Annotated in this window: 50 protein-coding genes and 2 tRNA genes (2 of these 52 only partly in view); 30 read left to right on the forward strand and 22 right to left on the reverse strand. The window is 68.9% G+C overall.

Annotated features, from left to right (window positions below):
• From DEJ49_RS18125 to DEJ49_RS18140, 4 genes are all read left to right on the forward strand, one after another.
• A protein-coding gene (locus DEJ49_RS18125; RefSeq protein WP_150185086.1) for a PadR family transcriptional regulator crosses the window boundary here: on the forward strand, nt 1-187 show its 3' end. It extends 500 nt beyond the left edge of the window; only the last 187 of its 687 coding nucleotides appear in the window; its start codon lies off the left edge, out of view; its stop codon occupies nt 185-187.
• A gap of 59 nt (nt 188-246) precedes the next feature.
• A complete protein-coding gene (locus DEJ49_RS18130; RefSeq protein ID WP_150169905.1) occupies nt 247-1329 on the forward strand; it encodes an inositol-3-phosphate synthase in 1083 nt (360 codons plus the stop codon).
• Between the two features lie 79 nt (nt 1330-1408).
• Nucleotides 1409-2665, forward strand: a complete 1257-nt coding sequence (locus tag DEJ49_RS18135; RefSeq protein ID WP_150185087.1) for an MFS transporter — start codon at nt 1409-1411, stop codon at nt 2663-2665.
• Nucleotides 2666-2779: 114 nt separating this feature from the next.
• A complete protein-coding gene (locus DEJ49_RS18140; RefSeq protein ID WP_150185088.1) occupies nt 2780-3304 on the forward strand; it encodes a hypothetical protein in 525 nt (174 codons plus the stop codon).
• Nucleotides 3305-3430: 126 nt separating this feature from the next.
• Here DEJ49_RS18140 and DEJ49_RS18145 read toward each other — a convergent pair whose 3' ends face one another.
• A complete protein-coding gene (locus DEJ49_RS18145) occupies nt 3431-4873 on the reverse strand; it encodes a CCA tRNA nucleotidyltransferase (RefSeq protein WP_150185089.1) in 1443 nt (480 codons plus the stop codon).
• 190 nt (nt 4874-5063) lie between these two features.
• Here DEJ49_RS18145 and DEJ49_RS18150 point away from each other — a divergent pair, with 190 nt between their 5' ends.
• From DEJ49_RS18150 to trxA, 7 genes are all read left to right on the forward strand, one after another.
• Complete coding sequence (locus DEJ49_RS18150; RefSeq protein ID WP_150185090.1) at nt 5064-7472, forward strand: DUF6049 family protein; 2409 nt, start codon at nt 5064-5066, stop codon at nt 7470-7472.
• A 46-nt stretch (nt 7473-7518) separates the two neighbouring features.
• Nucleotides 7519-9978 (forward strand): murein biosynthesis integral membrane protein MurJ, encoded by a 2460-nt coding sequence (murJ, locus tag DEJ49_RS18155; protein WP_150185091.1) that lies wholly within the window; start codon nt 7519-7521, stop codon nt 9976-9978.
• A 118-nt stretch (nt 9979-10096) separates the two neighbouring features.
• Nucleotides 10097-11809 (forward strand): protein kinase family protein, encoded by a 1713-nt coding sequence (locus tag DEJ49_RS18160; protein WP_150185092.1) that lies wholly within the window; start codon nt 10097-10099, stop codon nt 11807-11809.
• Nucleotides 11810-11852: 43 nt separating this feature from the next.
• Entirely contained in the window at nt 11853-12599 is a 747-nt protein-coding gene (gene sigM, locus DEJ49_RS18165; RefSeq protein ID WP_150185093.1) for an RNA polymerase sigma factor SigM, read from the forward strand.
• Nucleotides 12596-13519, forward strand: coding sequence for an anti-sigma factor family protein (locus DEJ49_RS18170; RefSeq protein WP_150185094.1), 924 nt, complete (start codon nt 12596-12598; stop codon nt 13517-13519). Before sigM ends, DEJ49_RS18170 begins: the two co-directional genes overlap by 4 nt.
• A gap of 170 nt (nt 13520-13689) precedes the next feature.
• Entirely contained in the window at nt 13690-14649 is a 960-nt protein-coding gene (gene trxB / locus DEJ49_RS18175; protein ID WP_150185095.1) for a thioredoxin-disulfide reductase, read from the forward strand.
• Between the two features lie 43 nt (nt 14650-14692).
• Nucleotides 14693-15022 (forward strand): thioredoxin, encoded by a 330-nt coding sequence (gene trxA, locus DEJ49_RS18180; RefSeq protein ID WP_055565802.1) that lies wholly within the window; start codon nt 14693-14695, stop codon nt 15020-15022.
• Nucleotides 15023-15108: 86 nt separating this feature from the next.
• Here trxA and DEJ49_RS18185 read toward each other — a convergent pair whose 3' ends face one another.
• The 9 genes from DEJ49_RS18185 to rpmH all read right to left on the reverse strand — a co-directional run bounded on the left by DEJ49_RS18185 (nt 15109) and on the right by rpmH (nt 22039).
• Nucleotides 15109-15726, reverse strand: a complete 618-nt coding sequence (locus DEJ49_RS18185; protein WP_150185096.1) for a GNAT family N-acetyltransferase — start codon at nt 15724-15726, stop codon at nt 15109-15111.
• A gap of 306 nt (nt 15727-16032) precedes the next feature.
• Nucleotides 16033-17151 carry a ParB/RepB/Spo0J family partition protein gene (locus DEJ49_RS18190; protein ID WP_150185097.1) on the reverse strand — a complete coding sequence of 373 codons (1119 nt, stop codon included), beginning with the start codon at nt 17149-17151 and terminating at the stop codon, nt 16033-16035.
• On the reverse strand, nt 17148-18224 hold the full coding sequence (locus DEJ49_RS18195; RefSeq protein WP_150185098.1) for a ParA family protein: 1077 nt from the start codon (nt 18222-18224) through the stop codon (nt 17148-17150). The genes DEJ49_RS18190 and DEJ49_RS18195 overlap by 4 nt, the downstream gene beginning before the upstream one ends.
• A gap of 262 nt (nt 18225-18486) precedes the next feature.
• Nucleotides 18487-19203, reverse strand: coding sequence for a 16S rRNA (guanine(527)-N(7))-methyltransferase RsmG (gene rsmG, locus DEJ49_RS18200; protein ID WP_150185099.1), 717 nt, complete (start codon nt 19201-19203; stop codon nt 18487-18489).
• A gap of 99 nt (nt 19204-19302) precedes the next feature.
• Complete coding sequence (locus DEJ49_RS18205; RefSeq protein ID WP_150185100.1) at nt 19303-19818, reverse strand: protein jag; 516 nt, start codon at nt 19816-19818, stop codon at nt 19303-19305.
• Between the two features lie 14 nt (nt 19819-19832).
• Nucleotides 19833-21152 carry a membrane protein insertase YidC gene (gene yidC / locus DEJ49_RS18210; protein WP_150185101.1) on the reverse strand — a complete coding sequence of 440 codons (1320 nt, stop codon included), beginning with the start codon at nt 21150-21152 and terminating at the stop codon, nt 19833-19835.
• Between the two features lie 3 nt (nt 21153-21155).
• The gene (yidD, locus tag DEJ49_RS18215; RefSeq protein WP_150185102.1) at nt 21156-21512 is read right to left on the reverse strand and encodes a membrane protein insertion efficiency factor YidD; all 357 of its coding nucleotides are present in this window, start codon (nt 21510-21512) and stop codon (nt 21156-21158) included.
• Nucleotides 21509-21880: a ribonuclease P protein component gene (gene rnpA, locus DEJ49_RS18220; protein ID WP_150169940.1), complete on the reverse strand. Its 372-nt coding sequence runs from the start codon at nt 21878-21880 to the stop codon at nt 21509-21511. Before rnpA ends, yidD begins: the two co-directional genes overlap by 4 nt.
• Before the next feature lie 21 nt (nt 21881-21901).
• Nucleotides 21902-22039, reverse strand: coding sequence for a 50S ribosomal protein L34 (rpmH, locus tag DEJ49_RS18225; protein ID WP_006381191.1), 138 nt, complete (start codon nt 22037-22039; stop codon nt 21902-21904).
• Between the two features lie 367 nt (nt 22040-22406).
• On the opposite strand from rpmH, the gene dnaA reads away from it, so the two are divergent.
• The 9 genes from dnaA (at nt 22407) to DEJ49_RS18275 (ending at nt 35102) form a co-directional block, all read left to right on the forward strand.
• Entirely contained in the window at nt 22407-24308 is a 1902-nt protein-coding gene (gene dnaA, locus DEJ49_RS18230) for a chromosomal replication initiator protein DnaA (protein WP_150185103.1), read from the forward strand.
• Between the two features lie 908 nt (nt 24309-25216).
• Complete coding sequence (gene dnaN / locus DEJ49_RS18240; RefSeq protein WP_150169944.1) at nt 25217-26347, forward strand: DNA polymerase III subunit beta; 1131 nt, start codon at nt 25217-25219, stop codon at nt 26345-26347.
• A gap of 89 nt (nt 26348-26436) precedes the next feature.
• Nucleotides 26437-27321, forward strand: coding sequence for a phosphogluconate dehydrogenase (NAD(+)-dependent, decarboxylating) (gene gnd / locus DEJ49_RS18245; RefSeq protein WP_150169946.1), 885 nt, complete (start codon nt 26437-26439; stop codon nt 27319-27321).
• Nucleotides 27322-27400: 79 nt separating this feature from the next.
• On the forward strand, nt 27401-28522 hold the full coding sequence (gene recF / locus DEJ49_RS18250) for a DNA replication/repair protein RecF (RefSeq protein ID WP_150185105.1): 1122 nt from the start codon (nt 27401-27403) through the stop codon (nt 28520-28522).
• Nucleotides 28519-29097 (forward strand): DUF721 domain-containing protein, encoded by a 579-nt coding sequence (locus DEJ49_RS18255; RefSeq protein ID WP_150185106.1) that lies wholly within the window; start codon nt 28519-28521, stop codon nt 29095-29097. Before recF ends, DEJ49_RS18255 begins: the two co-directional genes overlap by 4 nt.
• Before the next feature lie 265 nt (nt 29098-29362).
• Nucleotides 29363-31432, forward strand: coding sequence for a DNA topoisomerase (ATP-hydrolyzing) subunit B (gene gyrB, locus DEJ49_RS18260; RefSeq protein WP_150185107.1), 2070 nt, complete (start codon nt 29363-29365; stop codon nt 31430-31432).
• A 43-nt stretch (nt 31433-31475) separates the two neighbouring features.
• Nucleotides 31476-34079 carry a DNA gyrase subunit A gene (gene gyrA, locus DEJ49_RS18265; RefSeq protein ID WP_150185108.1) on the forward strand — a complete coding sequence of 868 codons (2604 nt, stop codon included), beginning with the start codon at nt 31476-31478 and terminating at the stop codon, nt 34077-34079.
• Nucleotides 34080-34097: 18 nt separating this feature from the next.
• Entirely contained in the window at nt 34098-34928 is an 831-nt protein-coding gene (locus tag DEJ49_RS18270; protein ID WP_150185109.1) for a DUF3566 domain-containing protein, read from the forward strand.
• Nucleotides 34929-35025: 97 nt separating this feature from the next.
• Nucleotides 35026-35102 (forward strand) — tRNA-Ile (locus DEJ49_RS18275).
• A gap of 225 nt (nt 35103-35327) precedes the next feature.
• On the opposite strand, the gene DEJ49_RS18280 is transcribed toward DEJ49_RS18275, so the two are convergent.
• The gene (locus tag DEJ49_RS18280) at nt 35328-35657 is read right to left on the reverse strand and encodes a DUF6344 domain-containing protein (RefSeq protein WP_150185110.1); all 330 of its coding nucleotides are present in this window, start codon (nt 35655-35657) and stop codon (nt 35328-35330) included.
• A gap of 326 nt (nt 35658-35983) precedes the next feature.
• Here DEJ49_RS18280 and DEJ49_RS18285 point away from each other — a divergent pair, with 326 nt between their 5' ends.
• The gene (locus DEJ49_RS18285) at nt 35984-36112 is read left to right on the forward strand and encodes a DLW-39 family protein (RefSeq protein ID WP_003999697.1); all 129 of its coding nucleotides are present in this window, start codon (nt 35984-35986) and stop codon (nt 36110-36112) included.
• Nucleotides 36113-36526: 414 nt separating this feature from the next.
• Entirely contained in the window at nt 36527-37909 is a 1383-nt protein-coding gene (locus DEJ49_RS18290; RefSeq protein ID WP_150185111.1) for a hypothetical protein, read from the forward strand.
• Nucleotides 37910-37936: 27 nt separating this feature from the next.
• Here the strand turns inward: DEJ49_RS18290 and DEJ49_RS18295 are convergent, their stop codons facing one another.
• Both DEJ49_RS18295 and DEJ49_RS18300 read right to left on the reverse strand, forming a co-directional pair.
• Nucleotides 37937-39571 (reverse strand): serine/threonine-protein kinase, encoded by a 1635-nt coding sequence (locus tag DEJ49_RS18295; protein ID WP_150185112.1) that lies wholly within the window; start codon nt 39569-39571, stop codon nt 37937-37939.
• Between the two features lie 48 nt (nt 39572-39619).
• Complete coding sequence (locus DEJ49_RS18300) at nt 39620-40168, reverse strand: helix-turn-helix domain-containing protein (RefSeq protein WP_055527494.1); 549 nt, start codon at nt 40166-40168, stop codon at nt 39620-39622.
• Nucleotides 40169-40349: 181 nt separating this feature from the next.
• Here DEJ49_RS18300 and DEJ49_RS18305 point away from each other — a divergent pair.
• A tRNA-Ala gene (locus tag DEJ49_RS18305) sits at nt 40350-40422 on the forward strand.
• 71 nt (nt 40423-40493) lie between these two features.
• Here DEJ49_RS18305 and DEJ49_RS18310 read toward each other — a convergent pair.
• From DEJ49_RS18310 to DEJ49_RS18325, 4 genes are all read right to left on the reverse strand, one after another.
• Complete coding sequence (locus DEJ49_RS18310; protein WP_223833197.1) at nt 40494-40955, reverse strand: pyridoxamine 5'-phosphate oxidase family protein; 462 nt, start codon at nt 40953-40955, stop codon at nt 40494-40496.
• Nucleotides 40956-41135: 180 nt separating this feature from the next.
• Nucleotides 41136-41699, reverse strand: coding sequence for a flavin reductase family protein (locus DEJ49_RS18315; RefSeq protein ID WP_411757173.1), 564 nt, complete (start codon nt 41697-41699; stop codon nt 41136-41138).
• Nucleotides 41700-41703: 4 nt separating this feature from the next.
• The gene (locus DEJ49_RS18320) at nt 41704-43194 is read right to left on the reverse strand and encodes an aminotransferase class I/II-fold pyridoxal phosphate-dependent enzyme (protein WP_150185113.1); all 1491 of its coding nucleotides are present in this window, start codon (nt 43192-43194) and stop codon (nt 41704-41706) included.
• A 147-nt stretch (nt 43195-43341) separates the two neighbouring features.
• Nucleotides 43342-44061 carry a DUF5324 family protein gene (locus DEJ49_RS18325; protein ID WP_150188314.1) on the reverse strand — a complete coding sequence of 240 codons (720 nt, stop codon included), beginning with the start codon at nt 44059-44061 and terminating at the stop codon, nt 43342-43344.
• Between the two features lie 301 nt (nt 44062-44362).
• Here DEJ49_RS18325 and DEJ49_RS18330 point away from each other — a divergent pair, with 301 nt between their 5' ends.
• Nucleotides 44363-44896 (forward strand): peptidylprolyl isomerase, encoded by a 534-nt coding sequence (locus DEJ49_RS18330; RefSeq protein WP_150185114.1) that lies wholly within the window; start codon nt 44363-44365, stop codon nt 44894-44896.
• A 122-nt stretch (nt 44897-45018) separates the two neighbouring features.
• Nucleotides 45019-45915: a rhomboid family intramembrane serine protease gene (locus DEJ49_RS18335; protein ID WP_150185115.1), complete on the forward strand. Its 897-nt coding sequence runs from the start codon at nt 45019-45021 to the stop codon at nt 45913-45915.
• 242 nt (nt 45916-46157) lie between these two features.
• Here DEJ49_RS18335 and crgA read toward each other — a convergent pair whose 3' ends face one another.
• A complete protein-coding gene (gene crgA, locus DEJ49_RS18340) occupies nt 46158-46415 on the reverse strand; it encodes a cell division protein CrgA (protein WP_055563960.1) in 258 nt (85 codons plus the stop codon).
• A gap of 142 nt (nt 46416-46557) precedes the next feature.
• On the opposite strand from crgA, the gene DEJ49_RS18345 reads away from it, so the two are divergent.
• The 5 genes from DEJ49_RS18345 (at nt 46558) to DEJ49_RS18370 (ending at nt 50979) form a co-directional block, all read left to right on the forward strand.
• Nucleotides 46558-47328 (forward strand): DUF881 domain-containing protein, encoded by a 771-nt coding sequence (locus tag DEJ49_RS18345; RefSeq protein WP_150185116.1) that lies wholly within the window; start codon nt 46558-46560, stop codon nt 47326-47328.
• A gap of 34 nt (nt 47329-47362) precedes the next feature.
• Nucleotides 47363-48076 (forward strand): class E sortase, encoded by a 714-nt coding sequence (locus DEJ49_RS18350; protein ID WP_150188315.1) that lies wholly within the window; start codon nt 47363-47365, stop codon nt 48074-48076.
• Nucleotides 48077-48286: 210 nt separating this feature from the next.
• The gene (locus DEJ49_RS18360) at nt 48287-48952 is read left to right on the forward strand and encodes an aminodeoxychorismate/anthranilate synthase component II (RefSeq protein WP_150185117.1); all 666 of its coding nucleotides are present in this window, start codon (nt 48287-48289) and stop codon (nt 48950-48952) included.
• A gap of 5 nt (nt 48953-48957) precedes the next feature.
• A complete protein-coding gene (locus tag DEJ49_RS18365) occupies nt 48958-50220 on the forward strand; it encodes a class E sortase (protein ID WP_411757239.1) in 1263 nt (420 codons plus the stop codon).
• Between the two features lie 24 nt (nt 50221-50244).
• The gene (locus tag DEJ49_RS18370) at nt 50245-50979 is read left to right on the forward strand and encodes a class E sortase (protein WP_150185119.1); all 735 of its coding nucleotides are present in this window, start codon (nt 50245-50247) and stop codon (nt 50977-50979) included.
• A gap of 92 nt (nt 50980-51071) precedes the next feature.
• On the opposite strand, the gene pknB is transcribed toward DEJ49_RS18370, so the two are convergent.
• The 4 genes from pknB to DEJ49_RS18395 form a co-directional block, all read right to left on the reverse strand.
• Complete coding sequence (pknB, locus tag DEJ49_RS18375) at nt 51072-53102, reverse strand: Stk1 family PASTA domain-containing Ser/Thr kinase (protein WP_150185120.1); 2031 nt, start codon at nt 53100-53102, stop codon at nt 51072-51074.
• A 168-nt stretch (nt 53103-53270) separates the two neighbouring features.
• On the reverse strand, nt 53271-54734 hold the full coding sequence (locus tag DEJ49_RS18385; protein WP_150185121.1) for a peptidoglycan D,D-transpeptidase FtsI family protein: 1464 nt from the start codon (nt 54732-54734) through the stop codon (nt 53271-53273).
• Nucleotides 54731-56155, reverse strand: a complete 1425-nt coding sequence (locus DEJ49_RS18390) for an FtsW/RodA/SpoVE family cell cycle protein (protein ID WP_150185122.1) — start codon at nt 56153-56155, stop codon at nt 54731-54733. Before DEJ49_RS18390 ends, DEJ49_RS18385 begins: the two co-directional genes overlap by 4 nt.
• A 26-nt stretch (nt 56156-56181) precedes the next feature.
• Nucleotides 56182-57671, reverse strand: partial view of a Stp1/IreP family PP2C-type Ser/Thr phosphatase gene (locus DEJ49_RS18395; RefSeq protein ID WP_190329382.1) — the 3' portion only. It continues 70 nt past the right edge of the window; 1490 of the gene's 1560 nt are visible here — the last part of the coding sequence; its start codon lies off the right edge, out of view; it ends in the stop codon at nt 56182-56184.

The following is a 57671-nucleotide window of genomic DNA, read 5'->3' on the forward strand; positions in this document are numbered from 1 at the left end:
GTCCGTGGAGCGCGAAGTGCGCTGGCTGAACGAGCTCATCGAGAGCGAGCGAGCGGGGCGGGACCAGCAACGGTCCGCCCCCGGCAGCTCCGCTCAGCAGAACAGCACATCTGGGGAGTCGGCGGGCCTGCCCCGGCGGCGGGAGAACGACCCGCCGCCGGATCCGTCCGATGACCCCGCCAAATGAGACCCAGCGTTCCGCCGGGTCTCATCCGGAATACCGAGATCACACAGGGAGCAACCGGAATGGGTTCGGTTCGCGTAGCCATCGTCGGCGTGGGCAACTGCGCCGCCTCGCTGGTCCAGGGCGTCGAGTACTACAAGGACGCAGACCCGGACACCAAGGTCCCGGGCCTGATGCACGTCCAGTTCGGCGACTACCACGTCGGAGACGTCGAGTTCGTCGCCGCGTTCGACGTCGACGCGAAGAAGGTCGGCCTCGACCTCTCGGACGCCATCGGCGCCAGCGAGAACAACACCATCAAGATCTGCGACGTGCCGAACAAGGGCGTCACCGTCCAGCGCGGCCACACCTACGACGGCCTGGGCAAGTACTACCGCCAGACCATCGAGGAGTCCGACGAGGCCCCGGTCGACATCGTCCAGACCCTCAAGGACCGCCAGGTCGACGTCCTCGTCTGCTACCTGCCCGTCGGTTCCGAGGACGCCGCGAAGTTCTACGCGCAGTGCGCCATCGACGCCAAGGTCGCGTTCGTCAACGCTCTCCCGGTCTTCATCGCCGGCACCAAGGAGTGGGCGGACAAGTTCACCGAGGCCGGTGTCCCGATCGTCGGCGACGACATCAAGTCGCAGGTCGGCGCCACCATCACGCACCGCGTGATGGCGAAGCTGTTCGAGGACCGCGGTGTCCGTCTCGAGCGCACCATGCAGCTCAACGTCGGCGGCAACATGGACTTCAAGAACATGCTCGAGCGCGACCGCCTCGAGTCGAAGAAGATCTCGAAGACGCAGGCCGTCACCTCGCAGATCCCGGACCGCGAGCTGGGCGAGAAGAACGTCCACATCGGCCCGTCCGACTACGTCGCGTGGCTCGACGACCGCAAGTGGGCGTACGTCCGCCTCGAGGGTCGCGCCTTCGGTGACGTCCCGCTGAACCTGGAGTACAAGCTCGAGGTCTGGGACTCCCCGAACTCGGCCGGCGTCATCATCGACGCCCTGCGCGCCGCGAAGATCGCCAAGGACCGCGGCATCGGTGGCCCGATCCTGTCGGCGTCCTCGTACTTCATGAAGTCCCCGCCGGTGCAGTACTTCGACGACGAGGCCTACGCGAACGTCGAGAAGTTCATCAAGGGCGAGGTCGAGCGCTAAACAGCCCTCTCCTTGTTGCTTGTCGAGGGTCCCCGGGCATTCCGCCCGGGGACCCTCCTCGTATGTGAGGCTGTGATCCATGGCTGTCGTCGGTGACCTGCGGATACTGCTGCGGCTGCGGGACTTCCGGCGGCTGCTCACCGTACGGCTGATCTCCCAGGGCGCGGACGGCGTCTACCAGGTCGCGCTCGCCACGTACGTCGTCTTCTCCCCGGAGAAACAGGCCTCGCCCGGAGCGATCGCCTCCGCCATGGCCATGCTGCTCCTCCCGTACTCCCTGGTCGGCCCCTTCGCCGGCGTCCTCCTGGACCGCTGGCCGCGCCGCCAGGTCTTCCTCTACGGCAACCTCCTGCGGGCCGCCCTGGCGTCCCTGACCGCCGTCCTGATGCTGAGCGACGTCCCCGTCTGGCTCTTCTACGCCTCCGCCCTCTGCGTCACGGCCGTCAACCGCTTCGTCCTCGCGGGGCTCTCGGCCGCGCTGCCCAGGGTGGTCGACGCCGACCGGCTGGTCCTCGCGAACTCCCTCTCGCCGACCGCGGGCACGCTCGCGGCGACCGTGGGCGGTGGCCTCGCCTTCGTGATCCGTCTGGTGGCCTCGGACTCGGATGCGGCCGTGGTCCTCTGTGGCGCCACCCTGTACCTGTGCGCGGCGCTCGCCTCGCTCCGCATGGCGCGCGAGCTGCTCGGCCCCGACCCGGACCTGGTCCAGCCCCGGCTCGCGACCGCGCTGGCCGGTACGGCACGAGGTCTGGGAGCCGGAGTGCGACACCTCAGGCAGCGCCCGGCGGCCGCCCGCGCGCTGGCCGCCATGACGGTGCTGCGGTTCTGCTATGGCGCGCTGACCGTCATGGTCCTGATGCTGTGCCGGTACGCCTGGACGTCGACGGAGGCCGACGGGCTCGCGCTGCTCGGCCTGGCCGTTGGGGTCTCGGGCGCGGGGTTCTTCGTGGCGGCCGTGGTCACGCCCGCAGCGGTGGGCCGCCTTGGCCCGGGTGGCTGGATCGTCGCCTGTGCGGCCACGGCGGCACTCCTCGAACCCGCACTCGGCCTCCCCTTCGAACCCGCCCCTCTCCTCGTCGCCGCTTTCCTCCTGGGCCTGACGACCCAGGGCGCGAAAATCGCCACGGACACGGTGGTGCAGTCCGCGGTGGACGATGGCTTCCGCGGACGGGTCTTCTCGATCTACGACGTGCTCTTCAACGTGGCATTCGTGGGCGCGGCGGGTGTGGCGGCCCTGATGCTCCCCCCGGACGGCCGCTCGGTCCCGCTGGTCCTGGTGGTCGCTCTGCTCTACGCGGCGGTTGCTGGCGGTATGGCCCGTTTCGGCGCGCAATAAGTGTCACATCAATGACACAGAGCCCTTCTGGGCTACAGAGATGTCGGTGGACCCGGATAACTTACGGGCGTCGTATTCGCGCCATCGCGCTCTCGTTCGAGGGGGACCCCCAAAGTGACCACTCCGCCGCCCCAGGGCCAGACTCCGTACCCGCCCCAGGGCCAGAACCCCTATGGCCAGCCCCAGGGCGGTGTCGCTCCGTACGGTCAGGCTCCCCCGGCCCCGTACCCGCCGCAGCAGGGCCAGCCGGGCGGCCCGACGGCCCCGTACCCGGCCTTCAACCAGGGTGGGCCCGTGCCCCCGCCTGCTCCCCGCCGTGGCGGTGGCGCCAAGAAGCTGCTCCTGCGCATCGGTGGCTTCATCCTGGTCGCGATCCTCATAGGCGTCGGCAAGTGGTACATGGGCAAGAGCGACGCCGAGTCCACCAGCGTCGGCAGCTGCATGCACAACAAGGGCACGGACATCCGGCCAGACCTTGAAGAGGTCGACTGCTCCTCGAGCGACTCCGAGTTCAAGGTCGTCGAGAAGTTCGACGGCACGAGCGACAGCTCCAAGTGCGAGACGGTCAAGACGTCCGAGATCGCCTACTACCAGTCGGGCAAGGGCCACAACGTCGTGCTCTGCCTGAAGAAGGCGTAATCGGCAGCAGGAACCAGCGAGGGGCGTTGTTTCACGGTTTCACGTGAAACAACGCCCCTCGGCGTATGTCGGAGAGCAGTGTCGTCGGAGAGCGGGTGTTTCACGTGAAACACCCACCGGACCCGCTCAGTTCTGGGCGGCCCACCACTCCTTGAGCGCCGCGACCGCCGCGTCCCGTTCCATCGGGCCGTTCTCGAGGCGCAGCTCGAGCAGGAACTTGTAGGCCTGGCCGATGACCGGGCCCGGGCTCACGTCCAGGACCTTCATGATGTCGTTGCCGTCCAGGTCGGGGCGGATCGAGTCCAGCTCTTCCTGCTCCTGGAGGCGGGCGATGCGCTCCTCCAGACCGTCGTACGCGCGCGACAGGGCGTTCGCCTTGCGCTTGTTGCGGGTGGTGCAGTCGGAGCGGGTCAGCTTGTGCAGTCGCTCCAGGAGGGGACCCGCGTCGCGTACATAGCGTCGTACGGCCGAGTCCGTCCACTCTCCCGTGCCGTAGCCGTGGAAGCGCAGGTGAAGCTCGACCAGGCGCGAGACGTCCTTCACGAGCTCGTTGGAGTACTTGAGCGCCGTCATGCGCTTCTTGACCATCTTGGCGCCGACCACCTCGTGGTGGTGGAAGGAGACCCGGCCGTCGCCCTCGAAGCGCCGCGTCTTCGGCTTGCCGATGTCGTGCAGCAGCGCGGCGAGCCGCAGCGTCAGATCGGGGCCGTCCGTCTCCAGGTCCATCGCCTGCTCGAGGACGATCAGCGAGTGGTCGTACACGTCCTTGTGACGGTGGTGCTCGTCCCGCTCCAGACGCAGGGCGGGCAGCTCCGGGAGGACGCGGTCGGCGAGGCCCGTGTCGACCAGGAGGGCGAGGCCCTGGCGCGGGTGTGCGGAGAGAAGCAGTTTGTTCAATTCGTCGCGTACGCGCTCCGCCGAGACGATGTCGATGCGCTCGGCCATCGCCTTCATCGCGGCGACGACGTCCGGAGCCACCTCGAAGTCCAGCTGCGCGGCGAAGCGCGCGGCCCGGAGCATCCGCAGCGGGTCGTCGGAGAAGGAGTCCTCCGGCGTGCCGGGGGTGCGCAGCACACGGTCCGCGAGGTCGTCGAGCCCACCGTGGGGGTCGACGAACTCCTTCTCGGGGAGCGCCACGGCCATCGCGTTGACGGTGAAGTCACGGCGCACGAGGTCTTCCTCGATGGAGTCGCCGTAGGACACCTCGGGCTTGCGCGAGGTCCTGTCGTACGCCTCCGACCGGTATGTGGTCACCTCGATCTGGTAGCCGTCCTTCTGGCTGCCGACCGTGCCGAAGGCGATCCCGACCTCCCACACCGCGTCGGCCCACGGCCGGACGATCTTCAGCACGTCCTCGGGACGGGCATCGGTGGTGAAGTCCAGGTCATTGCCGAGCCGGCCCAGCAGGGCGTCCCTGACCGAGCCGCCGACCAGGGCGAGGGAGAACCCGGCCTCCTGGAAACGGCGGGCGAGGTCGTCCGCGACAGGGGAGACGCGCAGCAGTTCGCTGACCGCGCGGCGCTGCACCTGGCTCAGGGCGCTGGGATTGTCTTCATTGGCGTTCGGCACAACAGAAAAGGGTACGTGCCTCGCGCGCCCTCGGCCGACCCGATTACCGTCCGCCCCGCGGGCCGGTGCGAGCGCCCCGGCGCGTCTTCCGATCACGTGGAGCAGTCCGCGGCACTTCGCCACAGCGCGCATCGTTACCATGCGTGGACGCACAACCGACGACCACTGACGACGAGGGACGGGCGAACGCGTGGCCGAGGCGGCAGACTTTCCGGGGACGAGCCCCTCACCTGCCCGCCGGTGGCTGCGGCGCACCGCAGCACTGCTGGTGGGAACCCCTTTGCTGGCCGGACTGCTGCAGGCGCCGGTGGGCCCCGTGGCGCACGCCTCAGGGCCCGGCGCGAAGGCGGCAGCCGCGGCGTCGCGCGTGAAGGCCGACGCCACCGGGTCACGCACCGTCGATGTCTCCCTCGACGCGCTCACCCCCACCACCCCCGGTGAGGACGACACCCTCACGGTCTCGGGCACGGTCACCAACAACGGCAAGCAGACGGTGACGGCGGCACAGGTCGGGCTCCGCATCGGATCGCCCCTCGGCAGCCGCAGCGAGATCGACAGCGCCGCGAAGCGCACGGGCTTCCAGCCGGGCTCCGACGGCTCGGAGGTCGGCGGGAAGTACGTCGAGAAGATCTCCAAGCTCGCACCCGGCGTGCGACAGGACTTCAGCATCTCCGTGCCGGTGAAGGCACTGTCCCTGAGCACCAGCGGTGTCTACCAGCTGGGTGTCACCCTCACCGGCCAGAGCGCCGCCCAGCCCTACCCCCAGGTGCTCGGCATCGAGCGGACCTTCCTGCCGTGGCAGCCCGACGCCGCGGACACGAAGACGAAGACGACGTACCTGTGGCCGCTCACCACCGCCACGCACCTCACGGCGAGGACCGGCTCCGACGAACAACAGACGCCTGTCTTCAAGAACGACGACCTCGCCGACGAGCTGGCCCCGGGCGGGCGTCTGGAACAGCTGCTGTCCCTCGGCAGCCGTCTAAACGTCACGTGGGTCATCGATCCGGACCTGCTCGCCTCGGTCGAGGCGCTGACGAAGAACTACCGGGTCGAGAACCCCGACGGAGAGACCACCAGGGCGGGCAAGCAGCAGTCGGTCGCCGGCCAGTGGCTCAACGACCTCCAGAGCGCCGTCAAGGACAAGAAGGTCGTCGCGCTCCCCTTCGCCGACCCCGACCTCGCCTCCCTCGCGCACACCGGCAAGGCGGTAAGCGGCTCCCTCGGCCACCTCAAGGAGGCCACCGAAGCGGGCTACAAGGCGGTCACCACGATCCTCCAGGTGACGCCCACCACCGACTTCGCCTGGCCCGCCGAGGGAGCGATCGACCCGTCGGTCGTCGATGTCGCCACCTCCGCGGGCGCGCACACGGTGATCGCCCGCAGCGACAGCCTGCGCGAGACCAACGGCCTGCAGTACTCGCCGTCCGCGGCCCGGCCCATCGGCGGCGGCACCACCGCGGTGGTGGCCGACGCACGGCTTTCCACGGCCTTCCAGGGCGACATGACCGGGGCGGAGAGCTCCACGCTCGCCGTGCAGGAGTTCCTCGCGCAGAGCCTGATGATCAACCTGCAGGACCCCGACAGGCAGCGCAGCATCGTCGTCGCTCCGCAGCGCATGCCCACGGCCAGCCAGGCGCAGACCATGGGGAAGGCGCTCAGCGCCCTCGAGGACGGAAAGTGGTCGCAGCCGCAGGAACTGACCGCCGCCGCGAAGGCGAAGCCGGACCCGCAGGCCACCACCCGGGTGCCCTCGGCCGCCGCCTACCCGGCCGCACTGCGCAAGCAGGAGCTGCCTCGCCAGGCCTTCGAGAAGATCCAGAACACCAAGAACTCGCTCGAACGCTTCCAGGTGATCCTCACCGCCAAGGACCGCGTGGTCACCCCCTTCGGGCGGGCCATAGACCGCGAGATGGCGACGTCCTGGCGCGGCCACCCGCGGGAGGGGAACGCCTATCGGCAGAGCGTGTGGGCGTACCTCCAGGAGCTCACCAAGCAGGTGTCGCTGGTCCAGCGGTCCGACGCGAAGCTCTCCGGGCGCAGCGCGACCATCCCTGTGTCGGTGCAGAACAACCTGGTGCAGGGCGTGGACCACCTGGTCCTGCGCCTCTCCTCCAACAACCCCACCCGTCTGAAGATCGGCGACGGGCAGTTCGAAGAGAAGCAGATCAAGATCGCGGGCGGTCATTCGCAGTCCGTGAAGTTCACCACCACGGCCAACGCCAACGGCCCGGTTCCCGTGTACGCGCAGCTCTACACCGAAGACGGAGAGCCCTACGGCGAAGCCGTGCGCTTCGACGTCAACGTCACCGAGGTCACCCTCACCGTGATGCTGGTCATCGCGGGCGGACTGCTGCTGCTCGTGCTCGCGGGCTTCCGCATGTACACCCAGCGCAAGCGCGCGGCCCGCAAACGCGCCCAGGAAGGCCCGGACGAAGGCCCGGAACAGGGCTCGCAGGACGGTCCGGACCACGGCCCCGAAGGCGAATCCGGCCGCGACGCCGGGACGGACGACCCCGAGCACCCGAGTGACCCGACACCGGACACCGCTCCGGAAAGCACCGACCCGTCGGACACGGGTGAGAGAGTGGACCGTTGAGCGATGTCGTGGCCGGTGGGCCCGGGGACGATGAGGTGGGGTAACCATGAACGCGCCGTACGACGGTGACCGTGGCCAGGGCTCGGGCGGCTCCGCCTCGCCCGGAGGCCCGCCGCCCGGCTCCCCCGAGCACGGGCAGGTACCCCCGCAGCCCGCGCCGGACATCTATCTCCAGGACGCCTACGACCAGGATCCCTACCGGGCGCAGGACCTCTCCGCCCAGGACCCGGTGTCCGAGGCGCTCTACGACCGCGCGGCGCACCCCCCGCCGCCGCCCGGCACCTATCAGCAGCAGCCCCCGCTCTACGCCCAGCCGCAATCCCCGCAGCACGCCCCCGACCCGCGCGTGTGGGCGCAGACCCCGCCTCCCGAGCCGGAGGGCCCGACCCGGCACCTCCCGTACGGCGACGACGCCCGCACCACACAGTTCGTGGGCGTCGACGACCTGGTCACCCAGGCCGGCGAGGAGCACCACGAGCCGGACGCGTTCGCTCATCTCTTCCGCGACCAGCAGCAGGGCGGCTACCGCGGCCAGCAGTCGGCCTACCAGCAGGACGAGTACCAGCAGCAGGGCGGCTACCAGCAAGCCGGCCACCCACAGGCCGGGTACCAGCAGGGCGGTTACCCGCAAGGGGCGTACCAGCAGGGCGGCCACGCCGAGAGCGACGGCTATGGCCAGGGGGACGGCAACGGCTATCCCCAAGGCAACGGCTACCCCCAGAGCCACGGCTACCCGCAGGGCAACGAGTACCAGCAGCCCGCCCACGGCGGATACGCGCCGACCGACCAGCCGATGGTCCCGAACCCCGCGGCCGCCCCGGCAGCCGCACCCGTGGCCGCCCCCGCACCGGCGCCCGCGGCCAAGGCGGGCGGGCGCGCCTCGAGCCTGCTGAAGTCGAGCGCGCTCATGGCGGCGGGGACGATCGTCTCCCGCCTCACCGGCTTCCTGCGCACGCTGGTCATGGCCGCCGCGATCGGCGTCGGCACGCTCAACGACTCGTACCAGGTCGCCAACGTCCTCCCGACGATGATCTACGTCCTCGTCGGCGGCGGCGCCCTGAACGCGGTGTTCATCCCGCAGCTCGTACGGGCCATGAAGAACGACGACGACGAGGGCGAGGGCTACGCCAACCGCCTCCTGACCCTCGTGATGGTCCTGCTCGGGGCCGTCACCGTCATCTGTGTGATCGCGGCCCCCGCGCTCATCCGCATGATGTCGCCGACGATCGCCGACAACCCCGCGAAGATGGACGTCGCCGTCACCTTCGCCCGGTACTGCATCCCCACGATGTTCTTCATGGGCCTGCACGTCGTGCTCGGTCAGATCCTCAACGCCCGCGGGCGCTTCGGCGCGATGATGTGGACGCCGGTCCTCAACAACATCGTGGTCATCGCGACGTTCGGCGCCTTCATCTGGGCCTTCGGCAGCTTCACCGACTCGGGGGTCAACGCGGGCAGCATCACGCCCGACGGCGTGCGGCTCCTCGGCCTCGGCACCCTGCTCGGCCTGACCGTGCAGGCGCTCTCGATGCTGCCGTACCTGCGCGAGGCGGGCTTCAGGCTGCGGCTCCGGTTCGACTGGCGCGGGCAGGGCCTCGGCAAGGCCGCGCGCCTCGCCAAGTGGACGTTCTTCTTCGTCCTCGCCAACCAGCTCGGCATGATCGTCGTGACCCAGCTGGCCACCAGCGCCGGTGCGACGGCCGAGGACCACGGCTACTCGGGCACCGGCATCACCGCGTACAACTACGCGCTGCTGTTGTGGCAGATGCCGCAGGCCATCATCACGGTCTCCGTGATGACCGCGGTCCTGCCCCGCATCTCCCGCTCCGCGAACGACGACGACCCCGCCGCGGTCCGCGACGACATCTCGTACGGTCTGCGGACCTCCGCCGTGGCGATCGTGCCCTGTGCGTTCGCCTTCCTCGCCCTCGGCGTCCCGATGGCCACGCTGCTGTACGCGGGCTCCGGCTCGGGCGCGCAGAACATCGGCTACATCTTGATGGCGTTCGGGCTCGGCCTGATTCCGTACTCGGTCCAGTACGTCGTCCTGCGCGGCTTCTACGCCTACGAGGACACCCGCACGCCCTTCTACAACACCGTGATCGTGGCAGCCGTCAACGCGGCGGCCTCGGCCCTGTGCTTCTTCGTGCTGCCCGCCCGGTGGGCCGTGGTCGGCATGGGCGCCTCCTACGGCCTCGCCTACGCGGTCGGCGTCGGTGTCGCCTGGCGGAGGCTGCGCGCGCGGCTGGGCGGCGATCTGGACGGTGCCCAGGTGGCACGTACGTACACCCGGCTGTTCGGCGCCTCGGTCCCGGCGGCGATCGTCGGGGGCGGCATCGGCTTCGCCATCCTGAGGGTGATGGGCAGCGGGGCGCTCAGCTCCGCCGTGGCCCTGGTCGTCGGAGGCATCGCACTTCTCGGTGTCTTCTTCGTGGCCGCCCGAAAGATGCGGATCGCGGAGCTCAACTCCATGGTCGGCATGGTCCGCGGCCGTCTCGGTCGGTGAGATGAGCGGGCCCGCACAACCATCGTCGGCCACCGTGTGTCGTGCATAGCGCCGGACTGTGGGCACAATTGGCTTTGGCGTCCGACGAAGCGCAATGGATGGGGAGGCAGGAACGACGGTGGCGGAACGGAGCACGGCTGCCGTCGACGTGGCAGACAACAGCGGCGACGAGCCGCTGACCGCAAAGGCGGAACAGGCCACGGCCGACGGGGTGGCCCAGACCCGGGAGCGGGACACGGCAGCAGAAGAAGAGGCGGCGGAGACCGACAAGTCAGAGAGCCGCGGGGTCTCCTCACCCCCAGAACTGCACAGTGGCCACAAGCTCGCCAGACGCTACCGGCTCGAGGAGTGCGTCACCCGTCTGGACGGTTTCAGCAGCTGGCGTGCGGTCGACGAGAAGCTGCGCCGTGCCGTCGGCGTGCATCTCCTGCCCGCCGACCACCCGCGGGCCCGCTCGGTCCTCGCGGCGGCCCGTTCCTCGGCACTGCTCGGCGACCCGCGCTTCGTGCAGGTCCTGGACGCCGTCGAGGAGAACGACCTCGTCTACGTGGTCCACGAGTGGCTGCCGGACGCCACGGAACTCACCGCGCTGCTCGCCGCCGGCCCGCTTGAGGCCCACGACGCCTACCAGCTGGTCAGCCAGGTCTCCCAGGCCATGGCCGCGGCGCACCGTGAGGGTCTCGCGCACCTGCGTCTGACCCCGGGTGCCGTGCTCCGCACCTCCACGGGCCAGTACCGCATTCGCGGACTCGCCGTGAACGCGGCGCTGCGCGGCATCAGCTCCGAGACGCCCCAGCGCACGGACACGGAAGCGATCGGCGCTCTCCTGTACGCCTCGCTCACCCAGCGCTGGCCCTACGAGGACGACGCGTACGGTCTCTCCGGACTCCCCAAGGACGTCGGCCTCATCGCCCCCGACCAGGTGCGCGCGGGCGTCCACCGCGGCCTGTCGGAGCTCGCCATGCGGGCGCTCGTCAACGACGGCGCCACCGCTTCCCGCCAGGACCCTCCGTGCACGACGCCGGAGGAGCTGGTGAAGGCGATCGGCGAGATGCCCCGCATCCGCCCGCCTGAGCCCGTGTTCACCGCACCCCCCGAGTACCAGCGCACCACGTACCAACAGGGCACGTACGGCCGCCCTGCGGCCCATCCCGGCGTCACCCAGCCCGTGCCCACCCCGCCGCCCCCGCTGCAGAGCCGCACTGGCAGGGCCCTCAAGTGGGGGGTCTCCGCGCTGCTCATCGCCGCGCTGGGCCTCGGCAGCTGGCAGCTGGCGGACGCCCTGATGGACCGGGAGAACTCCGGGGACCCTGGTACGACGCACACCAACGACGGCGACGACAAGGGCCAGCCGAAGCCCGCGAAGCCGATCAGCATCCAGGGCGGCCAGGAACTCGTCGTCGGGGGCAAGACCCAGGACCCGTCGAACGTGAGCCACACGTACGACAAGGATGCGTCCTCGCTCTGGCGCACGAAGACGTTCAACGAAGGGCCGCCGCTCGCCCCCTTCAAGGCGGGCGTGGGTATCGTCTACGACCTCGGCTCCGAGCAGAACGTCTCCGAGGCGACGGTGGCCCTCCGGTACGGCGGCGACCGCACCAAGATCTCGTTGTACGCGGCGGACTCGCTGACGCCTTCGGCGGACGTCAAGTCCATGAAGGAGATCGGCACCGCCACCACGACGGGTCAGACCTTGAAGCTCAAGGCCAAGAAGCCGGTGAAGTCCCGGTACGTGCTTCTCTGGATGACCGAGGTGCCGAACTCCCCCGTCGACGGGTACTACAGCGCGGGGTACAAGCAAGCCATCACGGACGTGAAGCTCAAGGGCTGAGGGCTCTCGGCCCGCCGCACGCACTGGGGGAGGGGGTTCGACGATGGACGGCACCGCACACGGTGACATGAGCGATCAGGACCTCCTCGCCGCTCATGTCGCCGGCGACCCGGATGCCTTCGGCGAGCTGGTGCGACGCCATCGCGACCGGCTGTGGGCCGTGGCGCTGCGCACCCTCGGGGACCGCGAGGAAGCGGCCGACGCGGTACAGGACGCCCTGGTCTCCGCCTACCGCGCGGCACACACGTTCCGCGGGCAGTCGGCCGTGACGACGTGGCTGCACCGGATCACCGTGAACGCCTGCCTGGACCGCGCGCGCAAGGCGGCCTCTCGCAAGACCTCCCCCATCGACGACGCCGAGCGCCTGGAGCAGCTCCTGGAGCCGGAGGAGTCGGCTGCCGCCCCTGTGGAGCGCGGCGACCTCCACCGGGAGCTGGTGGAGGCTCTGGGCACACTCCCGCACGATCAGCGGGCCGCCCTCGTCCTCGTCGACATGCAGGGCTATCCGGTGGCCGAGGCCGCCCGCGTCCTGGAGGTGCCCACGGGCACGGTGAAGAGCCGCTGCGCCCGCGGCAGAGCCAGACTCCTGCCGCTGCTCACTCATCTCCGCACCAATCCGCCTCCGGGCGACGGGGACGGCAGCGACGGGGAGCGCGACGACGCGAAAAGCGGGAAACCCCTCTCAGGAAGGAACCGGACTCAGGGGACATCCGTCCCACCGGCAGCAGGGCCACGGGATACAGGACCAAGTGATTCAGCTGCCGTGAAGGGCGGAGGTGGGCGAGCGTGACAGATACGACCGACTCGGCCGGACACCCGGACGTCGCTGAGATCTCGGATCTGACCGAGGGTCTGCTCTCCCCGTCGCGCACGAGTGATGTACGACGGCACCTGGACGACTGCGAGCTCTGCGCCGACGTCCACGCCTCTCTGGAGGAGATCCGCAGCCTGCTCGGCACGCTGCCAGGACCGCCGCGCATGCCGGACGACGTCGCCGGACGCATCGACGCGGCGCTGGCGGCCGAAGCGCTGCTCGTCTCCACCACTTCCGAGGGACTCCCCTCCTCGTCCGGCGCGACGCGTGTTTCACGTGAAACAACGTCCGTCTCTGCCTCCTCCGGGGGCACCGACCGCCCCGCGGGCCATGCCCGTGCTGCCACCGGTCCGGGCCGCGGCAGCCGACCGCGCGGCACACGTCGGCGTACGGCGGTGCTCGGAGCTGTCTTCACCGCCGCCGCGATCGGTCTCGGCTCCCTGCTGATCCAGACCATGGGCGACGATTCCGACGGGACGACAGGAACCGCGTCCGAGCGGCAGAACTCGGCGAGCAGCTCATTCTCCGGACAGAAGCTCGAGGGCCGCGTCGCCGATCTCCTCAAGAAGAACGGCTCCGACAAGACCGGTGGGAAGTCGGACGCCTCGACGCCGTCCTTCGACACCCGCTCCAGCCCGGAGTCCCCCGGGAAGAACTCTCCGAGGACCGCGGTCCAGGTGCAGGTTCCGGAGTGCATTCAGCGCGGCATCGGTGACAGGACTCCGCTCGCCGCCGAAGAGGGTTCGTACGAGGGCAAGCGCGCCTACCTCGTCGTGGTGCCCCATGACTCCGACAGCACCAAGGTGTCCGCGTACATCGTGGACGCGGCCTGTGTGGGCAAGTCCTCGCCGCCGGCCGGCAAGGTCCTCATGACGCACGCGTACCCGCAGAGCTGACGCTCCTGTCTCCTTCCGGGTCTCTTTCTCCGGTCTGTTTCCGGCGGCTTACGTGTGCGTGGACACGGACGGGAATGCATGCCCCGTAGGATCCGTTGGGTGGGGTGAGAGTCCTGAGACAGGCACCCACTGGCAGTACGCAGCAGTCCCCAGAGACGAGGAATCAAGCCGTGACCGACGTCCGTAACGTGATCATCATCGGCTCCGGGCCCGCCGGCTACACGGCGGCGCTCTACACCGCGCGCGCGTCGCTGAAGCCGCTGGTGTTCGAGGGCGCCGTCACCGCAGGCGGTGCGCTGATGAACACCACCGAGGTGGAGAACTTCCCCGGCTTCCAGGACGGTGTCATGGGCCCCGAGCTCATGGACAACATGCGCGCCCAGGCCGAGCGCTTCGGCGCCGAGCTCGTGCCGGACGACATCGTCGCCGTGGACCTCACCGGTGAGATCAAGACCGTGACGGACACCGTGGGCACCGTGCACCGCGCGAAGACCGTCATCGTCACGACCGGCTCCCAGCACCGCAAGCTCGGCCTGCCGAACGAGGACGCCCTCTCCGGACGCGGTGTCTCCTGGTGCGCCACCTGCGACGGGTTCTTCTTCAAGGACCAGGACATCGCCGTGATCGGCGGCGGTGACACCGCGATGGAGGAGGCCACCTTCCTCTCGCGCTTCGCCAAGTCCGTGACCATCGTGCACCGTCGCGACACCCTGCGCGCCTCCAAGGCAATGCAGGAGCGCGCCTTCGCCGACCCGAAGATCAAGTTCATCTGGGACAGCGAGATCGCCGAGATCAAGGGCGAGCAGAAGCTCTCCGGCCTGACGCTGCGCAACCTGAAGACGGGTGAGACGTCCGAGCTTCCGGTCACGGGCCTGTTCATCGCGATCGGCCACGACCCGCGTACCGAGCTCTTCAAGGGGCAGCTGACGCTCGACGACGAGGGCTACCTGAAGGTCGACGCGCCCTCGACCCGGACGAACGTGCCCGGTGTCTTCGGGGCCGGCGACGTCGTCGACCACACGTACCGTCAGGCGATCACGGCGGCCGGTACCGGCTGCTCCGCCGCTCTCGACGCCGAGCGCTTCCTCGCTGCCCTCGTGGACAGCGAGAAGGCGATCGTCACCGTCTGACACCTCTTCCCCCACCGCACCACCGAGTAAAAGGAGCCTTCCCGTGGCCGACCTGCAGAACGTGACCGACGCCTCCTTCGAGGAGGTCGTCCTCAAGAGCGACAAGCCCGTACTGGTGGACTTCTGGGCTGCCTGGTGCGGCCCGTGCCGCCAGATCGCCCCTTCCCTCGAGGCGATCGCGAAGGAGCACGGCGACAAGATCCAGGTCGTCAAGCTCAACATCGACGAGAACCCCGGCACCGCCGCCAAGTACGGCGTCATGTCGATCCCGACCCTGAACGTCTACCAGGGCGGCGAGGTCGCCAAGACCATCGTCGGTGCCAAGCCGAAGGCTGCCATCGAGAAGGACCTGGCGGACTTCATCGCCGAGTAATCATTGGCGATGTTTCACGTGAAACACGAATGGACCAGTCCCCGCGGGGGCTGGTCCATTCGCCGTTCAGACGTCTGCTTCTCGACTCACAGCGGCCGGAGCGCCGGTTCCTTCTGCACCGCTCCCAGCAGCCGGTCGAGCGCCAGCTCGACGTCTTCCTTCCAGGAGAGCGTCGTACGGAGTTCGAGCCGCAGCCGGGGATAGGAAGGGTGCGGACGGACCGTCTTGAAGCCGACCGACAGGAGATGCTCCGCGGGCAGCACGCATGCGGGCTTCTCCCACCGCGCGTCACCGAAGGCCTCGATCGCCTTGAAGCCCCGACGCAGCAGATCCTTCGCGACCGTCTGGACGATGACCCGTCCCAGCCCCTGCCCCTGGTAGCCCGGCATGATCCAGGCAGTCATCAGCTGAACCGCGTCCGGCGACACGGGACTCGTGGGGAACGCCGTGGAGCGCGGAACGTAGGCCGGAGGGGCATAGAGCACGAAGCCCACCGGTACGTCGTCCACGTAGACGACGCGGCCACAGGACCCCCACTCCAACAGGACGGCGGAGATCCACGCCTCCTTCTCCAGCTCGGGCGTTCCGGCCTTTACCGCGGCCTGGCCGCTGACCGGGTCCAGCTCCCAGAAGACACAGCTCCGGCACCGGTTGGGAAGGTCCGGGAGGTTGTCCAGTGTGAGCGGTACGAGCCGGCGCCCCATGTAGGCGGTTCCTCACTTCCGTCGGCCGCCGCGCTGCGGGCGGCGGTCAGCGCGCTGCGTTCCCTGAGCAGGCTGCCGACGAAGCCGCCGACCGCCCCCAGCCCGAGGCCCGCGGTCATCAGTCCGGTGCGGCTCATCGTTCGCATGGCCCCCGCCTCCCCAATGAGGTGCCGTCAGGTGGATGCGCCATACCCGAACGCATCGTATCCACGATGAGATCGCATCGAAACCGTAGGAAAGCAAAGAGCGGGCCGTGTTCCGGACAGACCGGACACGACCCGCTCCCGCGGTGCTGACCTGTGCGAATCAGGCCTTGCCGTCCTCAGGACCGTCGTTCTCCGAGGTGTCCTCGGCCAGTCCGTTCTTCAGGACCGGTCCCTCTCCCGGAGCCAGCGTGCTGAGGATGCGCTCCAGGTCCTCCAGGGAGGCGAAGTCAACGACGATCTTCCCCTTCTTCTGCCCCAGGTCCACCCTGACGCGGGTCTCGAACCGGTCGGAGAGCCGCGTCGCCAGCGTGCTGAGAGCCGGGGAGACCCGGGCGCCGGCACGCGGCCCCTTGGCCTTCGGGGCGCTCTGGGGCCGTGAGCCCATGAGGGTCACGATCTCCTCGACCGCACGCACGGAGAGGCCCTCGGCGACGATCCGGTGCGCCAGCCTGTCCTGCTCCTCCGAGTCCTCGACGGAGAGCAGTGCCCTGGCGTGACCCGCGGAGAGAACTCCGGCGGCGACCCGGCGCTGTACAGCAGGAGAGAGCTTCAGCAGCCGCAGGGTGTTGGAGACCTGCGGGCGGGACCGGCCGATACGGTCCGCCAGCTGGTCGTGCGTGCAGTTGAAGTCCTTGAGCAACTGGTCGTAGGCCGCGGCCTCTTCCAGCGGGTTCAGCTGAGCCCGGTGCAGGTTCTCCAGAAGGGCGTCCAGGAGGAGCTTCTCGTCCTCGGTGGCCCGCACAATGGCCGGGATGCGCTCAAGACCCGCCTCACGGCACGCCCGCCAGCGCCGCTCGCCCATGATGAGCTCGTAGCGCGCGGGACCCAGCTGCCGCACCACGACCGGCTGGAGGAGACCGACCTCCTTGATGGAGGTCACCAGTTCGGCGAGGGCGTCCTCGTCGAACACCACACGCGGCTGCTGCGGGTTCGGCGTGATGACATCGAGCGGCAGCTCGGCGAAGTGCGCCCCGGCCACGGTCTGGCTCTCGGGCGACTCCGCCGCTTGCTGAGGCGGCTCTGCCGTTTCATGTGAAACAGGGCTCTGCGGGAGCGAGGTCACCTTCGCGGCAGCCACGCCTCGCTCGGCGGTCAGCACCGGGACGGCTGTGGGGGAGGTCGAACCTCCGCCCACGTTGTGCGGGGGCTGCTTCTCCGTCGGGGCAGCAGGGATCAAGGCACCGAGGCCTCGCCCCAGCCCTCTGCGTCGTTCGCTCACTGCATCCCCTCCGTCATGCTGTGCTGGTCGTTCTGAGCGCCCATGTGGGCGTGCTGGACGTCGTAGTGCACCCCGATCCCTCGCAGCGCGATCTCGCGTGCCGCTTCGAAATAGGAGAGGGCGCCACTCGACCCCGGGTCGTAGGTGAGGACCGTCTGTCCGTAGCTCGGCGCTTCGGAGATGCGGACCGATCTCGGAATGCTCGTCCGCAGGACTTCCTTGCCGAAGTGGTTGCGCACCTCGTCCGCGACCTGCGAGGCGAGCCGGGTCCTGCCGTCGTACATGGTGAGCAGGATCGTCGACACGTGCAGGTTCGGGTTGAGGTGTCCCCGCACCAGGTCGACGTTGCGCAGGAGCTGTCCGAGTCCTTCCAGTGCGTAGTACTCGCACTGGATGGGGATCAGCACCTCCGCGCCGGCCACCAACGCGTTGACCGTCAGAAGGCCAAGCGACGGCGGGCAGTCGATGAGGATGTAGTCCAGCGGCTGCTCGTACGCCTGAATGGCTCGCTGCAACCGGCTCTCCCGTGCCACGAGTGACACGAGCTCGATCTCCGCACCGGCGAGGTCGATGGTGGCCGGAGCGCAGAAGAGCCCTTCGACGTCGACGACGGGCTGGACCACGTCGGAGAGCGGCTTGCTCTCGACCAGCACGTCGTAGATGGACGGGACTTCGGCGTGGTGGTCGATACCGAGAGCTGTGGAGGCATTGCCCTGAGGGTCGAGGTCGATCACCAGGACGCGGGCGCCGTGCAGAGCGAGCGAAGCGGCGAGATTGACGGTCGTCGTCGTCTTGCCCACTCCACCCTTCTGGTTGGCGACCACCATGACGCGGGTCTGCTCGGGGCGCGGCAGACCTTCGCCTGCGCGGCCGAGCGCTTCCACCGCCAGTTGGGCAGCACGACCGATGGGTGTGTCGTCCATCGGGGTCGGTGTTTCACGTGAAACATCCTCCCCCGCCGACTCGGTACGGGGACCGGGGACCGGATCGGTCATCGGTCCCGCGATGTTGGCGTCGGACCGCAAGGATTCACTCTCCTCGACATCAGGCTCGCAATGAACAGAGCCTCCCATGCTTTGAGGGTCGTGAACCAGCGAGGCCCGGTCTTCTGTGGACGAATCCACCTCTGTGGACAACTCCGTGCCCTTATCGAGGGAACCGAGTGGTCGACGGTCGCGGGGTTCCGCAGCGCGGCCGCGGCTGATGATGCCATGCAGCAGTGAGCGACGTTTCACGTGAAACACGATGCACGGCTACCGGGGTGCCGCTGGCGCGACACCCCGGTATGGGTACGTTTGGCAGGTTTTGTGGAGTACGGCTCGTCGTCAGGACGGATCAGCGGCGGCGGCGTGCACGACCGGCACGGGCAGCCTTGGCGCGCTTCGCTGCGAAGCGCACACCGCCGGGGCTCTCCCCGACCTCGACCCGCACGACCGTGGACAGCGGGTCCACGATGCCCTCACCGACATGCAGCACGGAGGTGTCCACCGCGCCGAGCTTGCTCAGAGAGGCACCGGCTGCCTTCACCTCTTCCTCGGCGGTGTCGCCCTTCAGGAGCAGCATCTCTCCGTACGGACGCAGCAGCGGGACACCCCAGGCCGCCAGGCGGTCCAGGGGCGCCACTGCGCGAGCCGTGACCACATGGACCGGCGGCAGCTTGCCCAGGACCTCCTCGGCACGCCCTCGCACGACCGTCACGTGGTCGAGGCCGAGCAGCTCCACCACTTCGGTGAGGAAGTTCGTGCGCCGCAGCAGCGGCTCGAGGAGCGTGATCTTCAGGTCGGGGCGGACCAGCGCCAGTGGGATACCCGGCAGCCCGGCGCCAGAGCCGACATCGCAGACCGTGACGCCCTCGGGCACGACCTCGGACAGCACGGCGCAGTTCAGCAGATGCCGCTCCCAGAGCCGCGGTACTTCGCGAGGGCCGATCAAGCCTCGCTGGACTCCCGCGTCGGCCAGCAGTTCCGCGTACCGGACCGCGTCCGGGAAGCGCTCACCGAATACCGTCCGGGCCTCTTCCGGCGCCGGGGGGAGCTCCGCTGCCTCCGTCACGGGGACCGTCCTTCCGTACCGCACTGGGGTGGCTGTCTATCAGGCTGACAAAGATCGGCCCCGCCTGCGAACAGACGGGGCCGGTTGACGCTGTGTCGCTCAGGCGGGGAGTACGACGACGAAGCGCTGCGGCTCCTCGCCCTCGGACTCGCTGCGCAGACCGGCGGCCTTGACCGCGTCGTGCACGACCTTGCGCTCGAAGGGCGTCATCGGCTCGAGCTTGGCCGGTTCACCGCTGCTCTTCACCTCGGCCGCGGCCTTGGCGCCGAGCTCCGAGAGCTCCTCGCGCTTCTTGGCGCGGTAGCCCGCGATGTCCAGCATCAGGCGGCTGCGGTCACCGGTCTCACGGTGCACGGCCAGCCGCGTGAGCTCCTGAAGCGCCTCCAGGACCTCACCGTCACGGCCGACCAGCTTCTGCAGGTCACGGCTGTTGCTGTCGCTGATGATCGAGACAGCGGCCCGGTCGGCCTCGACGTCCATGTCGATGTCGCCGTCGAGGTCGGCGATGTCCAGCAGACCTTCGAGGTAGTCCGCCGCGATCTCACCCTCCTGCTCAAGGCGGGTCAGGGTGTCGCCGGCCTCAGCTGCGGCGGAGGTGGTGGTGCCTTCCGTCACTGGATGGGCTCCTTCTACTTCTTGGAGGACGGGTGCTTGGGCCGCTGCTGACCCTTGCGCTGTCCCGACTTTGCTCGGCTGCGCTGACCGGAGCCGGGCGGGGTGCCCTGCTTGTTGCCACCGGCCTGCTTGGTCTTGGGGGAGTCGTCCTCGGGTTCGGCCGCGGTCTTCTCCAGCGAGGGCTTCGCGTCGGAGGGTTCGGTCGCCTTGGTGGCGCCCGCCTCGCCGGCTCCGGCCTGGACGGCGCCGGACTGGCGCTTGGCCTTGCTCTGGCGCTTGGGCTGCTGGCGCCTCGGGCCGCCGCCGGCGGGGCTGCCGTCCTCGGTCTCGGTGAGGACGGCGGACTCGCTCTCCACCACGGTGCCGTCGGCCTGGGCCGCGAGGCCCGACTTCGTCAGACCGTTGATGAACTTGCGCTCGAACTCGTTGCGGTCCCTGCCCTTGGCGACGATCGCCTTGATGACGTTCGTGTTGCCACGCCCGCGCACCTTCTTGTGGTGGGTGACCTGCTTCTGCAGGCGCTCCAGGAAGGCGGCCTGGGCCTTGGAGCCCGGGGTGGGGTTCCGGCGGATCACGAACATCTGCTGGCCCATGGTCCACACGTTGGTGGTCAGCCAGTAGACGAGAACACCGACGGGGAAGTTGATGCCGAAGACGGCGAACATGACCGGGAAGACGTACATCAGCATCTTCTGCTGCTGCATGAAGGGCGTCTTGACCGTGGTGTCGACGTTCTTCGTCATCAGCTGGCGCTGCGTGAAGAACTGCGACGCCGACATCAGGACGATCATCACCGCGGTGACGACCCGGACGTCCGTCAGCGTGGCGCCGAGGGAGGCGACCTTGTCAGCGCTGTCCGTGAACTTCGCGGCCAGCGGGGCACCGACGATGTGCGCCTTCCGCGCGCTCTCGAGGAGCGGGCCGTCGATGACGCCGATCTCCTTGCCCGTCGCGATGCCGTTGAGCACGTGGTACAGGGCGAAGAAGAACGGCGACTGGGCCAGGATGGGAAGGCACGAGGAGAGCGGGTTGGTACCCGACTCCTTGTACAGCTTCATCATCTCTTCGGACTGGCGCTGCTTGTCGCTCTTGTAGCGCTCCTGGATCTTCTTCATCTCGGGCTGCAGCGTCTGCATCGCCCGAGTGGCCTTGATCTGCTTCACGAAGAGCGGGATCAGGCAGATCCGGATCAGGATCACCAGGGACACGATGGACAGGCCCCAGGCCCAGCCCGTGTCGGGACCGAAGATCTTCCCGTACACCGAGTGGAACTGGACGATGACCCACGAAACTGGTGTCGTGATAAAGCTGAAGAGACTGGCAATCGTGTCCACTAATCAGGCTCCTTGAGCATGGGACGGGGTCTCGGTCTCGGCGGCCGTGCCCGGGGGAAGATCCCCGGTCGGCTCGCTTGCGGCGGAGGTCCCGCCCTTGCGTTCGCGCCAGGAAGCGCGCAGCATCTCGTGCCACCGCGGACGCTTGCGCGGCGGAACATGGTCGACACCACCGAGCGACCACGGATTGCACCGCAGGATGCGCCAGGCCGTGAGCGCCGATCCCTTGATCGCACCGTGCCGGTCGATGGCCAGGTAGCCGTAGCGGGAACACGACGGGTAGTACTTGCACACCGGGCCCAGAAGCGGACTGATCGTCCACTGGTACAGCTTGATCAGAGCCAGCAGCGGGTACTTCATCGCGCGCCCCCTCCCAGCAGCCGCTGCAGGGCGGCATCCAGGTCTCGGGCCAGCTGTGCATGGTCGGCGTCGCCCGCTCCGGGCAGCGCTCGTACTACTACCAGGCTACCGGGGGGCACCAGGGCCAGCCGGTCGCGCATGAGGTGGCGGAGTCTGCGCTTCACGGTGTTGCGTATGACGGCTCCACCCACGGCCTTGCTGACGACGAAACCCGCACGTGTCGGGGGAGAGCTCTCCCCTGGCACGTGCGGGTCCGTTGCGCCGCTACGTAGATGGACGACGAGAAGCGGGCGTCCGGCCCGGCGTCCTCGGCGTACCGCGGTCGCGAAGTCTTCGCGCCGCCTCAGCCGATGCTCGGTAGGCAGCACGACGTCATGACCTGACTGAAATCAGGCGGACAGGCTGGCGCGACCCTTGCCACGACGGTTCGCGAGAATCGCGCGGCCGGCACGGGTGCGCATCCGCAGGCGGAAGCCGTGGGTCTTGGCGCGACGACGGTTGTTCGGCTGGAAGGTGCGCTTGCTCACTCGGGGGCTCCAGAAATGATTCGGTGGTGGCGGGACATCGCCTGGCTGTCACCGTGCGCCCACGAGAAGCTCGCGAATACGCACCGAGTGCACCGCTTCACAATCACAGATCGTGATCTTTGCCCATCGGAGGCAGGCGGCAGCAGCCATCGACAACTCGACCTGGTCACGGTACGCGGGGCTACGCCATCCGGTCAAACCGACCGCGATGGAGAGACACTGTGCACAGCCTGTGGACAACAACTTGAACCGTACCCGTCGCCCTGACTACCGTGACGGAACTCCGATTCGTTCCCTTCCTTCTCCCCATCCCTATTTCCGTCCCAGGAACCACACGTTCGTGGGACCCCGTGAGAGAGCGTGCCCTGTGGCTGACGTACCTGCCGATCTTGCCGCAGTGTGGCCACGAGTTCTGGAACATCTGCTGGGTGAGGGCCGCGGACAGGGCGTCGAGGCGAAGGACGAGCGGTGGCTGCGGAGCTGTCAGCCCCTGGCGCTCGTCGCGGACACCGCACTGCTCGCCGTCCCGAACGAATTCGCCAAGGGCGTACTGGAAGGCCGTCTCGCGCCGGTGGTCAGCGAGACCCTGAGCCGGGAATGCGGGCGCCCGATCCGCATCGCCATCACGGTCGACGACTCCGTGGGCGAGCCGGGCCCCCCGGCCCCGCCCGTCCAGCATCAGCAGGCACCGCAGCAGCCGTCCCACCAGCAGTCCTCCCACCAGCAGCAGTCTCATCAGCACCGCTACGAAGAGCCTGAGCTGCCGCCTGCCTCGGGGCAGGGACGCGACACGTACGACAGCTATGGACGGCGCTCCTCGGACGAGCACCAGGGCGGCTCCCGGTCCGATCAGATGCCGACCGCACGCCCCGCCTACCCGGACTACCAGCGCCCGGCCCCCGGCGCCTGGCCGCAGCCCCAGGACGACTACGGCTGGCAGCAGCAGCGGCTCGGCTTCCCCGAGCGCGACCCGTACGCGAACCCGGTGCAGCAGCCGCAGCACGACTACCGTTCGCAACCGCCACAGGAGCGCTCTCCGTACGAGCAGCAGCGCTCCGAGCCGCAGGACCGGCGCGAGCGTCATGACATGTCGGATCAGCACGGCGGCGGCCCCCGCGGCGGCGGGCACGGCGGCCACGGCGTGCACAGGGGCGGTCCTGTCGGCCCCACCTCGTCGAGCGGCGCCCCCGGCCCGCTGGCCGCGCAGCCGGCGCCCGCGACGGGTCCTGGCGAGCCCACCGCACGCCTCAATCCGAAGTACCTCTTCGACACCTTCGTCATCGGTGCGTCGAACCGTTTCGCCCACGCGGCCGCGGTCGCCGTCGCCGAGGCGCCGGCGAAGGCGTACAACCCCCTCTTCATCTACGGGGAGTCGGGGCTCGGCAAGACGCACCTCCTGCACGCGATCGGGCACTACGCCCGCAGCCTCTATCCCGGCACGCGCGTGCGGTACGTGAGTTCGGAGGAGTTCACCAACGAGTTCATCAACTCCATCCGCGACGGCAAGGGCGACAGCTTCCGCAAGCGGTACCGCGAGATGGACATCCTGCTCGTCGACGACATCCAGTTCCTCGCGGACAAGGAGTCGACGCAGGAGGAGTTCTTCCACACCTTCAACACGCTCCACAACGCGAACAAGCAGATCGTGCTCTCCAGCGACCGGCCGCCGAAGCAGCTGGTCACGCTGGAGGACCGACTGCGCAACCGCTTCGAGTGGGGACTGATCACCGACGTCCAGCCGCCGGAGCTGGAGACGCGTATCGCCATCCTTCGTAAGAAGGCGGTGCAGGAGCAGCTGAACGCCCCTCCGGAGGTGCTCGAGTTCATCGCGTCGCGCATCTCGCGGAACATCCGTGAGCTGGAGGGCGCGCTGATCCGGGTGACGGCCTTCGCGTCGCTCAACCGGCAGCCCGTGGATCTGGGGCTCACCGAGATCGTCCTCAAGGACCTGATCCCGGGCGGTGAGGACGCGGCTCCTGAGATCACCGCGCCGGCCATCATGGCGGCCACGGCCGACTACTTCGGGCTCACGGTGGACGACCTGTGCGGTTCCTCGCGCAGCCGCGTCCTGGTGACGGCCCGGCAGATCGCCATGTACCTGTGCAGGGAGCTGACCGACCTCTCCTTGCCGAAGATCGGCGCGCAGTTCGGCGGCCGCGACCACACGACCGTGATGCACGCGGACCGCAAGATCCGCGCTCTGATGGCCGAGCGGCGCTCCATCTACAACCAGGTCACCGAGCTCACCAACCGCATCAAGAACGGCTGACAGCCTCCGTAGAACGTCGCCGAGGGCGCTCCAGGACTCCTCCTGGAGCGCCTTTTTGGTGCCCTTTCAGCATCTGCACGCGCGCGTGCCGGTCGTCGCACGCGCGCGTGCGAGTCGTATCTGTTCGATTTCCCCTGTTCAGGCGGGGGTTCTCCACAGATTGGGCGACTTTTTCCCCTCCACACCCTGGGGACCGGAAAGTTGTCCAGACGCTGTCCACAGGGGGCCCTGCTGAGAGATCATCAGGCCAGGTCAGGTGACTGTGGATTCGTGGACGAAGACTGTCCACAGACTGTGGAGAAAAATTTCGTCCACAGGCTGTGCATGAAGTTGTCCACCGGCGGCCCACAGGACGGCGCGTGTTGTCCCCAGCTTTCCCCAGCTTCTCCACACGGCTGTCCACTGTTCGGCAACGCGACGCGCCCTCTCACCGTGTCGAGTGAAAGGCGTCACACCAAGGTGGTCGGTTGGCCTGTGGGGAAGCTGGGTAAAGCTGGGGACAGCGCTGGGGAGAAGTGGCCCCTTCCTGTGCACCGGGTGTGCAGAACTTTCGCCCGTCCACAGAAACACCGGGTTGTCCACCGGTGCCGCCCACAGGGTCAGTGGATAAAAAACCGGGTCTGACCAGCGCTTTCGCTGTTATCCACGGTTTCCACAGCCCCTACTACTACTCCCAACTAGAGAGACCGGGGAAATGGTTTCGAAGCTGGGGCTGTGCACAACTCTCGCTCCGGAGCTCCGACACCTCCCGGCACGACTTGACCCCGACAGGCACCGACTGTCAGTGCGGTGCGTCAGACTGGTCCCCGGTGTCCTTCCCACGGCATGGCTGAGAGACACCGAGTCAGACGACGAGGGCCACAGGCCCAGCGGGCGAGAGCAGCCAGCAACAGCAGGAGGCGGCTTAGGTGAAGATCCGGGTTGAACGCGACGTACTCGCGGAGGCAGTGGCCTGGGCGGCGCGCAGCCTCCCGGCCCGGCCGCCCGCGCCCGTCCTCGCGGGCCTGTTGCTGAAGGCCGAGGAAGGCGCACTGAGCCTGTCGAGCTTCGACTACGAGGTCTCGGCGCGCGTCTCGGTGGACGCGGAGATCGACGAGGAGGGCACGGTCCTCGTCTCGGGCCGCCTGCTCGCGGACATCTGCCGCGCGCTCCCCAACCGCCCGGTGGAGATCTCCACAGACGGTGTACGGGCGACGGTGGTCTGTGGCTCCTCGCGCTTCACGCTCCACACCCTCCCTGTGGAGGAGTACCCCGCACTGCCGCAGATGCCGACCGCCACGGGAACCGTCCCGGGCGAGGTCTTCGCTTCTGCCGCTTCCCAGGTGGCCATCGCGGCGGGACGGGACGACACGCTGCCCGTGCTGACCGGTGTCCGCATCGAGATCGAGGGCGACACGGTCACCCTGGCCTCCACCGACCGCTACCGCTTCGCGGTCCGCGAGTTCCTGTGGAAGCCGGAGAACCCCGAGGCGTCCGCTGTGGCCCTGGTGCCCGCCAAGACGCTCCTGGACACCGCCAAGGCGCTCACGAGCGGCGACACGGTCACCCTGGCCCTGTCCGGCTCGGGTGCCGGCGAGGGTCTGATCGGCTTCGAGGGCGCAGGGCGGCGTACGACCACGCGGCTCCTCGAAGGCGACCTGCCGAAGTACCGCACGCTGTTCCCGACCGAGTTCAACTCGGTGGCCGTGATCGAGACCGCCCCCTTCGTGGAGGCCGTCAAGCGTGTCGCCCTGGTCGCCGAGCGGAACACGCCGGTGCGGCTCAGCTTCGAGCAGGGCGTGCTGATCCTGGAGGCGGGCTCCAGCGACGACGCACAGGCTGTGGAAAGGGTCGACGCCCAGCTGGACGGTGACGACATCTCGATCGCCTTCAACCCGACGTTCCTGCTCGACGGCCTCAGCGCGATCGACTCGCCGGTCGCTCAGCTGTCGTTCACCACGTCGACGAAGCCCGCTCTTCTGAGCGGCAAGCCGGCCGTGGACGCCGAGGCGGACGAGGCGTATAAGTACCTGATCATGCCCGTACGTCTGAGCGGCTGAGCCCACAGGTGTGTGCGTGCGTCCGGGCGTAGGCTCGGACGCAGGTACGAAAGTGCCGTAACGCCACCTCGCTAGTGAAGGAACCTCTGATGGAGCTCGGTCTCGTCGGCCTCGGCAAGATGGGCGGCAACATGCGCGAGCGCATCCGCCGCGCAGGTCACACCGTCATCGGATACGACCGCAACCCGGATCTCGCGGATGTCCCCAGTCTCGAAGCGCTTGTGGGCAAGCTCAAGGGCCCTCGGGTGGTGTGGGTGATGGTCCCGGCCGGGGCCGCGACCCAGGCCACCATCGATGAGCTGGGCGAGCTGCTGGAGCCGGGCGACATCGTCGTGGACGGCGGCAACTCCCGCTGGACGGACGACGAGAAGCACGCCGAGGAGCTGAAGGCCAAGGGCATCGGCTTCGTCGACTGTGGCGTCTCCGGCGGCGTCTGGGGCCTCCAGAACGGCTACGCGCTGATGTACGGCGGCGACAAGGACGACGTCGCCAAGGTGCAGCCCATCTTCGACGCCCTGAAGCCGGAGGGTGACTTCGGCTCCGTCCACGCCGGCAAGGTCGGCGCGGGCCACTTCGCGAAGATGGTCCACAACGGCATCGAGTACGCGATGATGCAGGCCTACGCCGAGGGCTGGGAGCTCCTGGAGAAGGTCGACTCGGTGACGGACGTCCGTGAGGTCTTCCGCTCCTGGCAGGAGGGCACGGTCATCCGTTCCTGGCTGCTCGACCTGGCGGTCAACGCGCTGGACGACGACGAGCACCTGGAGAAGCTGCGCGGCTTCGCGCAGGACTCCGGCGAGGGCCGGTGGACGGTCGAGGCCGCCATCGACAACGCCGTGCCGCTGCCCGCGATCACGGCCTCGCTCTTCGCGCGGTTCGCCTCGCGCCAGGACGACTCCCCGCAGATGAAGATGATCGCCGCGCTGCGCAACCAGTTCGGTGGCCACGCGGTGGAGTCCAAGAGCGAGCACTGATCCACAGCCTGTGCGCAACCCCGGCGGTTGTGCACAGGCCTCTGCAAGAGAAGTAGGCCGGGGGAGGTCGGCGCACACCATGCACGTCACGCATCTGTCGCTGGCCGACTTCCGCTCGTACGCCCGGGTCGAGGTCCCTCTCGATCCGGGCGTCACCGCGTTCGTGGGCCCGAACGGCCAGGGCAAGACCAACCTCGTCGAGGCCGTGGGCTACCTCGCCACGCTCGGCAGCCACCGGGTCGCCTCGGACGCCCCGTTGGTGCGGATGGGCGCCGAGCGCGCCGTCATCAGGGCCCAGGTCCGCCAGGGCGAGCGCCAGCAGCTGATCGAGCTCGAACTCAACCCCGGCAAGGCCAACCGCGCCCGTATCAACAGGTCGTCGCAGGTCAGGCCCCGTGACGTGCTGGGCATCGTGCGGACGGTGCTGTTCGCGCCCGAGGACCTGGCGCTGATCAAAGGCGACCCCGGTGAGCGGCGCCGTTTCCTCGACGAGCTGATCACCGCGCGCTCCCCGCGCATGGCCGGGGTCCGCTCCGACTACGACCGCGTCCTGAAGCAGCGCAACACCCTCCTGAAGTCGGCCGCCCTCGCCCGGCGCCACGGCGGCCGGACCATGGACCTGTCCACGCTCGACGTCTGGGACCAGCACCTCGCCCGCGCGGGAGCCGAGCTGCTCGCCCAGCGGCTCGACCTGATCTCCGCGCTGCAGCCGCTCGCCGACAAGGCGTACGAACAGCTGGCTCCCGGCGGCGGCCCTGTCTCCCTGGAGTACAAGCCGTCGGCTCCCGGCGACGGCCACACGCGTGAAGCGCTCTACGAGCAGCTGACCGCCGCCCTGGAGGAGGCCCGCAAGCAGGAGATCGAGCGCGGCGTCACCCTGGTCGGCCCGCACCGCGACGATCTGCTCCTCAAGCTGGGCCAGCTCCCCGCGAAGGGGTACGCGAGCCATGGCGAGTCCTGGTCGTACGCGCTGGCGCTGCGCCTCGCCTCGTACGACCTGTTGAGGGCCGAGGGCAACGAGCCGGTGCTCGTCCTCGACGACGTGTTCGCGGAGCTGGACGCCCGCCGCAGGGAGCGGCTCGCGGAGCTGGTGGCCCCCGGCGAGCAGGTCCTCGTCACCGCCGCCGTGGACGACGACGTGCCGGGCGTGCTCACCGGCACGCGCTTCCAGGTGACGGACGGCGCGGTGGACCGCGTATGAGCTCCGAAGAGCCCTTCGAGGGCGCCTCCGGGGCCGGTTCCGCGGGCACCCCGGAAACCCCCGCCCCGAAGACCCCCGAGCCCTCCGGCGTCGACCTCGCGAGGGTCGCCCTGCGCGCCGCCAAGGAACAGGCACGCGCGCGTGGCGATGCCGCGCAGCAGAAGAAGCAGGCCCGGCGCGGCGGACTGCGGTCCGGGGCGCGCTCCGACGGGCGTGACCCGCTGCCGCTCGGCTCCGCGATCAACCGCCTGATCACCGAGCGCGGCTGGGAGACGCCCGCCGCCGTGGGCGGTGTGATGGGGCGCTGGCCGCAGATCGTCGGCGGCGACCTGGCGAACCACTGCGTCCCCCAGCGGTACGACGAGGACGAGCGCGTCCTGACCGTGCAGTGCGACTCGACGGCATGGGCCACCCAGCTGCGCCTCATGGCCCCACAGCTCGTCGCACGCCTCAATGAGGACCTCGGCCACGGCACCGTGCGCCTCATCAAGGTCCTCGGTCCCGGCGGCCCCGCGCACCGCTTCGGCCCCTTGCGCGCACCCGGCAGCACGGGCCCCGGGGACACCTACGGCTGAGGCCGTCGGCGACGGTAGCTGGGGGTTGACGTCCCGAAGCGCTGAGTGCCGCTGTGAGCGTTCTGGAGCCCTGGGCCCCATATGGGGAGTCGGCCGAGGCCGGTTCAGGGCGGCACATGAGGACTCAGGTACCGGCAAACCCCCATCACTGTCAGCGCTACCGGTAGACTGGAAGCTAATCCCGCCCCACTTGTGGGACGCACCGAGCAACGCTGACTATCGCTGAACGACGCAGCCGCTCCGGCCACCGCCGGGAGCTTGGCTTGTGCTGTGCCAGAAAGGGCGCTTCGTGGCCGATTCCGGCAACCCCAACGAGAACATCCCGTCCACCGCCGCGGGCGAGAACGGCGAGGCACCGCCCTCGTACGACGCCAGCGCGATCACCGTCCTCGAGGGTCTGGACGCGGTCCGCAAGCGACCCGGCATGTACATCGGCTCGACCGGTGAACGTGGCCTGCACCACCTGGTGCAGGAAGTCGTCGACAACTCCGTGGACGAGGCCCTCGCGGGGCACGCGGACACGATCGACGTCACGATCCTCCCCGACGGCGGCGTGCGCGTGGTCGACAACGGCCGTGGCATCCCGGTCGACATGCACCCCGTGGAGAAGAAGCCGGCCGTCGAGGTCGTGCTGACCGTTCTCCACGCGGGCGGCAAGTTCGGTGGCGGCGGATACGCCGTCTCCGGTGGTCTGCACGGCGTCGGCGTCTCCGTCGTGAACGCCCTGTCGACCAAGCTCGCGGTCGAGATCAAGCGCGACGGCTACCGCTGGACCCAGGACTACAAGCTGGGCGTCCCGACGGCCCCGCTCGCCAAGCACGGGGCGGTCGAGGACTCGGGCACCACGGTCACCTTCTGGGCCGACCCGGACGTCTTCGAGACGACGGAGTACTCCTTCGAGACGCTGGCGCGGCGTTTCCAGGAGATGGCGTTCCTCAACAAGGGTTTGACGATCAAACTCACTGATGAGCGCGAGTCGGCGAAGGCCACGGCGGGTGCGGACTCGGCCGAGGCGACCGACGACGAGGCCGCCGAGGCCCGCACGGTCACGTACCACTACGAAGGCGGCATCGTCGACTTCGTGAAGTACCTCAACTCCCGCAAGGGTGAGGTCATCCACCCGACCGTCATCGACGTCGAGGCCGAGGACAAGGAGCGCATGCTCTCGGCCGAGATCGCCATGCAGTGGAATTCGCAGTACACCGAAGGTGTGTACTCCTTCGCGAACACGATCCACACGCACGAGGGCGGTACGCACGAAGAGGGCTTCAGGGCCGCACTGACGGGCCTGGTCAACCGCTACGCGCGCGAGAAGAAGCTGCTCCGCGAGAAGGACGACAACCTCACGGGTGAGGACATCCGCGAGGGTCTGACCGCGATCATCTCGGTGAAGCTGGGCGAGCCCCAGTTCGAGGGCCAGACCAAGACCAAGCTGGGCAACACGGAGGCGAAGACCTTCGTCCAGAAGGTCGTGCACGAGCACCTCACGGACTGGTTCGACCGCAACCCCAACGAGGCCGCGGACATCATCCGCAAGGGCATCCAGGCCGCCACCGCGCGCGTCGCCGCCCGCAAGGCGCGCGACCTGACCCGCCGCAAGGGCCTCCTGGAGACGGCGTCCCTGCCGGGCAAGCTCTCCGACTGCCAGTCGAACGACCCGACGAAGTGCGAGATCTTCATCGTCGAGGGTGACTCCGCCGGTGGTTCGGCGAAGTCCGGCCGCAACCCGATGTACCAGGCGATCCTGCCCATCCGAGGCAAGATCCTGAACGTCGAGAAGGCCCGCGTCGACAAGATCCTGCACAACCAGGAAGTCCAGGCGCTCATCTCCGCCTTCGGCACCGGTGTGCACGAGGACTTCGACATCGAGAAGCTCCGCTATCACAAGATCATCCTGATGGCGGACGCCGACGTCGACGGCCAGCACATCAACACGCTGCTCCTGACGTTCCTGTTCCGCTTCATGCGGCCGCTGGTCGAGGCCGGGCACATCTACCTGTCGCGCCCGCCGCTGTACAAGATCAAGTGGTCACGGGACGACTTCCAGTACGCGTACTCGGACCGCGAGCGCGACGCCCTGGTGGAGCTCGGCCGCCAGGCCGGCAAGCGCATCAAGGACGACTCGGTCCAGCGCTTCAAGGGTCTCGGTGAGATGAACGCCGAGGAGCTGCGCATCACGACGATGGACCAGGAACACCGCGTGCTCGGCCAGGTCACCCTGGACGACGCGGCGCAGGCCGACGATCTCTTCTCGGTGCTGATGGGAGAGGACGTCGAGGCACGGCGCTCGTTCATTCAGCGCAATGCCAAGGACGTTCGCTTCCTCGACATCTGAGTCGGCCCGTACAAGCCGCACCTCGAAAGGACTTTGACCAGCAATGGCCGACGAGAACACCCCTGTGACGCCCGAAGAGGAACCCGCTGTTCCCGGCGTGGGCATGCGTGTCGAGCCCGTCGGGCTCGAGACGGAGATGCAGCGCTCCTACCTCGACTACGCGATGTCCGTCATCGTGTCCCGCGCGCTGCCCGACGTACGGGACGGCCTGAAGCCCGTCCACCGTCGTGTCCTGTACGCGATGTACGACGGCGGCTACCGCCCCGAAAAGGGCTTCTACAAGTGCGCCCGCGTCGTCGGCGACGTCATGGGTACGTACCACCCGCACGGCGACTCCTCCATCTACGACGCCCTGGTGCGCCTCGCCCAGCCGTGGTCGATGCGGATGCCGCTGGTGGACTCCAACGGCAACTTCGGCTCTCCGGGCAACGACCCGGCGGCCGCCATGCGGTACACCGAGTGCAAGATGGCGCCGCTGGCCATGGAGATGGTCCGTGACATCGACGAGGAGACCGTCGACTTCACGGACAACTACGACGGCCGCAACCAGGAGCCGACGGTCCTGCCGGCGCGCTTCCCGAACCTGCTGATCAACGGCTCGGCGGGCATCGCGGTCGGCATGGCCACCAACATCCCGCCGCACAACCTCCGCGAGGTCGCGGCGGGCGCGCAGTGGGCCCTCGAACACCCCGAGGCCTCGCACGAGGAGCTCCTCGACGCCCTCATCGAGCGCATCAAGGGCCCCGACTTCCCGACCGGTGCCCTGGTGGTGGGCCGCAAGGGCATCGAGGAGGCGTACCGCACGGGCCGTGGCTCCATCACGATGCGCGCGGTCGTCGCGGTCGAGGAGATCCAGAACCGCCAGTGCCTGGTCGTCACCGAGCTGCCGTACCAGACCAACCCGGACAACCTCGCGCAGAAGATCGCCGACCTCGTCAAGGACGGCAAGGTCGGCGGCATCGCCGACGTCCGCGACGAGTCGTCCTCGCGCACCGGCCAGCGCCTCGTCATCGTCCTGAAGCGCGACGCGGTCGCCAAGGTCGTGCTGAACAACCTCTACAAGCACACCGACCTGCAGTCGAACTTCAGCGCCAACATGCTGGCCCTGGTCGACGGCGTGCCGCGCACCCTCTCCCTGGACGCGTTCATCCGGCACTGGGTGACGCACCAGGTCGAGGTCATCGTCCGGCGCACGAAGTTCCGGCTGCGCAAGGCCGAGGAGCGTGCGCACATCCTGCGTGGCCTCCTGAAGGCCCTGGACGCCATCGACGAGGTCATCGCGCTCATCCGCGGCAGCCAGACCGTCGACATCGCCCGCGAGGGCCTGATGGGCCTCCTGGCGATCGACGAGATCCAGGCGAACGCGATCCTCGAGATGCAGCTGCGCCGCCTCGCCGCCCTGGAGCGTCAGAAGATCGTCGCGGAGCACGACGAGCTCCAGGCGAAGATCAACGAGTACAACGCGATCCTGGCCTCCCCCGAGAAGCAGCGCCAGATCATCAGCGAGGAGCTCGCGGCGATCGTCGACAAGTTCGGCGAGGACCGTCGCTCCGCCCTGGTGCCCTTCGACGGCGACATGTCCATGGAGGACCTGATCGCCGAAGAGGACATCGTCGTCACCATCACGCGCGGTGGCTACATCAAGCGCACCAAGACCGAGGACTACCGCTCGCAGAAGCGCGGCGGCAAGGGCGTGCGCGGCACGAAGCTGAAGCAGGACGACATCGTCGACCACTTCTTCGTGTCGACGACACACCACTGGCTGCTGTTCTTCACGAACAAGGGCCGCGTCTACCGCGCGAAGGCTTACGAACTGCCGGACGCCGGCCGCGAGGCCCGCGGCCAGCACGTGGCGAACCTGCTCGCCTTCCAGCCGGACGAGCAGATCGCCGAGATCCTCGCGATCCGTGACTACGAAGCGGTGCCCTACCTGGTTCTCGCCACAAAGGGCGGCCTCGTAAAGAAGACACCGCTCAAGGACTACGACTCGCCCCGCTCCGGCGGTGTCATCGCCATCAACCTCCGTGAGACGGAGGACGGTTCGGACGATGAGCTGATCGGCGCCGAGCTGGTCTCCTCCGAGGACGACCTGCTGCTCATCAGCAAGAAGGCCCAGTCGATCAGGTTCACCGCAACGGACGACGCGCTGCGCCCGATGGGCCGCGCCACTTCGGGCGTCAAGGGAATGAGTTTCCGCGACGGCGACGAACTGCTCTCGATGAATGTCGTTCGTCCAGGTACGTTCGTGTTCACTGCCACCGACGGTGGGTACGCAAAGCGAACCAACGTCGACGAGTACCGCGTTCAGGGTCGCGGTGGCCTCGGCATCAAGGCCGCCAAGATCGTGGAGGACCGCGGCGAGCTCGTCGGTGCCCTGGTGGTCGAGGAGACCGACGAGATCCTCGCCATCACGCTGTCCGGCGGTGTGATTCGTACGCGAGTCAACGAGGTCAGGGAGACGGGCCGTGACACCATGGGCGTCCAACTGATCAACCTGGGCAAGCGCGATGCCGTGGTCGGCATCGCACGTAACGCCGAGGCCGGGCGCGAGGCCGAGGAAGTCGACGGGGACATCGTCGTCGACGAATCGGACACCGCCGAGCCGGCCACCGGTACGGACGAGGGCGTGGACTCCTCGGCCGAGTAGCGCGAGGAGTGAGTCATCGTGAGCGGAGCCACGGGCGCCGGGGCAAATCGAACCGGCACTACCGGCACGGATGGTGCCCGTGGCTCCGCCACTGATGCACACGACTCCGACGAGTCTCATGGATCCCAGGGGGGGACTGTGACGGACACCCGAGGGCCAGGGACTTCTGGTCAGACTTCCGACCAGTACGACACGGCGTACGCGGCGGGCAAGGGCAAAGGCAAGAGCAAGAACAAGAACAGAGGCAAGCAGGGGGTCGGCGGGGGCGGGGCGAGCGGCTCGGGTGCCGATGGTGCCGCGAGTGGCGTCGGCGGTGCGCGGGGCGCTGGTGGCGCGAGCGGGGCGCTGCCCGGGGAGCGTCAGCCTCAGCAGCAGTCGGCCCAGTCCTCGCAGCCGTACCACCCGCCGCAGGCGTACCAGCAGGGCTCCCAGACGGGCGCGGTGCGCCGACCGCGCACGGGGGCGCGCACGACCCCGCGCACGCGCAAGGCGCGCCTGCGGGTGGCCAAGGCCGACCCGTGGTCGGTGATGAAGGTCAGCTTCCTGCTCTCCATCGCGCTCGGCATCTGCACGATCGTCGCGGCGGCCGTCCTGTGGATGGTCATGGACGCGATGGGCGTCTTCTCGACGGTGGGCGGCACGATCTCCGAGGCCACGGGGTCGAACGAGTCCAACGGCTTCGACCTCCAGTCCTTCCTGTCGCTGCCGCGCGTCCTGATGTTCACGACGATCATCGCGGTCATCGACGTCGTGCTGGCGACCGCTCTCGCGACGCTGGGCGCCTTCATCTACAACCTCTCCGCGGGCTTCGTGGGCGGCGTCGAGCTGACCCTTGCCGAGGACGAATAGTCCTCGCTCCCCCGCGCGCGGGTATCGATTTTGGGACTGGCCCTCAGGTGCGCTAATCTTCAGAGGTCAGCGCGCGGGACACACACCGCAGCGCGGCGGGGCTATAGCTCAGTTGGTTAGAGCGCATCCCTGATAAGGATGAGGCCACAGGTTCAAATCCTGTTAGCCCCACCAGCACGGAACCCCCAACCGGTCACGGTTGGGGGTTCTGGCGTTTTCCGGTGAGGTCTAGGGGGCTGGGGGTGTTCATGGGTGCCGCTGGGGTGTTCATGGGCGCCCGGTAGTCGGCTTCTGGTCTCCGCCGGGGCGTCGTACATGCGAGAAGACCCCCGGCCTGTGGTGGCCGGGGGTCTTCTGGGGTTCAGGTTCAGGGCGTGGGCCCTGGGGGTGGGTCCGGGGTTACGGCTCCGGGGCCAGGCCTGGTTCCTGCGCGGTGGCGTCGGTCTCGGCCTCGGTGTCCGTCGTGGGCAGGTGCCGGCAGCTGGGGGACGAGCCGTGTGCCTCGGCGCGGATGCGCTGCTTCATCGTCGGGGGCAAGGACCGTTCGTAGGCGGCCGACCAGAGCGCCATCGTCGGCGTGGGCGCGCACACCGTGGCGTTGCGCGCGTTCGTGGTCTCCTGTACGGCCGTGGCCGCGTTTGCCGTCGTGGTGAGACCCATCGCGGCGAAGAGCGCGAGGAACGCGGTGACGATCGTGGTCCAGAGCTTCATGGCCTTGTTGCCGGTCATTGCCCCTCATTTCGGGTTGGGCGATTTGCGTACTTTCCTCATCATGTGTATGCGGGGCCGAGAGTGGTGGACCGACGCTCGTGGCGCGTCGATGTTCAGATGAACACCACCCGGATGGCCCCAAGGGCGCCGAGAAAGGGGCAAAGCGGCGAAAGTCACAGTGGATGAGGGCTGCCGACGGAGCGCCCCGCGGAGCTGTCGGGTCCGTTTCTACTGCTCTCAGGGGGCCCCGAGTTGAGGTCCAACCAGGTCACCGATCGATATCGCTCGGTGTGTATAGTCGGGCGCCAGAAGTCCCCTACGTCAAGGAAAGACGAGGTCGCGCGGTGAAGAAGCTTCTCCTGGTCGCACTGGCCGCCATCGGCGGGCTCCTCGTGTACCGCCAGATCCAGGCGGATCGCGCCGAGCAGGATCTGTGGACGGAGGCGACTGACTCCGTGCCCACGGGTTCGTGAGTACCGACACAGTCACTTCACAAGCCCCGGTCGCTTTTGCGGCCGGGGCTTTGTGCTGTCCGGACGCCTGAGGGGTCGGTGTCGGACGCTTCTCCTCTTCCGGTTCGCCTCTGCGAATAGAACGGTTGCGGCTGTGAATGGCGGGGGTGGCGCGGTTGCGTCGGTGGCCCGTTCGTGGTGGTGTCCGTGCCGCGTCGGACGGGCAGGACGGACGGGACGAGCAGGGCGGGCAGGACGGTCGGGACTGGTGGGACAGTCGGGACTGGTGGGACGGGTAAGGCGGCTGGGATCGGTCGGGTTGGTTGTTCGGGTGATTCGGTTCGGTTCGGCGAGGGGTGAGGTGTGATGGGGCGGCGGCTGGAGGGGTGCCTGGGGCTGGGCTCAGGGTTAGGGCGAGCCGCTCCGGCAGCGGCGGTGGCTGCCGCGCTGTGCGTGGTGGCGCTGCTCCCTGGACCTGCGGCGGCCGCGGGCGTGTCCGACCCTCCCTCCCCGTACGCCTTCGCCGAAGGGGCCGAGACCGTCGAGGGTGCGATGAACAGCGTCGAAGGACCCCGGCTTGCCCCCGGCCGGACGTACAAGAGCTCCCTCCCGCGCGTGGGACAGCGTTTTTACCGTCTGGAGCTGAAGGCGGCGGAGAACGCGTACGTGTCGGTGACAGCCCTCCCGAAGGCCGACGCCGTCGTCTCCTACGCCGACGGGATCGAGGTGTCCGTCCAGGACTCCGACGGCAACAACTGCAGTCCCCTGGATGCGGAAGAAGCGCGGTTCGGCTCCTCGGAGAGCCCGCGTCCGATCACCGCCACGGCGGCGCGGAGGGTCGGTACCGGCGAGAAGAGCTGTATGGGCGCCGGTACGTATTACGTGCTCGTCGAGCGGACCAGATCGTCGGGGACCGTCCGGTCGGCGACCGCCCGGGAGGACTGGGACCTGGAACTCCACGTGGCGTCAGAACCCGTGCTGCGGAAGGACGGTGCGACCGTGCCGCCACGGGCGTGGAATTCCGCGTCCCCCGTGCCGCCTTCCGGAGCGCGCGTGCTGCGCGGGGGTGGCACGAGCTTCAACGATGCGCGAGGACTGGAGAAGGGGGTCTGGGGGGCCGGTATCGAGCCCGGAGAGACCCTTTTCTATCGCGTGCCGGTCGATTGGGGGCAGCAGATCTCCGTCACCGCGGAGCTCGGCAGTTCGACCGGGCGCGGGGCCGGAACCGGGGCGACGGGGTTCGGGCCCGACCGGGACAGGGGGTACGTCTCGTCCGCGTTGGTCACCGCGCTCCACAACCCCGTGCGCGCCCGGGTCGAGGACTCCGACACCGCGTACGACGGCAAACAGAAGTCGTCGTCCCTGGACCCGCTGCCCCCGGTCGCGTACGAGAACCGCTTCGCCCTCACCGACGAAGTGGCCGCGATGCGGTTCGCCGGCTGGTACTACGTGTCGGTCCACCTCAGCCCCGACGTCGCGGAGAAGTTCGGCGAGGCGCCGCTGGACCTGACGTTGAGAGTGGACGTCGACGGCTCGCCGCGGCCGGGGCCCGCCTACGCGGGGTCACCGCGGCCCGCCGACGACTTCGGCGTGTCCGAGCGCGATGCGGAGGCTGCGCAGCGGGGAGAGACGGCGGCGGCCGGGGACGGTGCCGGGGGAGGCGGTGGTGGGCGCGACGACGAGCTGATGGCGGTGATCGCCGTCGGCGGGATCGGGACCGGAGTGGTGCTGCTCGGGATTCTCGGGGTGTGGACGCTGGTCGCTCGACGCAGAGCGGGGGCGGCTGCGCGGTTCGGGCCGCCGCAAGAGCGGTTCTGAACATCGGAGCTCCGGGCAGTCAGGGCCTCAGAGCTGCGTGAGCGCCCAGACGCCTATCGCGAGGCAGGCCAGCGCCACGAGCAGCATCGGGACCGCCACCTTCGCGGGTGGCCCGGGACGCCGCCCGGGGGCCGGAAGCGGGGCGGCGTGCGTAGCGGCGTGGGGTGCCGCGTGCAGCTGCGGGATCGGAGGGTTCGGAGGGTTCGGATACGCGACCTGGGCGGCTTGAGCGGTGTACGGATGAGCCGAGGCACCAGCGACGGCGGGGGCCAGGGCGTGGCCGCGGCGGGCCGACGACGTCACGGCGTGTGCGGGGTCGGGGCCGGGTGCCCGCAGAGGCAGCGGAGTGGGGGGAGTCGACGGCTGGGGAGGTGGAAGAGAAGACGGCTGCTGCGCAGGCGGGGTGTGCGGTGGCTGCGGGGCGTAGCGGGGCTGCGGTGGTTCCGGAGGCGTGGGCTGTACGGGCTGTACGACCTGTACGCCCGGTTCGGCCTGTTCGGCGGCCTGTAAGGGCTGAGCCGACGGGAAGCCGGCTGTGTATGCCGGTCCAGGGGCGGGCGGCCCGGACGTGGGCGTGGGGTCCGTTGCCGGTGGCGGCAGGTGTGGAGGCGGGGGCGGCACAGAGGGCGCTTCGGGTACCTCGGGCGCGGTGGCGGGGCGCGCGTGGCGAGGTGCGGAGCGCGGGCGCGAGTGCGCGGCCCGGTGTGCGTGTGACTGCGGGGGTGAAGTGGGGATGCGCGAGGTGTCTGAGCTGGTTGTTCGACCGTGGGGGCCGGTGGTGTCGTCGGGGCCGTGGGGGCCGAAACCGGCGGGCAGGGGGGCGAGTTGGTCGAAAATTTCGATGAGCTCGTCGTCCGGGCCCGGCTCGGGCAGCATTTCCGCGGCGGAGGCGAGGGCCTTGCGCGCACCCGTGGCCGTGCGGAAGCGCGTCTGGGGATCCGGCTGGAGCAGGGTGGCGATGACCTGCCAGAGGGGCTCGGGAATGCCCTGAGGGGCCCGTGGCGTGCCGTGTTCGGCGAAGTACTCGATCAGTGCCTTGGCGTCCGGCTTGGCGCCTTCCAGGAGGTACAGGGCGACGAGGCCGACGGCGAAGAGGTCGGCGGTGAAGTCCGGTTCGGCGCCCAGCATTTGTTCGGGAGCGAAATAGCCGGGCGTACCGACGACGTAGTCGGTCTCGGTCAGCCGGGGCTCGCCCTTCCGCATCGAGATGCCGAAGTCGGACACGCGCAGGTGAGGACGCCCCGCACCGGTCGCTTCCAGCAGGATGTTGGCCGGTTTGATGTCACGGTGGACGACGCCCTCGGCATGGACGGCCGCCAGGCCGGAGAGCAGCTGGTCGAGGAGGGTGCAGACGAACTGGGGCGGGAGTGGGCCGTAGTCCCCGATCACGTGCGCCAGCGAGCCGCCGGCGACCAGGTCCATGGTGAACAGGACCTTGTCGTCGTCGGCGGCCCAGCTGGCGGGCGCGAGTACATGGGGGTGGTCGATCCGCAGTGCCTGCTCCCGGACGAACCGCAACAGCGCGTGTGCGTCGCTCTGTTGGAGGACCTTGGCGGCCACGTAGCGGCGGCGCCTGTGGTCCCAGGAGCGCCAGACCGCCCCGACTCCCCCGTGTCCGATCGGGTCGACCAGTTCGTACCGGCCGGCGAAGACCTCACCCATGGTCGCGCTCCGCTCCCCCTCCGGGCCGTGCGCGGCCCGGTCGACGGCTCAGCTCTGGTGCGCCTCGTAGTGGGCGACCGCGTCCGCGGTGCGCCCGGCGCCGTACACCCGGAGGAACTCTGCCAGCTCCGGGTGGGTCGGGGCGAGGGAGTCGGCGGCATCGATGATGTCGCCGGCTGCCGCGACGGAGCGCAGCAGTGACTGGATCTCGCGCACCACGCGCTTGACCGTGGGTGCGCCCGAACTGGTCGCCGTCTGCGCGGTGTTGGTCAGGACGGAGCCGCCCTGCGACTTCTTGATCTCGTCCATGCGGTCGGTGGCCTCGGCGGCGCTCACGCTGCCGTCCGCGACCTGGCCCGCCAGCTCCTGGAGGAGCTGGACGCGCTGGACGACCGCGGGATTGCCGATCTTGGCACGCTGACCGCTCATCAGCTGGGACAGCATGGGCGCGGACAGGCCGAGGACTCCGGCGAGGCGTGCCTGGTTCAGGCCCAGATCATCGATGAGGCGACGGAAGAGCGCCCCCAGCGGCTCCCCGTACCAGTTCCGCTGGAGCTCTCGTGCTCTCGCGGTGGTGTCTTGTTGTGCGGCGTCCATTGCGTCTCCCCATCGCTTCCCCTAAGACCGCGGTTCGCTGCCGCGAACCACGTCGAGCATCTTACGGAGAGTGGTCGTGGACCGGGACCCCCAATCCTTTTGCGGGATCCGGGGGGTGACCCGGTACTCTGGTCTGCGATGCACGCCGGGACGTGATTCTTCCGGTTCGGCGTACCGTCGCGGGGCCTTAGCTCAGTTGGTAGAGCGCTGTCTTTGCATGGCAGATGTCAGGGGTTCGACTCCCCTAGGCTCCACCGAGGAAATGCCCTCCGACCTGCGGGAACGCAGACTCGGAGGGCATTTTTCGTACGCGGCGGCCGCCCGGTCAGTCGAGCCGGACGGACTTCCGCATGAGGTCGCGTCCCCGCAGTTCGTTCGACTCCCGCCAGGCCTGGATGCGGTGGGGGACGATGCGGAACCAGTTGTACGGGGCGGTCTGCTCGCGCGGATCGAAGCCGGTGCGTGCGGTGAACCGGTCGGCTTGTCCGCTCGGCGGTTCGTCGATGCCGAAGACCTGGACGTGTCCCTCGATCATGGTGACGTCCCGGGTGGTCCCCAGGGCCAGGCGGGCGGCCCCGGTGGCCGCGAGGTTCCTGCCGGTCGGGCTGTCGGCCGGGGTCGCCAACCACAGCGCTTCGCCGTCCCAGTCGAAGGAGAGCGGCACCAGGTACGGCGTGCCCTCCGGGGACGCGCTCGCCACCCACACGTCGGTGTCGTGGGCGAGCCGGTGCTCGGTGTCGTGGCGACGCTGGGCGCGGGAACGCGGAGAGGCGCTCATGGGTGCCATGGATGCCATGGGTGCTCCTGTGGGCCGAGGACGTGATGTGGCCCCAGCCTCACCCGGGCGGGATGACGTCCGCCTCCGTGCTCGGTACGGAACGCACCACGGATATCGGTGGCCGTGGATGCGCAGCATGGACAACGGTGAGTCTGATCGCGTCACTCCGGTCGCGTCACTCCGGTCGCGTCACGCGGGATGGCCCGCGCTGATGTCGCCCGCGTCGTGCAGCGTCAGCGGCGAGCCGGCTTCGGGCGAGTCCGGGGCCGGGGCGTGGGCGGCGATCGGGTCGAGCAGGAACGCGACGTGATCGCCCCCGTCGCACCGGTCGTGGATGCGGCCGACGAACCAGGTGAGGGCGTCGGACAGGACGAGGGCTCCCTCCGGCCCCTCCCTCAGGGGCAGTCCGGAGAACTTGTCGGTCCGGTCGCTGCACAGCGATCCGAAGCGCTCCGCCAGGTCGTGCCGGTCCCGAGGCAGCTGGTGCACGGCGAGAGCGGTCGCCGCCAAGGCCACCCGGTAGGTGTGGTTGGCCTTGGAGAGCCATACGGCGAACCGGACGGGCTCCAGGGAGCACTGGCTCGCGAAGCCGACCAGGCAGCCCGCGCGCTGTCCGTCCGCCACGGCGGTGACGACGTACACGGACGAGTCCGCGAGTGCGGTGAAGGCCGCGATGCCCTTGGCCACGTCGTCCGGACCGTCCGCTCCGTTCAGGCCGTCCGTGTCGTCCGCGTTCTCCACGTTGCGGGCCACGCCCCTACCGTCCCTCGTCTCGTACGACGCGCACCGTCTCCAGCGAGCTGTCGGCCGCGTCGGGAAGGTTCATGCCGGCGCGTACGCCCGACCGCAGATAGGTCAGGACGGGCTCCGTCAGCCGCTCGCCGGGCAGGACGACGGGGATGCCCGGCGGATACGGGGTGATCATCTCCGCGGCGATGCGTCCTGCCGCCTCGTCCACGGGGACGTCCTCGGGGCGGGCGAAGTAGGCGTCGCGGGGCAGGTCCGCCTGGGGCATCCGCAGGTCGCCGGGGCTGGGGACGTCGACCTGCGGGGCGTCGCCCAGTTCGTCGGCGTGCCTGGACAGGTCGCGCAGCGCGTCGAGGAGGCGTGTGGTGGTGGCCTCGTCGTCGGCGTAGGTGAGCTGGGCGCTGATCCGGCGGTGGTCGAAGAGGTGCATGTCGATGTGGTGGTGCTCGCGCAGCCAGTCGGCGGCGGCGTACCCCGTGGTGCCGAGCGCGGAGAGGTCCATCACGACGGGCAGCGGGTCCAGGTCGGCCGCACGGCCGGGTCCGCAGTAGTCGTCGGCGTCGTCGACGTGCAGACCGTCGATCTCCTCGATCGCGGCACGGGTGTGGGCGGCCAGGTCCAGGACGTCGCCGAGGAGCCGCTCGCCGTGCTGGACCATCTGTCGGCGCCACCCGTCCAGCCCGGCGTAGAGCAGGACGGAGGGGCTGGTGGTCCCGAGGAGGTCCGCGCGGGACGCGAGGACGGCGGGGTCGATCAGGTCGCCCTGGAGGTGGAAGACCGAGCCTTGTTCGAGGCCGCTGCCCATCTTGTGGACGCTGGTCACGCAGATGTCGGCGCCCGCGTCCATCGCCCAAGTCGGCAGATCGCTGTGGAAGGGCAGGTGCGCGCCCCAGGCCTCGTCGACGATCAGGGGCTTGCCGCGCCGGTGGCACACGTCGGCGATGCCGCCGAGGTCGGCGGCGGAGCCGTAGGGCGTGGGGCTGGTGACCAGCGCGCCGTCGGCGTCGGGGTGGGCGGCGAAGGCCTTCTCGAACGCCTCGGCCGGCGGCGGGTGGGCGATGTGGCGCTCGGGGTCCCAGGCGGGTTCCACCCAGACGGGCTCGACGCCCGAGAGGATCAGGCCCGCGATCACGGACTTGTGGGCGTCACGCCCGACCAGCAGACGGCGGTGCGGCGCGGTCACCGTGAGCATGGCCGCCTTGACCGACAGGGAGCTGCCGCAGGTCGAGAAGAACGTGTGCTCGGCGTGGACGGCGTCGGCCATCAACCGTTGGGCACGTTCCAGGATCTGGTGGCGACTCAGCCGGTCGTCGAGTCCACCCGTGGCGAGTACGTCGCCGAGAAACACCGCCTCGCCGAGCACCTTTCTGACCCGCGGGTCGGCGCCGCGCGCCTGCTTGTGGCCCGGCGGGGTGAAGGCGAGCTCGTCGGCCTTGTGGTAGCGCTCCAGCGCTTCCAGGACAGGCGCCTCGTCGTGGTTCAAGCTTTGGTTCGCAGCCATGCCAGGAGCAGTTCCCCTTCCTCCGAGCACCAACCAGGGACCACCCGTGCGGGACAAGCCGGAGCCGCCCGGAGACGGTGTTTCACGTGAAACAACGGGGGGCGGGCAGACCAGTCGGCCCCCCGCCCCACGACGTCGTACGCGGCGTCAGCCCCGCTTGTCCTGGTCCTTCGCCTCGGCCTCGGCCTCCGCCTGCTTGGCCTGCACCTCGGGGTCGAGGGCTGCCTGGGCGCTGCCGTCGACCGAGGTCAGCGGCGTGCTGTCCGGCACCTCCGTGGCAGCGGGCGGCTCGACCAGCCAGTCGGGGTTGGCCTGCTTGTCCCACCACTTCCACGCGGCCACGGCACCGCCTGCGAGCAGGCCGAGGACGGCGAGCCGCTTGGCGAGACGGCCCCTCTTGGCCCGGCGCTCGTGCTTGCGGGCCAGCCGCTGGATCTCCTTCGCCGAGACCTGGCCGCGCAGCGCGGCGAGAGCCGCCGTTCCACGCGAGGTGGCCTCCTCGCGGACGGGCTGGGCGGCGGCGACCGCCTGCTCGATGCGGGGCCTGGAGTAGTCGGCGGCCTGGCGAGCGGCCTTGCGGGTGCGGGCAGCTGCTTCGTGCGCGGCGTGGTCGACCTTCGGCGGCACATGGGTGCGGGCCTGCTCGACACGGGGGGCGACGTGGGCGCTGTACTGCACGCGGGCCTGTTCGGCGGCCTGCTGGGCAGCAGAGGACACCTTGGGTGCGAGTCGTACGCGCGCTTCGTGGGCGTAGTGAGTGGCCCGGTCCTTGGCCGTGTCGGCGTAAGGTGCCACCGCGTCCGCGGCGTGACGCACGCTGTCCTTGGCCGAGCCGGTCGCGGCGCGCACGCTGTCGATGCGGGTCACGGGATCCTCCTCCTCGGTGGCGTATAGGTATGTCACCTTTCCACCCTTTCAGGGATCATGCCTTTCGGATCGCTCCGATGACATGCGAGGGCGGGCATCCGGGTCATGGAAGCTGACCCCGGCATCCTGAGTTCCTTTTTCTGAGCGTTTCAGTCTCTGAACCAGGCAAAATCTCTGCAGCGGAGAGCTCTCGGCCGACAATGCCACGGATCCCTCCGGCGCGCGCCCAGTCGGTGGCTACTCGTCCCAATCCGGTCCGTGCGAGGATCGGGGGGTCACAGAAGACAACGGAAGGCAGATCGTGGCTGAGCAGCTTTACGCCACCCTGAAGACCAACCAGGGCGACATCGAGGTCCGGCTTCTGCCGAATCACGCGCCCAAGACGGTCAAGAACTTTGTTGAGCTCGCTCAGGGCGAGCGCGAGTGGGTCCACCCCGCGACCGGCAAGAAGACCTCGGACCGCCTGTACGACGGCACCGTCTTCCACCGGGTGATCAGCGGCTTCATGATCCAGGGCGGCGACCCGCTGGGCAACGGCACCGGTGGCCCGGGCTACGAGTTCGAGGACGAGTTCCACCCGGACCTCGCCTTCGACAAGCCGTACCTGCTGGCGATGGCCAACGCGGGTCCGGGCACCAACGGCTCGCAGTTCTTCGTGACGGTCGCGCCGACGGCGTGGCTGACGCGCAAGCACACGATCTTCGGCGAGGTCGCCAACGACGCCAGCAAGAAGGTCGTGGACGCCATCGGTGGCACCCAGACCAACCCGCGCACCGACCGCCCGGTGAACGACGTGGTCATCGAGTCCGTGGTCATCGAGACCCGCGACGCCTGACCTGCGTACCCGCGCGTTCAGCGAGGGAACCAAACCGCCCCGCCCATCCGTAAGGAAGGGCGGGGCGGCGCGTTGCCACGTGTGCCGTCGCAGTGCCTTCGTACGGAGATTGAGGGGACCCCATGGACCAGGCGCCAGGCAGCCCGAAGGAGCCACAGGGAGCGTCGGGCGTGCCCTCCTGCTACCGGCATCCGGACCGGGAGACCGGCATCACCTGCACGCGCTGTGAGCGCCCCATCTGCCCCGAATGCATGATCAGTGCCTCGGTCGGCTTCCAGTGCCCCGAGTGCGTCCGCGGCGGTTCGGGCACCGGCCACGCGCCGACGGCCAACCAGCCGCGCACGGTCGCGGGCGGCACGGTCGCCGCCGACCCGCGTCTGGTCACCAAGATCCTGATCGGGCTGAACCTCGCCCTGTTCCTCGTGCAGCTGACGGTGGGGGACAGCTTCACCGACCGCTTCGACCTGCTGGGCCGGGCTTTCGTCCCGGAGTTCGGCACGGTCGAGGGCATCGCCGAGGGCCAGTGGTACCGCCTGGTGACGGCGATGTTCCTGCACAGCAGCTACATGCACATCGCGTTCAACATGCTCAGCCTGTGGTGGATCGGCGGCCCGCTGGAAGCCGCGCTCGGCCGCGTCCGCTACCTCGCGCTCTACGCGGCTTCGGGTCTCGCGGGCGGCGCGCTGACGTATCTCCTCGCGGAGCCGAACCAGCCCTCTCTCGGAGCGTCCGGCGCCATCTTCGGCCTCTTCGGAGCGACCGCCATCCTGATGCGGCGCCTGAACTACGACATGCGGCCGGTGATCGCGCTCCTGGCCATCAACATGGCGATCACCATCTGGTGGCCCAACATCGCGTGGCAGGCACACGTCGGTGGGCTCGCCGGCGGCCTCATCGTCGGTTACGCCATGGTCCACGCGCCCCGCGAGCGGCGGAACCTCATCCAGTACGGCAGCTGTGCGCTGGTGCTGCTCGCCACGGTGGTCATGGTCATCGTGCGGACCGCCGAGCTCACCTGACGTACCGACGTTGTCCACAGCGTGTGGCGGATCTTGTGCATGCCGTGGGGAACAACCGTGCCCCCTGTCGCTGACCTGGGTTTCCCCAGGAAGGACAAGGGGCGAGCGGCGAACAGAGTTCCGATCGGCCAGTCACACCGGCGTCAACCGGCCGAAGGTTATCCACAGATCTTCAGACCTTTTCCCCATGTGGATAGCGCTGTGGATAACTCAGGGCAGGGCTTGCGTTCAGCCGGGGAAGGCTACTTCCACTGGGTGGAGACGCCGAACCCCGCGGCGATGAAGCCGAAGCCCACCACGATGTTCCAGTTGCCCAGCGGATCGATCGGCAGCTTCCCGTCTGTGACGTAGAAGACGACGATCCAGGCGAGACCGATGAGGAACATCGCCAGCATCACCGGAGCCACCCAGCTGCGGTTGGTCAGCTTGATGTTCGTCGCCTTCTTCGCGGGCGGCGGCGTGTAGTCGTCTGCCTTCTTGCGGATACGTGACTTCGGCACGAGGGTCTCTCCTGTCGATGCGCTGCGTGGCCGCGCAGGTAACTGGTGTCTGGCGCCGGGCGGGACGTCACGGGGAGCTGAAGCCTCCCCCGGGCGTCCGTTAGCGTAGTGCTTCCGCGGCGTCGAAGGAGATAAGGGTACGTTGAGCAATTCTGCCGACTCCCACAAAGGTCCCGTTCGTCGCCCCCGATGGCGTCCGGTTCGGGTGCTTACGGGTGCTGTTTTCGCTCTCGCCGGGCTGATCTTCTTCACCAGTTTCAACACGGCCAAGGGCACCAACATTCGTACCGACGCCTCGCTGCTGAAACTCTCGGACCTGATTCAGGAGCGCAGCCACAAGAACGGCGCCCTCGACGAGTCCAACGGCAACCTGCGCGACGACGTCGAATCGCTCGCCCAGCGCGACGGCGGCGGCACCAAGGCGGACGACGCCCGGCTCCAGGCGCTCGAGGAGAACGCCGGCACCAAGAAGCTCAAGGGCAAGGCGGTCACGGTCACCCTCGCCGACGCCCCGCCCGACGCCACCGCCAAGCTCCCCGGCTACCCCGAGCCCCAGCCCAACGACCTGGTCATCCACCAGCAGGACCTCCAGGCCGTGGTCAACGCCCTGTGGAAGGGCGGTGCCAAGGGCATCAAGGTCATGGACCAGCGCCTGATCTCCACCAGCGCCGTGCGCTGCGTCGGCAACACCCTGATCCTGCAGGGCCGCGTCTACTCCCCGCCGTACAAGGTGACCGCGGTCGGCGATCCCGACAAGCTCAGGACCGCCCTCACGGCCTCTCCCGAGATCCAGAACTACATGCTGTACGTCAATGCGTACGGTCTCGGCTGGAAAGTGGACGACGACGGAGCGGTGACTCTTCCCGGCTACTCGGGCACAGTGGATCTCCACTACGCGAAGCCCGCGGAGTAGCCGCGGACAGCCGCACCTGGGGGGACCCGTGTCCGTGCGCGTGCTGGTCAGGACGTTCAGCGAACTGTGCATCACCGTCGGCACGCTGATCGTGCTCTTCGTCGTCTACGTCCTGTTCTGGACCGGCGTGAAGGCCGACAACGCCATGGACAGCCAGATCGACGAGCTGCAGGACCGGTGGGCGCAGGGGGCGGTCTCCACGGGGACGGACGGCAAGCCGACCGAGACCTCGACGGGCTCGTCGGACGACCAGGCCTCCGACAAACCGGCCCCTTACAAAGACGGCAAGGCCTTCGCGGTCATGTACATCCCGCGCTTTGGTTTCACGTGGAACAAGCCCGTGCTCCACGGCACCGGAACCGACGTCCTCAAGAAGGGCCTCGGCCACTACGCCTCCACCGCCCGCCTCGGCCAGAAGGGCAACTTCGCCGTGGCGGGTCACCGCCGCACCTACGGCGACCCCTTCAAGGACTTCCCGAAACTGCGACCCGGCGATCCCGTGGTGCTCACCGACGGCGCGACCTGGTTCACGTACCGCATCGACAAGAAGCCCTACAAGACGCTCCCCGGCGACATCGACGTCATCGATCCCGTGCCGCGCAAATCCGGCTATGACGGCCCGGGCCGCTACCTCACCCTTACGACCTGCGAACCAGAGTGGGGCCACAGCCACCGGCTGATCGTCTGGGCACATCTGGACGCGACCCAGCCCGTGGAGGCCGGGAAACCGGAGGCACTGCGCCGTTAGTCTGGTGCGGTACGGCGAGGGAGGCCTGGCCGTACGCGACGGAAGGGACGGCATGTACGGCTGGATCTGGCGGCATCTGCCGGGAAACGCATGGGTGAGGGCACTGATTTCCCTGGTGCTCGTCCTCGCCGTGGTCTATGTGCTGTTCCAGTACATCTTCCCGTGGGCGGAGCCGCTGCTGCCCTTCAACGACGTCACGGTGGACGGCCAGTGAGCGCCGTCGGCGGCACGAGCCGCACCCGCAGCCGCATTCTGGTCGTGGACAACTACGACAGCTTCGTCTTCAACCTCGTCCAGTACCTGTACCAACTGGGCGCCGAGTGCGAGGTGCTGCGCAACGACGAGGTCGAGCTGCGGCACGCGCAGGACGGCTTCGACGGCGTGCTGCTCTCGCCGGGGCCCGGCACCCCCGAACAGGCGGGTGTCTGCGTCGAGATGGTCCGCCACTGCGCCGCCACCGGCGTGCCCGTCTTCGGTGTCTGCCTCGGCATGCAGTCCATGGCGGTGGCGTACGGCGGGGTCGTGGACCGTGCCCCCGAGCTCCTGCACGGCAAGACCTCGCTCGTCCGCCACGAGGGCAAGGGCGTCTTCGCCGGTTTGCCGTCGCCGTTCACCGCGACCCGCTACCACTCGCTCGCTGCCGAGCCCGCCACTGTCCCGGCGGACCTGGAGATCACCGCGCGCACGGAGGACGGCATCATCATGGGCCTGCGCCACCGGGAACTCGCGGTCGAGGGCGTCCAGTTCCATCCGGAGTCCGTGCTGACCGAGCACGGCCACCTCATGCTGGCCAACTGGCTGGCGGAGTGCGGAGACACCGGCGCCGTCGCCCGGTCGAGCGGGCTGGCCCCGGTGGTGGGCAGGGCCACGGCGTGACCGCCCTGCGCCCCGAGCGCGACTCCTCCGGAGCCCCGTACGACGCGAATGACGCGTACGGGGAGGACGGTGCGTTCGAGGCGGCGGTCGATCACCTGGAGGACCCCCTGACGGATCCGTTGCCGGGGCAGCATCCCTCGCCGTGGTTCCGCAGCGGCGGTGGCGGTGGCGGCGGCACCGCGGATCCGGAGCAGCGGACACCTGCCGAGCCGCAGGAACAGGAGTGGTACGACCCCGAGGGGTACGACCGCGACTGGAACGGGCACCAGCCGCAACAGCCGGAGCAGGCCCCGGAGCCCACGTACGAGCAGCTGTACGGTGCCTACGCCCCTGAGCAGCCCGCCCCCGTGCCGGACGACGAGACCATGGGCCTGCGCACCGCCGACACGCGGCGAATAGCGGAGCCGGGCCCCACGCAGCCAGACCTCACACAGCCGGACCTCACACGGTCAGGCCTCACACAGCCAAGCCCCGCCGAAGGCCGGGCTGCCCGCCGCAAGGCCGCCAAGAAGGGTGGCACGCGCCCCCCTGAGCCCCGTCCGGGCGCCGCCCCCCTGTCACGCGTCGAGGCCCGCCGCGCGGAGCGTGCCCGCAGGCCTTCTCCGGGCGCGGTGATCAGCCGGGGGCTGGGCGAGGTCTTCATCACGGTCGGCGTCCTGATGCTCCTCTTCGTCACGTACCAGCTCTGGTGGACGAACATCCGTGCCCAGCAGCAGGCCGACGGAGCCGCGCACGACCTCCAGGAGAGCTGGGCGAAGGGCAAGGGGAAGCCCGGCAGCTTCGAGCCCGGACAGGGCTTCGCCCTCCTCCACATTCCGCGCCTGGACGTCGTCGTGCCGGTCGCCGAGGGCATCGACAAGCAGAAGGTCCTCGACCGCGGCATGGTCGGCCACTACAACGAAGGCGCCACCAAGACCGCGATGCCGGAGGCCAGGAAGGGCAACTTCGCGGTCGCGGGCCACCGCAACACGCACGGCGAGCCGTTCCGGTACATCAACCGCCTGGAGCCGGGTGACCCGATCGTGGTGGAGACGCAGGACACGTACTTCGTCTACAAGATGGCGAGCATCCTGCCGCAGACCGCTCCCAGCAACACGAGTGTGATCGGTCCTGTTCCACCGGGTTCGGGCTTCACCAAACCCGGCCGGTACATCACACTGACCACCTGCACCCCGGAATTCACGAGTAAGTATCGAATGATCGTCTGGGGCAAGATGGTCGAGGAGCGACCGCGCGACAAGGGAAAACCCAGCGCGCTCGTGAACTAGAACGGTGAGAACGGGGCGGAACCAGTGGCAGCCACGACCGATGAAGAGAAGCAGGACGAGGCGCCCGCGCCGGCCCCCGCGCCACGGCGCCGCGGCCGCGGTCCCATCGCCACGGCGGTCAGCGTCTTCGGTGAACTCCTCATCACCGCGGGCCTCGTGCTCGGACTCTTCGTCGTCTACTCCCTGTGGTGGACGAACGTCATAGCGGACCGCGAGGCGCACAAGCAGGGCAACCGCGTGCGCGACCACTGGGCCGCGGGGCCCGGCTCCATCGACACCAAGGACGGCATCGGCTTCCTGCACGTACCCGCGATGGGCAACGGCGAGGTGCTGGTCAAGGCGGGCACGAGCAGCAAGGTCCTCAACGACGGCGTGGCCGGCTACTACAAGGACCCCATCAAGTCGGCGCTGCCCGAGGACAAGGAAGGCAACTTCACGCTGGCCGCGCACCGCGACGGTCACGGCGCGAAGTTCCACAAGATCGACAAGATCGACAAGGGCGACGCGATCGTCTACGAGTCCCGGGACAAGTGGTACATCTACAAGGTCTACGCGAAGCTGCCCGAGACCTCGAAGTTCAACGTGAAGGTCCTGAACCCCGTCCCCAAGGAATCGGGTGCGAAGAAGCCGGGCCGCTACATCACGCTGACGACCTGCACGCCTGTCTACACGTCCCGCTACCGGTACGTCGTGTGGGGCGAGCTGGAACGCATCGAGAAGGTCGACGGCAAGCGGACGCCTCCGGCGGAGCTGAAGTAGCCCGGAGGGCCTCGGCCTGGGCGGCAACGGAGAAGCCCCGGTACCGCTGAGCGGTACCGGGGCTTCTCCGTGTGTGTCGCGTGCGGGTCAGATCAGTCCCACCAGCGGTCGTCCCGGTGGCCGTTGCTGCCATTGGACAGGCCGCCGATGCCGCCGATGCCGCCGCCGTCCCCGCCGCCGATGCCGTTGTCTCCTCCGCCACCGCCCGCGGTGGTCAGGTTGACCGCCGTGCCGGGCTTGACCTTCTCGCCGGCGTTGGGCTGGGAAAGCACCACGAGGGCGTCGTCGTCCTGCGGGCCCGTGATGGTGCCGACGCTGAGGCCCGCGTCCTCAAGGGCCTTGCGCGCGTCCTTCAGCTTCTGGCCGGTGAGGGGCGGGACCGTGGCCTCCTCCTCTTCGGCCGCCTTGGCGACCTGGACGTTGACCGTAGAACCGGGGTCGGCGGGCGTGCCGGCCGCGGGCGTGGTCTTGATGACCTTGCCCTCCTCGACGTCCTCGCTGGCGACGTCCTGGCGGGCGGGCGTGAAGCCTCTGTCCGTGATCTGCTTCGCGGCCGCTTCGTAGTCGAGGCCGGTGACGTCCGGGACGGACTCCTGCTTCTTCTCCTTGGCGACGGTGAGCGTGATCGTCTCGCTCTTCTCCGCCTTGGCGTCGCCCGCGGGGTCCTGCCGGATGACCTTGCCGGGGGTCCGGTCGGACTCCTCCGTCGCCTTCTCGATGTTGGTGAAGCCCTTGTCCTCGAGCTGGCTCTTGGCCTCCTGGAAGCTGAGGCCCTGCACGTCGGGGACGGAGATCTTCGGGGTGCCCGTCGAGACGGTCACCGAGATGGTGTCGCCCTTCTTCATCTCGGCGTCCACCCCGGGATCCTGGCTGCAGACCTCGCCCTTCGGGTACTTGGCGCACGCCTTGCGCTCGCCGACCTCAAACTTCAGGCCGACGTTCGTGGCCGACCTCTTGGCCTCGTCCTCGGTCTCACCGATGAGCTTCGGGGCCTTTATCGACCCGTCGCTCCCGCCGTCATCACCGAAGACGGACTTCCCGATGAGGATCGCGCCGACCAGCACCAGGATGCCCGCGAGGACGAGCAGCCACGTCGAGACGTTGCTCTTCTTCTGGCGACGGCCGCGGCCCTCGTCGTAGCCGTAGCCCCCGTCGTCCGGGTTGACCGGCGGGAGCATGGAGGTCTGGCCGCCACCGTTCTGCGGGCGGAGCATGGCGGTCTGCTGGTCGTCGGGGTGGCCGCCGTAACCGACCGCGCCCATGGCGGCCGTGGCAGCGACGGGCTGGCCGTCGAGGCAGGCCTCGATGTCGGCGCGCATCTCGTCGGCCGACTGGTAGCGGTAGTCCGGGTCCTTGGTGAGGGCCTTCAGGACGATGGCGTCCATCTCCGGCGTGATCTCGCCGTCGAAGACGCTCGGGGCCTGCGGCTCCTCACGCACGTGCTGGTAGGCCACGGCGACCGGGGAGTCGCCCACGAAGGGCGGCCGGACGGTGAGCAGCTCGTAGAGGAGACAGCCGGTGGAGTAGAGGTCGGAGCGCGCGTCGACCTGCTCGCCCTTGGCCTGCTCGGGCGAGAGGTACTGCGCGGTGCCGATGACCGCGGCGGTCTGCGTCATCGTCATGCCGGACTCGCCCATGGCGCGGGCGATGCCGAAGTCCATGACCTTGACCTGGCCGTTGCGCGTCAGCATGACGTTCGCCGGCTTGATGTCGCGGTGGACGATGCCGCTGCGGTGCGAGTACTCCAGGGCCTGGAGGATGCCGATCGTCATCTCCATGGCCCGCTCGGGCAGCAGCTTGCGACCGGAGTGAAGGAGCTCACGCAGCGTGGAGCCGTCGACGTACTCCATGACGATGTACGGGATCGAGACCCCGTCCACGTAGTCCTCGCCGGTGTCGTAGACCGCGACGATCGCCGGGTGGTTCAGCGAGGCGGCCGACTGGGCCTCCCGGCGGAACCGGGCCTGGAAGGACGGGTCGCGCGCGAGGTCCACCCGCAGCGTCTTCACCGCCACGGTGCGGCCGAGCCGAGTGTCGTGCGCGAGGTACACCTCGGCCATGCCACCACGGCCGAGCACCTGGCCCAGCTCGTACCGGCCGCCGAGGCGACGCGGCTCTTCCATAGCTAATCCAGCCCTCTCCGTCGGTCCCGACCGCACCGTTGTGTGGTCCGGCGGTGTGCTGTCCGGGCATACGGTACCCGGCTCCACTTACGTGACCCGGCCGCGACCGTCACCCGATACCGGACCGGTACCGCAACGTGCACCGATGTGGAGGGGCCGTGACGGGGGTCACTTCTTGCTGTCGATGACTGCCTTCATCACGTTCTTGGCGATCGGCGCGGCGAGGCCGCCACCCGAGATGTCGTCACGGCTGGCGTCGCTGTCCTCGACCACCACGGCGACGGCGACCGGCGACCCGGAGTCCGTCTTCGCGTACGAGATGAACCAGGCGTACGGGTTCTTGCTGTTCGCGACGCCGTGCTGCGCCGTACCCGTCTTGCCGCCGACAGTGACGCCGGGGATCTGAGCCATGGTTCCGGTGCCGGACTTGACGACCGTCTCCATCATTTCCTGGAGCTTCTGCGCGTTCTCCTTCGAGAGCGGCTCGCTCATCTCCTTCGGCGAGTGCTTCTCGACCACGTCGAGGTTGCGCGCCTGCAGCTCGCTGACCATGTACGGCTCCATGAGGGTGCCGTCGTTGGCGACCGCGGAGGCGACCATGGCCATCTGCAGCGGGGTCGCGGCGGTCTCGAACTGTCCGATGGAGGACAGCGCGGTCTGCGGCCGGTCCATCTCCTCGGGGAAGTTGGAGGCGTTGGAGCGGACCGGGACGAACTGCTGCTCGTTGAAGCCGAACTTCTTCGCCGTCTCCAGCATCTTGTCCTTGCCGAGATCGGAGCCGATCTTGCCGAAGACGGTGTTGCAGGAGACCCGCAGCGCCTCACGCATCGTGGCGTTCTTGCAGGGCAGGTCGCCCTCGTTCTTCAGCGGCTGCGTGGTGTCGGGCATCGTCCACGGAAGGGGCGAGTCCGTCTTCTCGTCGACGCTGTTGTACAGGTCGTGCTCAAGGGCCGCCGCCGCCGTGACCACCTTGAAGGTGGAGCCGGGCGGATAGGTCTCGCGCAGCGCGCGGTTGACCATCGGCTTGTCCTTGTCCTTGTCCAGCTTGATGTACTTCTCGGCTTCCGCGCTGGTGTTGCCCGCGAATTCACCGGGGTCGTACGACGGCGTGGAGGCCAGCGCCAGGATGGCGCCGGTGGACGGGTCGAGTGCGGCGACGGCACCCTTGCCGCGGCCCTTCAGGCCTTCGTACGCGGCCTTCTGCGCGGCGGAGTTGAGGGTCGTGACGACATTGCCGCCCTCCTTCTTCTCGCCGGTCAGCATGTCGAGGGTGCGGCGGAAGAACAGCCGGTCGTCGTTGCCGGTGAGGATGCCGTCGTCGATGCTCTCGAGCTGCGTGGCGCCCATGCGCTGCGAGGAGTACCCGGTGACGGGGGCCCACATGGGCCCGTCCTTCCAGGTGCGCTTGTACTTCAGGTCGTTGCCCGGAGTGGCCTTGGAGCCGGTGATGGGCTTGCCGTCGACGATGATGTCGCCGCGCGGCTGCGAGTAGCGCTCGATGGTGACGCGGCGGTTCTTCTCGTGCTTGGCGAGGGTGTCGGCCTGGACGTACTGGAGCCAGTTGTCCCGGGCGAGCAGGGCGAGGATGAGCAGCCCGCAGAAGATCGCGATCCGGCGCAGGGGCTTGTTCACGGTCGGACCACCTGCGTCATCTCGGCGTCGGGGCTGGGGGCTGGGGAGGGGGCGGGCCGGCGCGCGGTGTCGCTGATCCGGATCAGGATGCCGATCAGGGCCCAGTTGGCGATGACGGACGAACCGCCGTACGCCAGGAAGGGCATCGTCATACCGGTCAGGGGGATGAGGCCCATGACGCCGCCCGCGACGACGAAGACCTGGATGGCGAAGGCGCCGGAGAGGCCGATCGCGAGGAGCTTGCCGAACGGGTCGCGGGCGGCGAGCGCCGTGCGGACGCCGCGCTCGACGATCAGTCCATAGATGAGCAGGATCGCCATGATGCCGGCGAGCCCGAGCTCCTCACCGAAGGTGGCGAGGATGAAGTCGGAGTTGGCCGCGAACTTGATCAGGTCCGAGTTGCCCTGGCCGAGTCCGGTGCCGAGGGTGCCGCCCGAGCCGAAGGCCCACAGGGCCTGCATCGCCTGCTCGGAGTGGCCGACCACGCCCTGCTGGCTCAGCGTGTACTCGCGCATGGGGTCGAGCCATGCGTCGACACGCTGCTTGACGTGCGGCTCGAAGGACGCGACGCCGACCGCACCGACCGCGGACATCATCATGCCGAACACGATCCAGCTGGTGCGCTCCGTGGCGACGTACAGCATGACGACGAACATGCCGAAGAACAGCAGCGACGTACCGAGGTCGGTCTCGAAGACGAGGATCAGGATCGACATCGCCCAGACGACGATGATCGGGCCGAGGTCACGTCCGCGCGGGAGGTAGAGCCCCATGAAGCGGCGGCTGGCCAGGGCGAGCGCGTCGCGCTTCACCATCAGGTACCCGGCGAAGAAGATCGCGATGACGATCTTCGCGAACTCGCCGGGCTGGATGGAGAAGCCGCCGATGTGGATCCAGATCTTCGCGCCGAACACGTTCATGCCGAGGCCCGGCACGAGCGGCAGGAGCAGCAGGACCAGGGCACCGACCATGGAGATGTACGTGTAGCGCTGAAGGACGCGGTGGTCCTTGAGTAGCAGCAGCACGCCGACGAACAGGGCGATGCCGATCGCCGAGTACATGAGCTGGTTCGGGGCCGCGACGCTGAAGTTGGGCAGCTGCTGGAGCCGCTCGGACTGGTCGAGGCGCCAGATCACCACCAGACCCAGGCCGTTCAGGAGGGTGGCCAGCGGCAGCAGCAGCGGGTCCGCGTACGCCGCGAACTTGCGGACGACCAGGTGACCGACTGCCGCGAGCAGCCCGAGGCCCGCTCCGTAGCCGAGCATGCCGGACGGCACCTTGCCGTCGAGCGCGAGGCCCACGTTCATGTAGGCGAACAGCGGGATGACGACGGCGAACACGAGCAGCGCGAGCTCGGTGTTGCGCCTGCTCGGCGCCCCGATCGCGCCGATCGTCGACGTGTGTGTAGTACTACTGCTCATGGCGTGCAGAGGCCCCCAACGGCTGCTTACTGCTTACCGCACAGCGGGACCAGCTTCTGCTCATCCTCGGAGAGGCTGGGGCCGGGTGTGGGAGTCGGTGCGGTCTTGGACTTATTCTTGTCGGTCGGGTTGTTCTTGTCGTTCTTGTCGGTCCTGGCGTCGCCGCCGGGGGAGGTCGGGTCCGGGGACGGCGCGGTGCGCAGTCCGGTGGAGCCGCCCGCTTCGCCCTCGCCGGTCTTGGCGTTGTTCTGGCGCTCGACCTCGCGACGCTCGGCGTCCTTCTTGCACGCGGTGGCCTGCAGGCTCAGCTCGTCGATCTTGCTCTTGGCCTCGTCGAGACTGTCCTCGACGATGTTGGCCTCGACCTGCTTGCGCTGGTACGGCGGCAGGTACTTGAGTTCGACCTCGGGGTGATCCTTCTCGACCTTCGAAAGGCTGACCCACGCGAGGTCCTGGTCGATGCCGCGGTACAGGGCCACGTGCTCGTCCTTCGTACCCACGTAGTACTGCGTCTGGGTCCAGCGGTAGCCGCCGTAGAGACCGCCGCCGATGACGGCGAGGGCCAGCACTCCGTAAAGCGATCTCTTGAGCCACTTGCGGCCGCCGCCGGGCTTCACGAAGTCCTCGTCGCCGTACGCCCCGAAGCTGCCCTCGGGGACGTACCCCGCGGTGTCGCCGCTGCCGGGCGGGCCGAAGCCGCCCCCGCCCTGGGGCGCCTGCGGCGGCACCGGACGGCCGAGGCCGGACGCACGGCCCGCGGGCGTCTGCATCGCGCCGTCGTCCTGCGACTGGAGCTGGTTCTCGGCGACCGCGCCGACGACCACGGGGGTGTCGGACAGCTGGCCCGCCAGGGTGTCGCCGCTGTCGATGTCCAGGACGTCGGCGACGATCACGGTGATGTTGTCGGGGCCGCCGCCGCGCAGCGCGAGCTGGATGAGCTCCTGCACGGTCTCCTGGGGGCCCTGGTAGGACGCGAGGGCGTCCTCCATGGTCTGGTGGGACACGACTCCGGAGAGGCCGTCCGAGCAGATCAAGTACCGGTCGCCGGCGCGCACTTCGCGGATCGACAGATCGGGCTCCACGTGGTCGCCGCTGCCCAGCGCGCGCATGAGGAGCGACCGCTGCGGGTGGGTGGTGGCCTCCTCCTCGGTGATGCGGCCCTCGTCGACGAGGCGCTGCACCCAGGTGTGGTCCTGCGTGATCTGCGTCAGGACGCCGTCCCGCAGGAGGTACGCGCGCGAGTCGCCGACGTGGACGAGGCCGAGGCGCTGACCCGTCCACAGGAGGGCGGTCAGGGTGGTCCCCATGCCCTCGAGCTGGGGGTCCTCCTCGACCATCATGCGCAGCTGGTCGTTGGCCCGCTGCACGGCGGTGCCCAGCGACGTGAGGATGTCCGAGCCCGGGACGTCGTCGTCGAGCGTGACGAGCGTCGAGATGACCTCGGAGCTCGCCACCTCACCCGCGGCCTGGCCCCCCATGCCGTCGGCGATCGCGAGGAGACGCGGGCCGGCGTAAC

The organism is Streptomyces venezuelae (assembly GCF_008642335.1).
Lineage (GTDB): Bacteria > Actinomycetota > Actinomycetes > Streptomycetales > Streptomycetaceae > Streptomyces > Streptomyces venezuelae_F.

Bases quoted from the DNA above. Each gene is read 5' to 3' on its own strand.
- DEJ49_RS18390 (WP_150185122.1), bottom strand. From the start codon at position 56,155: ATGAGCAGTAGTACTACACACACGTCGACGATCGGCGCGATCGGGGCG.
- DEJ49_RS18195 (WP_150185098.1), bottom strand. From the start codon at position 18,224: ATGGGAGGCTCTGTTCATTGCGAGCCTGATGTCGAGGAGAGTGAATCC.
- DEJ49_RS18185 (WP_150185096.1), bottom strand. From the start codon at position 15,726: ATGGGGCGCCGGCTCGTACCGCTCACACTGGACAACCTCCCGGACCTT.
- murJ (WP_150185091.1), top strand. From the start codon at position 7,519: ATGAACGCGCCGTACGACGGTGACCGTGGCCAGGGCTCGGGCGGCTCC.
- DEJ49_RS18300 (WP_055527494.1), bottom strand. From the start codon at position 40,168: ATGGACGCCGCACAACAAGACACCACCGCGAGAGCACGAGAGCTCCAG.
- sigM (WP_150185093.1), top strand. From the start codon at position 11,853: ATGGACGGCACCGCACACGGTGACATGAGCGATCAGGACCTCCTCGCC.
- recF (WP_150185105.1), top strand. From the start codon at position 27,401: ATGCACGTCACGCATCTGTCGCTGGCCGACTTCCGCTCGTACGCCCGG.
- DEJ49_RS18335 (WP_150185115.1), top strand. From the start codon at position 45,019: ATGGACCAGGCGCCAGGCAGCCCGAAGGAGCCACAGGGAGCGTCGGGC.
- DEJ49_RS18135 (WP_150185087.1), top strand. From the start codon at position 1,409: ATGGCTGTCGTCGGTGACCTGCGGATACTGCTGCGGCTGCGGGACTTC.
- DEJ49_RS18130 (WP_150169905.1), top strand. From the start codon at position 247: ATGGGTTCGGTTCGCGTAGCCATCGTCGGCGTGGGCAACTGCGCCGCC.
- DEJ49_RS18295 (WP_150185112.1), bottom strand. From the start codon at position 39,571: ATGGGTGAGGTCTTCGCCGGCCGGTACGAACTGGTCGACCCGATCGGA.
- gnd (WP_150169946.1), top strand. From the start codon at position 26,437: ATGGAGCTCGGTCTCGTCGGCCTCGGCAAGATGGGCGGCAACATGCGC.
- gyrA (WP_150185108.1), top strand. From the start codon at position 31,476: ATGGCCGACGAGAACACCCCTGTGACGCCCGAAGAGGAACCCGCTGTT.
- DEJ49_RS18320 (WP_150185113.1), bottom strand. From the start codon at position 43,194: ATGGCTGCGAACCAAAGCTTGAACCACGACGAGGCGCCTGTCCTGGAA.
- DEJ49_RS18310 (WP_223833197.1), bottom strand. From the start codon at position 40,955: ATGGCACCCATGAGCGCCTCTCCGCGTTCCCGCGCCCAGCGTCGCCAC.
- DEJ49_RS18280 (WP_150185110.1), bottom strand. From the start codon at position 35,657: ATGACCGGCAACAAGGCCATGAAGCTCTGGACCACGATCGTCACCGCG.
- pknB (WP_150185120.1), bottom strand. From the start codon at position 53,102: ATGGAAGAGCCGCGTCGCCTCGGCGGCCGGTACGAGCTGGGCCAGGTG.
- DEJ49_RS18255 (WP_150185106.1), top strand. From the start codon at position 28,519: ATGAGCTCCGAAGAGCCCTTCGAGGGCGCCTCCGGGGCCGGTTCCGCG.
- yidD (WP_150185102.1), bottom strand. From the start codon at position 21,512: ATGAAGTACCCGCTGCTGGCTCTGATCAAGCTGTACCAGTGGACGATC.